Below are 56,907 nucleotides of genomic sequence, written 5' to 3' on the forward strand. Positions count from 1 at the left end.
GCCAAGGAGCGAGTCGACCAGTGCGTGGCGTCTTTCGGCGTGGTTTCCAGCGTCGTGGTGATCACCTGCTCGACCGCGGTATCAGCGATCGTGCGAGGCCGGCCCGGCCGAGGCTCGTCGAGCAGCCCGTCAAGGCGATCGACGGCGAACCGGTTACGCCACTTGGTCACCATGCCCCGCGAGATCCCGAGTCCCTGCGCTATCACCGTGTTCGCGCTGTCCGGCGCGTCAGCACACGCCAGCACCACCCGCGACCGCAACGCCAACGCCTGCGCCGACGTCGGCCGCCGGGACCACGCCTGCAACTGCTCTCGCTCGTCGTCGGTGAGCACGATGGGCACTGCTACCGGAGAAGGCATACGCACCACCGTACCCACTGACGGCGAATTAAAGACTCAGGACACTACCTCAAGCCGAGCGGTCTGGTCGCACCTGGCTGGTTTGCCGGTGTACGCCCAGGTGGTAGCCGTATCGGCAGCGTCAGGACAAACGCCGCCAGGGTACGCCGAGCCGTTGGCCGTGCCCGACGCTAGCGTGCCCGGCTCGCTGGACTTGTCGCCGGAACAGCGCGCGGCGAGACAAGGAACCCAGGCGGCGGAGACCGCGGACGCTCTCCATCGGGCGTTGGCCAGCAGAACCGCCTGGTCATCTCTTCCTAGCCCTGACCACGTCGTGCCGGGCGGCGCATCTACCACCATCCGGCAGCTTCGATCCGGGCAGCAGTCTGATCCGCCGTGTAGAGATAGCGCTCGAGCCGGATCTCATGACCGAACCGTCGTTATGCCGCGGAAACGTGGCGTGCTGGCATTGACCTGGAACCCGACGAATAGATAACCAGGGTCAAGCCCCTGGAAGTGGTGTAACGGCTGATCTTTCGAGTTGTGCTGGCTAGAAGGGTTGTTCTCCGGGCTGGTGGGTGGTGTGGCCGCCGGTTTCCGGTCGCCATTGGTCGATGTCGTCGGGCCAGGGTGCAGGACGGCCTTGGTCGTCCCAGAAGCCGGTCTCGGTGCCGTTCGCCTGTAGAGCGGCGTTGAGGGCGGCGCGTTCGGCGGGGTCGGGGATGGCGGACCCGCCGGTCAGGTCGGTCATGCTGCGGTCTCCAGTTCGGGCAGCTGCGCGGGGGTAGCCGCGGTGGTGTTGGTGGGTGTGTCGCGGGCCTTGGCGAGGACGTCCAAGGCGAAGTAGCGGCGGCCTTCGGTCCATTCGTCGTGTTGTTCGGCGAGCACGGCGCCGACGAGGCGGATGACGGCGTCGCGGTCGGGGAAGATCCCGACGACGTCGGTGCGGCGGCGGATCTCTTTGTTGAGACGTTCGTTGGGGTTGTTCGACCAGATCTGGCGCCAGATCTGTTGCGGGAAGCCGGTGAACGCGAGCAGGTCCGCGCGGGCAGGCCGCCGTGAAGATTCGCGCCTGGACGGCCCAACCTATGAACCTCGACGACTGGCTCGGCCTCTGGATTTGCCGCGATCCGAGCGTGGCCTGGCTCCGCCGGTAACTCAGCGTTGGTAGCCGAAGGACGACGATCGGGCTGGCAGTCGTCCAAGATTGGCACGCCCGGTGCCGTTATCTGTGTACGTCTGCCCTACCTGGCTCTGCGCAGGGAGCCGTACGCCGACACCTGAGCGGAACACTCTGGGTCCCGGGCGTCATTGGCAACGGACACCAAGGATCCGTGCCTCACATGCCTGAAAGATGGTCAGTTGTTTGACCAGCCACTTCGCTTGACAAATGCAGGTAAGGGTCCAGGACTTCACGTACTCCGGCGAGATTGGGTACGCCAGCGTGTCCAACGACTGGGGTGCAGCGGTGGTGGCAGCAATGGCCGGGTGATCCGCGAAATCCGCGGATGCGACGTCGTCCACGAAACAATCTCCTTCAGTCAGTCAGGGGATGGGCTCCGGTCGGGTGGCCGGGGGTGCGGCTAGGCGTGCCGGAGGAGGGCGCGTGCGGGGGTTCGCTGATCGAGCAGCAGCAGCGACCGGCGGCCGATGACGGCGTCGACGGTCGGGCAGGGGCCGTGCCAGAACGCGGTGTCCCAGCACGGTGAGCGCTGGGACACCGCGGACGGCCGCTACGGCAGAAGGCCCTCGAGGTCGGTGCCCTCGGGCAGCGGCCAGGGCAGCGTCTCCGGATTGATACCGGCGGTGAGCACGACGCCGATCAGCTCCGACATGGTGTTGTCCGGCAGTGCTTGCGCGGCCTTGGCCAGCGCCGCCCAGGCCAGCGCCGGCTCGCTGCGCCGCCAGGCGTTCAGGCGACCAGATTCGCCGGCGCCGCCACGCAGTGCTCGGGCACCCGGCGGATCAGGTCGAGCCACAGATCGTGCTGCCAGGTCTCACCCGTGGTGGCCGCCCATGCCGCACCGCGGCCGTCGTTGTCCTGCAGCGCAACCACCAGATACGCCGCCTGCTCATCGTTGAGCTGATCGCCGGCGGACGCGATATCCAGGCTGGCGTTCACGACGGCCACCGGATCCGCCAGCGGGTCCGGCACCCGGTTCAGGGCGGCGGCGGTGCGGGCCTGCGCGTCGGGGTCCGGTGCAACGAAGGTGTTGAAGTCCTCACGCGACGGCAGTGCCACGCGGCCGTCCAGGGTCATTTCTGCGGCGATGACCGTGCTGGAAGGATCCAGGGCGGCGCCGTGCTCGGGTGTGCAGGGGCACCCGTCGTTGAGGCAGTAGTACCTGCCGTCGTCGACTAATAGGCATGCCTGGACGGTGACCGCCATGTTGAGCGAGTCGGCAATCCCGGCGAGTCGATCGCGGTCCGACTGTGGTCGGTAACCGACGACGAAGGCGCGGTTGGCGTCCGCGCGGGAAGCGGCGGTGCTGCTCTCGGCGATGATGAGCGAGTCCGGTGCCTGCCGGCCGACACACAGCGCACACGTGAGGCGCCCGTCGCCGGTGACGAACAAGACGACGACGCTCTCGTGGGGGTGGTATCCCAGCACGTACGGGATGGTGGCGAGCAGGTCAGCCGGACCGTGGACGACTGACGGTGCAGGGCCAAGCACAGAAATCACACTCCTGAGGGCGTGGCAGGTGTCGCGACCCCGGACCTGCGGCAAGCGCCTCGCCGGTGTATCGGTCGAAGTCGGGCGCCTGGGGGGTCGCGCTGACCCCGGGCGTGGACCGGCCCTGACGGCCCGAGGCAGGCCAGGGACCAGACCGGCCCGTCCGCCCGCAACCGCGCCTTGGCCAGCGGTGACCGCGAGGGTGGGTGGGCCGGGTGCAGTGCCCTGGCCGGCCCGGGACGGGGCCGGTACAGGCGCTTGCGGGCAGCGACGACCACCGGCTGCCAGCAACGCGCCGGACAACCCGCGGTTGTCGTTGGGCATCCGGCCGGACCCGCCTGCCGATGCCCCCATGGGCATCGGACTCAGTGGCTGGTCCGGCTCAGCTCGGTGATCACCTCACCGGCCGACGTCACCAAACGCGCAGCAGAATGGGCACGTAGGACGCCGTGGCAACCCGCCGACAACACTGAGGTCACCGGACCGGGAACAACCATCGCGGGCCGCTTGAGATCGAGCGCCCGGCTCACCATCTGCACCCCGCCGCTGCGCGCGGTAGCTTCAACAAGGATCGTGCCGCCGGAGGTGGCGGTGAGCCAGTTGCGGATGCTGAAGCGATGCCGTAGTGGCTCGGTGCCGGGAGGCCACGCACTGACCAGGAGACCGTCGGCGATGATCTGGTCGAACAGCGCGGAGTTGCCGACAGGGTAGGGGCGGTCGATCCCGCAGGCCAGCACGGCAACGGTCACGCCGCAGGCGGCCAGGGCGCCCCGATGCGCGGCCGCATCCACTCCGAATGCGCCGCCGGACACGATGGTCCACCCTCGGCTGGCGAGATCTTGGGCGAGATCGGCGCTGACCTGGTTGCCGTACGGGGTTGCCGCCCGAGCTCCCACGATCGCCACGGACCGGGTGAACGCCTCGCTCAGCGATCGGTCACCGAGGACCCACAGGCACAGCGGCGGCGCAGAATGGTGGTCCACCCTGTCGGTGCCGGGTTCGAGCTGGGCAAGGTCGTCCACCGGTGCCGGCCACTCACTGTCGCCGGGCATTACCAGCCGTGCGCCGAGTCGCTGCGCACGGCGCAACGCGATCTGTGCGAAACGGCGCACGTCACCGCTGGCCGTCCGGACCGTCACCACCGCGCGCAGTGCCGGATCCGGGACGTCACCGGCGAGCAGGCGATCCAGTGCCGTCGAAGCGCCGTCCTGCTGGACCATGGACCAGACGGTTCGGTGGCCCGGCTCGATCAGCAAGGTCAAGGCGGCACGGGCAATCCGGTCTGCCTCGCCGGCGGATTCCGGCGTCGAGGTGGTACTGCGGTTGCTCATAAAGGGTGTTCCCTTCGCGAACGCATACGGATGTGCTGGGGCCAGGTGAGGCCACAGGCAGGAACGGAACTGGTGCAGCTGCCAGGCGGATGGACGGGAAAGGCAAAGAGGGACTTGCCGCTGCCGAACGCTCTGGCGGCGTAGACGCCGTCGCGCATCGCTTCCTGCAGAGCAGGGATTGCGTGACCGTCGCCGACGTGCCCGGCCCTACGGCAACGGCTCGTTGCGCGGCTGATCGCCGTCGCAGGTTGTGCTGGTGCGGCTGGCAGCAATGGTGTGCACGTTCGTCGGCGGCGCGATGGCGCTCCAGCCGAGGCCATCGCACGCCAGCCAGCACACCGCCGTGGATGTGCTGACCCGTACGACGTCACCGACCGAAGGCGACCGCAGCCGCTGAAGCCGGTACCGGCAGGCGAGCTGGGACGCCGATGCGGTATCGAGCGTCGAGGCATCATCTACCAGCGTGTCTGGGTCGGTGTTGAACAGGCAGAACGTCCACTCCGCGAGCTGCTCGGCCACGGTGTCCTGCGGCAGGGCCCGGGAGAAGGCGAAGGCTGACAGGAGCCGGTGATCACCGCGGAAGGGAATGAACCGGCCATGGGCGTTGTGGAAGACGGTGACGTGGAACATCATCAGAGGACCTCCTCCAAGGTGGCAGTGCGAGGCTGGGCGGTGCGGGCATCGACTGGCGTGTGGTCCTCGCGGCCCGGCCGCACAGGGCCAGAAGGCAGTGCCAAGCAGGGCCGGATTGCTGGGATGGCTCGTCTCGAAGACGCGCCGCTGCGCCACACTCGCCAGGACGCGGCAGTTAGTTCGTCGCGCGTACGTCGCGGGCACGCCGACGAGGCACCGGCCGCTGGGGGTACGTCATGCCCGGCTCGAACAGCGTGACCGTGCCCCGCTTCTTCGCCTGATACAGCGCGATGTCAGCGTCGGTCAGAGCGTTCGACCACGAGGTGGTGGCCGCCGCGAAGGCGATCCCCGCGCTGCCACGCACGTGCACCGGCCCGGTGCGGCTGCCGGCGATGATGGCGGCCACCGCTTGGGTTGCGGTCTGCTGCGCCTCCGACGTGGTGCAGTCGGCCAGGATCAGTGCGAATTCGTCTCCACCGAGCCGGCCCGCCCACCCGTGGTGCCGTGATGCGAGTTCGGCCAGGCGGGTGCCGAGCGCGCTCAGCACTCGGTCACCGGTGGGATGACCGTGTTCATCATTCACGGACTTGAACGTGTCGAGATCCATCACGATCACGAAGCGCCCGCGGTCGCTGGTCGCGGCGTACGCTTCCTCGAGTCCGGCCCGGCTCAGCACGCCCGTGAGCCGGTCGCTGCGGACCTGCTCGACCAGCGCGTCGTTCTGCCGGCGCAGGAGGCGGATAGTTGGCGTCGCACTGAGGCGACCAGCGAGCGCGCCGACCAGTGCACCTGCAGCAAAGCCGGCAACCAGGGTTTTACGCACGAGAAACTACCTCTCACGGTAGGGCCGCCCACGCGAGCAGCCCTGGGGCCGCGCGTCGGACGGGCAGAGACACAGGTACCGAGAGGTGATGGCCGTATCGTCCGGCTGCTTCGCGGACAACGGTGATCACCCCGGCGGGAGGCGGATACGGCCGCCGCCTGCGCCAACGCGACAAGACACCCTTGGGAGGGATGCTGTCGGCCTGTGCTGTCGGCGGCTCCCGCGCCGAGGTGACGAGCGCGTGCTGGCCCCGCAGGCCCGGGGCCGGCCCCGGATCGGCGGGCGCAAGGCATCAGGGACGAGAAGATCTCTGGCCGAAGGCCAAGATGTTCTCGCCTCGGCTTGCGGCCGCCCCGGGGGGCGTGCCACCGTGCCGGGCCAGCACCGCCGTCCGCCTCCCGTGGCCCCGGCCGGCCCGATGCGTGGTGCCGTCATGACGGCGTTCGCCGGTCTTTGACGGTTGCGGCGCGCCGTGCAGCGCGGGCGGCGGTATCCGCGGCCTGCCACGTGCTGAATCGGCGATCGGCGATCCGCTTCAGAAACGCCGGAATGCGGTTGGCCGATATCCCCACCAGCGGCGGGCCCAGCACAGCGAGCAGGTCGGAGGCATGCTGGGATGACCAGCCGGCCCGGTCGATCGAGTCCTCGTCGGGGAACACGTCGGCGACCCGGTCCACCCCCGGATTCAGCGAGCGGTCCTGAACCCCGCCGTAGGAGTACACCAATGCAGGTTGTCGGGCGGGTCGCGCTCCACCAGACGTCGGAACCGGTCGGCTTCCTTTGTGTGGCAATAGAAATGGACATCCGGCACGCCAGGCAGATGCCGGTCCAGGCGCGCAGGTAGTCGTCGAGAAGAAGTCGCCCGCGTCATGGATTCTGACCCACCGCCCGCGAAACGGGGCGCCTGCAGTTCAGCGATCGTCGCCTGCTGCCAGCCTGGCAGATCGAGCACGAAACGCAGGTTCGCTTTGTGCCGGCTACGGGCAACAGGCCACAGGTAGGCACCGTGATACCGGGCGTAGCAAATGTGCTGGCAGATACCCGCCGACGGGCAGGTGTTGTAGGGACGCCCGTCCGGCAGTCGCCCGGCCCGGGCCGGCAGGCTCCGCGTCCACACGCCGATGTGCTTGAGCCTGCGGTTGCTCTGCGTCAGGAGCCGGGCCGGTCGAGCTGACCGTCGGTCAGGAGGACCTGGTGTGTCGATCGGCCACATCAGGGCCAGCTGATCCGTTGTTGCGGTCCCGGTTCTGGTCGTGGGCGGAACTTGACGTCGTTGCTCGCGAGTCAGGGACGCGGCGCGTCGCGGTGCTGCGCTCACGGCTCTCGCAGCCAACGGCCGGTGCGTACGTCGATGCGCAGCACACTGTCCGCGTCTCGGTCACCCCAGGCTCCCCCAGGCAACGCAAGTAAGGCAGGGCTCGACGGCGCTACTGATCATCGCCAGGATCGGGTGATCGTGGTCGATGAGCGTGCCGTCGGCCAAAGTCACCCGCCGCAAGATCCATCCGGCGCTCGGCTCGTCGCCGCTGGCCACGTCGTACGAAATGGCGCCGGCAACCATCGAGCGGATGATCCGCCCGGCTTCGGTGATCGCTTCGGAGGCGCGAAACGACGACGCGACAATGTCGCGGACGTCGCTGTCGGTAAGACCGAGAGTGGCATTGGCCTGCGCAGCGATCCGGCGAGCGGTGACGAGGTCGTCGCCCCAGTACCACGGCGATGCCAGCGGTCCGTTGCCGCGCATCGGGGTATGGCCAGCCGGGCTCGTTCTCAGTGACGACCGAGGGAATGAAGCCGTGCTCAGTCTGCATAGTGGCATCGACGTAGAAGGCCTGTCGTTTACCGGTCGGCGGCGTCATGGCACCTCCAGGAAGGCGGAAGCCCGGCGGCGCGGTGGGATGCCGGCCGGGCGGGACGGCACGACAAGACCCGGCCGGGCGCAGGCGGTGTCCAGCCCGTCCCGGCGCCCCGCTTCACGCGACGACGCGCTATCGCCGTTCATGGGACAGCGGTGATAGCGAGGGACGACGACGCGGGGCGTTCGCCGGGACGTGGCTTGATGACGTCAAGACCAGCCGGGACCGTGCCGCGTCCCCAGCCCGGCGGCATCCCCGGCCAGCCGCCTCTACGACTAGGTTGTGGGCCAGCTGGAAGCAATCGATCGGGTTGAACTACGTACGTCGGCTGCAAGGCTGTGCCCAGTGGTCCTCGGGCGGCTGTTCAGGTCGGCCGGAGGGCGGCTGTTCAGGACCGGTGCGGCAGGGGTTGGGTGCGGGACGGAAACGGAGGGTGGTCGCGGGCCGAACCTGGTCGCCGCCCTGAACTCCGGGCGAGAACGTCGTACCCGGGCGTTACGGTCGGCGGATGACCGGCTGGTATGACACATGCGACCCGCACTTGGGGGCGGAGGCATACGCCGTCCTGTTCCGTTCCGAACGGGATGCGGAGAACACGGCGGGCCGGTGGCTGCACCGACTCGGGTACAGCGATGCCGCCTTGACCGCGGCTGGCCACGACAACGGCATCGACGTGATCTCCGCCGGGGCGGTCGCTCAAGTGAAGCGATGGCGCACGACGCCGGTCGGCATCCGGGAGGTGCAGCGTCTCGCCGGTGCCGCGGAGCCGGGGCAGACGTGCCTGTTCTTCGCCTCGTACGGGTACACGGCGGCGGCTAGTACGGCAGCCGCCATTCGTGATCATGGCTGGATTTCGAGGTTGAGGCGGCGGGCGTAGTGGGCTCTTCTGGCTCGTGCTTGGTGGCGGCGTCGCCAGTTTGACCAGCGCAAACGGTAGGCGATGCTGCGGGTCGGCCGGATCAGCATGACGTTGATCAGACGGCGGATCTCGTTGACGGTCAGGTCGATCATGTCGGGTTGAGTGTGGCGGTCTGCTGTTCGGGTGTCGGCGGCGCAGATCGCGAGGACGGCGAGGGCGGCCAGGGCCAGGGTGGTGAACCGGTGCCAGGACGTCCATCGGCGGACTTGGTGCTGGTCAAGACCGACCTGGCCTTTTCCGGCCTGGAACGATTCCTCGACGATCCAGCGGACTCCCGCGACCCGCACGAGCTGGGCGAGGGCGGCCGGCCCGGGTGTCCAGCAGCGGTAGAAGGCCAGTTCGCCGGTGAGGTTGTTGCGGCGGATCAGCAGACTGTGCCGGCCGTCGTCGTCCGGGTCACCGTCGGCGCCGACGTCGGCGAGCCAGGCCCAGTCGTAGAACCGTGGTCCTTTCGACCCGTCCCCGGCACTGCGCCGGGTCCACGCGGTGGCGGGCAGGGCCTCTACCAAACGGTCGGCGCGGCAGCGAGTCTTGCCGCCGTCGATCGGCACGAGATGATCGCAGGAGACGGCCAGGACGTAACCCAGGCGCAGTTCCCGCAGCCGGGCCCGCAGGCCGGTGTTGTTGCCGTAGGCCTCGTCCGCGGCGACCCATCGGGCCGGGACCAGGGCCTGGGCCGCGGCGGTGATCATGTCGTCGGCCAGCTCGGATCGGGTGGCGAACGCGACGTCGTCCGGGACGCCGGCCTGCTCACACCGGTCACGGTCGCCGGTCCAGGACTTCGGCAGGTAGACCCTGCGGTCGATCAGGGTGTGGCCGTGTCTGCTCGCGTAGGCCAGGAACACACCGACCTGGGCGTTCTCGATCCTGCCTGCGGTGCCGGTGTATTGACGCTGGACGCCGACGGTGTGCATGCCCTTCTTCAGATCGCCGGTCTCGTCGACCACCAGGACCCCGTCGGGGTCGCCGAACCGGTCGGCGACGACCTTACGCACGTCGTCACGCACCGCGTCGGCGTCCCATTTCGCCCGGTAGAGCAGCCGCTGCATCGCATCCGGGCGACCATGCCCCGCCTGCTCGGCCAACTGCCAGCACGTCTTGATTTCCAGGTCGGTGAGCAGGCCGGTGACGAACCCGGCCGCCGTCCGGCGGGGTTCGACCCGGGCGAACCGGCCCGCGAACGAGCCGGTCACCAGGTCGATGGCTTGTCGCCAGCGGGCAGGATCTAGGCTGTGGCTCTCGGCCACCGCAAGGTCTGATGTTGTGTCCACAACGCACAGACGATCATGCGGTGGCCGTCCTCATTTCTGCGGGATCCGAGGTCACCTCACGAACGGCGGCTGCCGTACTAGGGCGTGGGCCGAACTCAGCGATCAGCGGGTGGCCCTATTCATCATGCGTGACAATGGCACCCTGGTCGCCGTGAACCAGTGGGCGTATCTGGCGTTGTGCGACGCACCGATCCGGTGGTGGTGCCCGAGCCGGCCGTGTACCCCGCTGACGGCCAAAGATCTGGGCTGGCTGGTGGTCCTGCCGGCGCTGGTGTTGCCAATGGCATGGATGCTCGTCGCGGCGTGGTGGACCAACGGCGCGCCTCGCACAGGTCTGCTGACGGCCGCGCTGTTCTTTGTTATTCCCGTCGTGCTTATCCTCTCGAGCCTGACTGCGATCTTCGAGTCGGTGAGTGAAGGAGCAGCGGTACTGGCGCGGTGCGCGCGCACCCGAACGTTCGTACCAGTAAAAGAGGCCCTGCAGGTGCGCGCGCCTGTGAGTGGCGCTGCACCACGAACTCACCTGTGTCGACTGGATCGACCGGTGGACAGTAGGCAAGTAGATCTTCGGGCTCCTCTACAGCGGCGTTCGCAATTACTGCCAACACCTGGAAGTACGGGTTCGCCCGGTTGGCCAGTTCCGAGACGGCTTCCTCTTTGGAACTGAACACCCCGCTGGCCTCGGCGACGAAGGCCCCGACGTATGTGGGTGCACCTTCACTGTGATCCTCAGTCGCCCAACCGACGTGGTCTCGCAGACGCACACCGTGGATCGGAACAGTCGAAGCCGAGTCGGCGACAATCGCCAGCTGCTGCCGTTCCTCGAACCGAAAACCGGCCTTGGCCACCAGCTGCACGATCCAGGTACGAGCCGTAGAGTCACCCATAACACCCATTGTTACCGACCCCGATTGCTCCGGGCACGTCAATTTCTGCCGGCGCCCGGTGGCTTTATTCGGCAGCTCCTACACCAGATGTCGCCGAGCTTCCATACCACCGCATCTCACCGATCTCGCCGGCCGGTTCCCGCCCGAACCGGCCGATCAGTCTGCCGGCCGCGTCCCCACCGAGCGCCAAGCCATCTACGCGGCGCATCCGGACGAGGGCTCCACAAGGCCAGCAGGCCAAATTGCTCCCCGGCTTCTTTGATGCGCTGGGCGATGTGATCAACGCAGCGCCTATGGTTAGACCATGGCGGCGTAATGAACGCGCGGCCCACCGCAATTCGGAAAGCGAAGAAACTTATGGCCAAGCAAACCATTACGGTGCTCACGGACGACCTCGACGGCGGTGACGCAGACCGGACCCTCGAGTTCGGGTTTGACGGCGTCAATTACACCATCGACCTGTCCGACAAGAACGTCGGCAGGCTCCGCAAAGCACTCGATCCCTACCTGGCGGCCGCCACCCGCATTGGCCGAGCCCGCGCGAGCGGACGCATCGCTCCACGCGCCGCAGCTGCGCCCAGCAGGGCGAGCCGGGAGCAGAACCAGGCGATCCGTGAATGGGCCATCAAACACGGATACGAGATGTCAGAGCGAGGACGCATCCCGGCCTCGATCGTCGAGGCGTTCCACACCAAACGCTGACCAGATCACCCGCCTACCGAGGTGTTGCTTGCCGCAAGCTGCGCTCACGGTCGGCGGCTAGATCCGCGCACGGACGACGGCAAATGGGCGCTTCGGACACCCCGGGTGCTGAGCCTGAAGGTTGAGTCGCGCTGCCGTCGAGCATGAATCCCTCCGGTGCCATCATTCGGCTGTGATGATCGGCACCGGCCGTAGTTCGTCGGCTGCGAAATGCCGGCCGATCGGCCGGGTGACCCATCGGGCGCCCTGGCCCGGACGCCGATATGCGGGCTTATCGTCCTGCGATGTCCACAAGACGATATCGATCAATTGAAGGTCCGGCAGATCGTGGATCTCGGGAACGGTTGGCGTCACGGCCTCCCGGAGGGCCGCTATCTCGGCGCGGTGAATGCGAGTCCAGATCGCCAGGACGCGAACGACCTTGTCGATACGCTCGCGACGGTCCAGGCCATGCTGGCGTGCCTTGTTCGAGAAGCCGTCGCGGTTGAAACCGAACACTTCCGCCACGTGTCCGTCGAGCACGGGAACTGCCTGTGGCCGGTACAGGGCAGCCAATTTGGTGGTCTTTGGTCCCCAGACGCCGGGGTACCCGAAGTGGCACAGGTCGACGACCTTGGCGACCTCGTCGTCGTCCATGGTGTGCAGGTCGGTGTCTTCCGGGACGGCGATGACCCGGGCAGCGAAATCCCGGCGGCGGTCGAGTGAGAACCCTGCCACGTCCTCGATGTCCACCCGGCCGGCGAGCGCGTTGGCGAAGAGCAGCGACCATGTGGTGACGTGGTCGAACAGGCCGGACGCACGGGTGCTGCGGGCGGCAAGGTGGTAAGTGATCCATCCGCTGCGCGGCTCCGTGCAGAAGGCGAGTACTCGTCGGGCCGCATCCGCCACTGGGACCGGAGCCAGTACGTCGCCGTCAAACCCTGCTGCGGCAGGGTCGATGACCATCTCCGGGAGATCTGTAGTCACAGCGAACACCGTACGGCCAGCCACCAGGAGATCGACGGGTGACGCCGACACGGCATCTGGGGAAGCCACCCAAGGGTCGCACCTGTTCAGCCGCATCTGGTCTTGCTGGCTGTCGCGGGCGGGACGCAGCACCCGGCTGCCCGCCGCTTCGTCGGCCTGCTGCAACACGGAAGGTCACTGCCAACGAGCATCCGTTGCGCCATGGTCGCGGCCATGAGAGAGCGTTTATTCTGTCCATGCCACCCATTAGAGATGGCTATCACGCGGCGGTCTCCTTAGAAGATCCGAAGGGGTCATACCCCCCAGGTAAGGCTTCTACGAGGAACTTTCATCCGCGACCTCCTCAAGCCATCCCACGGGAATGAGCTTTTCACCGTCACGCCAGTTGTGCACGACGGAACGCTCAAACCACTCTTCAGGTTCCTCGGCATGGTCTATGACAATCACCTGAAGTCTGCCCTCAAGAGATTCCACCACATCAAAAATCAACTTAAAGAGTCGCTTTACGGCTTCCGGATCCGCGTCCCGCGTTTGCGCTCCAGCCCGTGCGGCCGACGGGTAATAAGCCTGACTCGGCTGATCGAGAATTAAGAATCTCGGTAGTGGACGGCTCTGACGCACGAAATACTTATGCAAAGCAAGATGCGTAACGAGGTGGTAGCCGACCCAGTTCGCCCCACTGCCGATCCTAAACAGCGGCGCGGGGCCCTCCTCAGTATCCGCGACGACCGTGAGCCGGGACAGCTCTAAACGAACATTGTCACTTGAGTGCTCCAAACCTAGGTACCTAGCGTAGGAGGTCATGTCTCGACTGATGGCCAACAATCTTGATGTCAGCTCTTCCCGGTCTTGATCATCATTCAGTTCAGCTTCAAGTGCCTGCACTCTACGCTCGGCGTCAAGCAATCTGGAACGAAGGATAATCATTTCTCGCTCATCGAGCGCTTCGATCCTAGCCAGCGAAGCATCAATGCGCCCTCGCGTGAAGTCGACGGCACTGACCGGAACATCTTCGTTGATTCGGGCGGAGTTAAGAAGCCCTTCCAGTGCGCCATCAACAGCGGAAATCTCGTCCCTCAGACGACTAGCCTCCGCTTCCAAGCGTTCGAGAGCGCCCCGTCGCGCAGGCGGCGCAGCTCTTAGATCACCAAGCTGACTCCGCAGGGAACGAAGGCTGTGCCCGAGATCCACATTTGTACGATCTCGGCCATCCACCAAGGAGTTGCTGCACGCAGGGCAAATGCTTGCCTGCTCCGATGCAGAGTGTTCATCAGCTTCGGCATCAGGCGGCAGAAGGTCAAGAAGACCTAGACTCTGCAGACGCCCCACCTGCAACTCGATGGCACTACGATAGCCGCTTTGCCCATCTTGCTGGTCAAGAAGGAGCGCTCGGTCAGACATCACCCTCTTCAGCAGTCGGTGCAATTCACGGCTACGCCGCTCGAGCCCCATACGACGATCCTGTTGCGCCGTATCAGGCAACGGCGCAGGTTCGGCAATAGGACGAACGCGCGCCTGCTGGAGCAAGAGAATCATAGCGGCGCGGTCGTCAGGCAGCGTGGACTCACCCACCAACCCCACGCTTGAAGCCTCATTGAGCAGCGCCCGGAGTTCAGCATCGAGGTTCGCGCTTCTGAGCTCAGCCGCCCGGACTTGAGCTTCCAGCCGGCTCAATGCGCGGCGTGCGTCCCTCAACTGAGCATGCTTGACCGCCTGATCCTGAGGAACCGCTCCGAGGAAGTAAGGAAAAGCATCGCGAATCGAGTCCGCGATCGCTCTGTCACCGGCTCGATGAAAGAGCGCTTGCGAGCTGTCAATCTCATCTTGACCTTGGAGGCAAAGCAAAGCTGCTTGCCCTACGCCGACTTCGAAAGCTCGGCGAAGAGAGCCGGGCGGAGGCTCCGCAAGATGCTCCTCGATTCCGATCCTCCGGCTGAGCTGCTGCCGGAGAGAGGTCGAATCCGTGTTGGGCTCCAGATCCTCAAATTCAGGGACATCGAGGTTGCTTCCGAATTCAAGCATGGCGACCGTTGAGGAAGCCCTCCCAGGAGCAGGAGCGGGGCGGCCGACGAAAGCTCTCCCCCCGTGGAGTTGCCATAGCGCCCCGTACCAAGCCACCGTCGCGAACTCGCGGCCGATGGGAACCATGATCTCGTCGCGCCCCAGGCAGTAGTCCGCGATCGCCACTAGAGCGCTCTTACCAGTCTGCGACTCGCCTGTAACGATGTTGAGAGCACCCGGCTTGAAGCCGACGACCCTCTTCTGACCCCGTTTGCTGTAGAGAACAATCGCCAAGAGCTGCACGGTAACTAGGGTGTCACACCTAGCAGCGCAAAGGCTGTAGCCGGCTGGTCCAATTTGGTCAGCCACCTGCCGATGAGTCCAGCGGCGCGGATCAACGCGGACAGGTCACCGGTAGCATGCTCCGGTCGCGCGTTCTCCGACAGCGCTCCCCTGAGCCCACCATCCTGATCGATCTCGAGGACGTCATGTCGCAGGCCGAACCGAATACCCTCCTGCACCGGACCAACCAGCTCGCGCGCCCTGGCTGGGAAACCAGCAATGATCACGGCATGACTGCTCACCCAGTTGGCCATGTGGGTTCGGGTATCTCGCGGCAGTACCTCCCGAGTGCTTCGGTGAAGCACCAAGGGAGCAACCAAGAAGCACATGTACCAAGGCATGTAGTGCCCCGACCGACGCCGGTACTCCTCAGCAGCCGCTGCAGCAAGTGCGGCAAATAGGGCAGGATTTAGCATTACCGCGGGTATAGAGGGGCGTGCAGCCCACGCCGGCGCATTAACCTCCGGATGCGTCACCATTACACCTAGCGCTAAGCCTGCGATTGACGAGCCGTCGAGATCATTAGGTTTTCCATCAAAGCCTGAAAGTCAGGATGCCATCCCACACTGCCGCGGTCGGCTAGTTCATGCCTTTTGCCACGTGCAAAGAAAGCATCATTGTACTTCGCGCGAACACTCACGGACGTCGAGTCTCTCAGTTGGCGAAGCAAGTTCTTACCAACTGCGATCTTGTCGTCATCACTAGCATTCTCGCCGAGATCCTCAACCATGTCTGCGAAGTGGCGGTCCCACTCGTCGCGCAGTTCCTCCTCGAAGCGTTTAAGCTCATGCAGCCCAATAAGATCGTCGTCCACCCAGGCAACCGTTTGCTCAACAGCTCGATAGTAGTCAATAATCGCTTTGCGAAGGTTGACAGAGTTGCACCGGACCCAACGCAATTGATGCACGAATGGACTATTTTCGTGCGCGAGAAGAACGCCCTCTGTATCGACATCTGCCAACTCCACAGTAGTTGGCAGATCATCATCTCCAAAGCGGTTGCGAATACCAGCTATTTCGGCTCTCGCAGCCGCCGCAGTAATTCCCGAGCGCCTTCCCTGAAGCATGTCCAGGGAAACTCCATGCCACCATTTCCATACCAAGCCCATGAACATGTCTTCATGGTCGGTCGGTAGGGCGTTCCACAGCGCCTTACGAAGCTCCGCCTCAACGTCGCTGATTCGAGGAGCACCGTCAAGAACAAAAATTCTTTCTACGAACGCGCCGCGTTGCGCAGGAGTCAGAGATAGGTACTTTTCCCGAGCTTTCTTGGTGACCTCGTTGGTCGATTCTGCCGCAGCCTTATCGAGTTTGCGCACCGCTTCGTCAACGTTCCTACGCTCATCCGGACGAAGGAGGCCAGCAGCGTTATCATCCGCCGCAACACTCGTCGACACCAGACCGAGCCTTGGCCCGTGTGAATCCCCGGGGCCACCCGCATTGATCCATACAAGAACCGTCTTCCAAAGGTCTTTGTCTTTATCACCCAGGCCCGCATTCGAGTTCAAGTGATGCTTGGTCTGTAGAAGCTCGCGAGGCGTCCCGCCTTCATCCCAAGCAACGTCGTCGTGCAGTTCGAGGCTGATCGCGAGATCCGGTCGATCAGGGCCACGCCTGATCAACTCAAGCAGGCACCAATCCGCCTGGTAGAGGTAGCCCACCATGCTTCCAGAGGCGTTGTGCTCCCCGGACGACATGTCATCTAGTCTGCACCCTGACGGCCGGACAGGTCCAGAACCTGATGCCGCAGCATGTCGTCGCGATCTTGTCCGGTCAGGTCGGTGTGCGTCACCTGCGGGACGGCCGTCACGCAGCCCAGCTAACAGCAAGACTCGTCAGGCACTTGCTGGACGTTCCGACGGAAGCAGCGATCCGCGCCGTCGCCGGCCGATGTTGAGGGTCCAAAAGCTGCTCGGCAGCACCAGCTCGATCAGCTTCCACAACTCGTCATCGACGATCCACGCTTTGCTCACGCCCGACCGACCGAGACCGATCCTCACCACCACGCTGATCATCGTCGATCCAACAGATCCCGTTAGGAGCTTTTATGCCACGGGTTCGTGGAGCGTGGAGCGACACGCCAGCTTGACGATACTCGAATTCCAGTTACAATTTTGACTCGTCACGAGCGGGCATCGTGTCAACCTTTGCATCGATCCCAACCTTTTGAAGGCGTTCACTAAGCCTCAGTTGGTCAATAATGCCGCCCGCAACTGAAATAAAGTCGAGCTGAGGTTTACCTGAGCTCATGAGCTTTATGAAGTCTGCGGATTTTTCAGGAATGGCTTCGTTTGTAACGACTAGCACCCGCTTCGCTCCCGTCTCGCGTGCACGTCTCGCGAGATCGGCGGCCTCCCGGAGCCGCGGCTGTGACGGCAAGTATTCAATCATGATCGCTACATCTGCGTCGCCGTCAAGGACTAGCGTGGTGGGCTGCGAAGCGCCTTGCGCCTTCAAGGTGCGAGTGCTGGAGTCAGTGACCAACTTTAGTGCGGCACTCTCGAAGGCCGACTTGGCCTTTCCGGACGTGAGGGCGTTGGCTGCGGCCTGCGGGTTAGTCCTCATCGCCGCGTCAATCTTGATCAAGGAAGCGCTCGGATCACGCTCGGCACCGTCCTTGGCCTCCTCCAGGACTTCTGACACCTCCTCTTCATTGTCGAAACCAGCTTCAGCCTCGCCCAACTTGAAGCTGGTCAACTGGCGTCCAACTATTCCTACATACAATAGAATAATGCCGGCTCCTAGGAAGGCGGCAGCGGATACCTCCCCGCGAACATAGACGGCCAAGTACGCAGCGAAGAGTACCAAGCCGCTTCCAACCGTTCCTGTCGTCCAACGCTGCCACGGATCCAATGAGACGCGTCGGTGAGTAGCAGGAGGCCTCGTTTTGCCGTTCGCCCGGAAGTCGCCCACAGGTGAATGATATAGGGGCGGTTGCATCGCCTCTGGAATATCCAGAACTCCTTTTTAGCTCTATGCTCCGCTGCGATCGCATCCACTCACATCGGCAAATCCGGAAGGCGCCAGCGGTCTTTTAGAACTATTCTCGGTAATTGAAGTACGTACTGGCTGAGGACGCCGATTAGCTCGCCGCCATTTCTACGGATCTCGTTGGCCGTGGCCGGCTCGGTCGCGTAGGCGACTCCACTCCCCAGTCGCACGCCGACATGCGGAACTCCAGTGGCGGCCGGATCAGTTTCGATGAGACTGGATCAGATCCGTTGAGAACCCACAGCCCGCCTTTTCACGATGACGTCTACCCAGGTCAGCGGCAATACTTTTGAGCGAAGAACAGGCGTGTAGTTCGCTGCGGACAACCTGATTCGTCCCCGTCTGGTGCGCGCTGCGCCGTTCCCGAGGCGATGTGAGCAGCGCCGTCGGCAGCCTGCGCAGCGCACGTCCCAATGCCGCAGGTATGTGGATGATCGTTGCGCGACTACCGAGGCATGCCTGGAGGTGGAACGGCGTACGGGCACCTTGCAGAGATGAAATGGCAGGTTCTGGGAGCCCGTGCGGGATTTGACGGACGGCGATCGGAACCCACACTCGCGGGCGCCCCCGGGTGGCCGGAAAGGGCAAAGGACAGCGCGGCCGAAGCCGCACGACTCCGGCCCGCCAGGGTCGGCATCAACCGGAGGCTGGTCTGCCGGCCCTGGCCGGGGAAGAAGGATGTGTCGCGCCGAGCGGAGCGGCCCGCCCCGCGAGAAAGATGACGCTCCGCTCGCCGCGCTATCGGTAGATCATGTCGGCAGTGCTGGTGAGGCTGCATGAGCCGAGCTTGACCGAACCGCTTCCACCAGACGCCGCGAAGGTCAGGCACTTGTGCTGTCCCCAGTGCCTCCAGGCACCGTAGCTTTTGAGCACGTATCTGCCGGTGCTGGTGGTGAAGACCTCCCACCAGTCGCTGTATGTGCCGGTCGAGCAGCTGACGTAGATGTAGCTGCTGCTCGCGTTGCCGCCGACGCCGAGGCAGTTGCCCGATTGCCGCCTGACCACCCACAGTGGGTGATTGTTGTAGGAGCCCTCGACGACGACCTGCCAGTTGCCGTACATCGCCGGCGTCGTGCTGCACCCCTTGAGGTAGGTGTCCTCGAGCGGGTCGCCGTAGGCGTAGACGCAGGTGCCGTACCGGATCGATTTAAGGTCGCGGTAGCTGACCGCCGCCTGCGCCGGTGTTGCGGCGGTCAGAGCTGCGCTGACGAGCAGCGTCAGAGCCGCCAGCACGCCCGCGAGCATCGGGAACCACCTCGCTGCGGCGCGGCCGGTGCGCGGCGGTTCCATCGGCAGGTCGACGTCCGCCAGCGCGGTGCTCGCGCTTGCGTCGGGCATTCGTTGGACTTCGATGATGGCGTGATCACTCATGAATTCGAGCGTCGGGAGTAAGCCGACCTCGAAACAGTTGTCCGCGCCTGTCCGCCATTGACTGCGGCTGTCCTTCAATCAGCGCGAAGGTGTGAGTGGGATCGCGTGATTTCCTGCGCGGTCGGGCTTTCGGCGCACTTTTGCGGGTGCCTTTAGGCGGCCGCGACCGACCGCTTGCGAGACAGTGGAAGTTAGCCCAGGACAGGGAGAGACAGCTTCTCACCTCTCGGCACGTCGGGCAGGGTCGAGCTGGCAAATGCACCCTCGGTCCGACTCCTTCCGTGCAGCTAAGAAACGCGCTCGGGGAAATGCGTCGCCAACGGCTTTCCGCTGGCGCGAACACCGCCGCCGCCTGATTCAAATTTGCCCGAATAGCGGATTTGGGTGATTAATTGGTTGCATGGCAGCGGCCGATGAGTGCCTCGGGGTGCAATCGGCGCCTTTTTGGAGTAACGCATGATTGGCTCGGTCGTCCCTGAAATCGACAACCGGAAGACGGACGTCGACATATCCACTCCGTACCTGCTGACCAGTCTCGCCCAGGTCAAAGCCCGGTGCCAGAGTTGGCTGCGGCAATTCCCGGTGTGGCGGTGTTCTACGCCATGAAGAGCAATCCGGCCCAAGAAATCTTGCGGACGGTGGCGGGTAACGGCGCGAGTTTCGAGGTGGCTTCCCTCGGTGAGCTGCGTACGTTGCAGGAGCTCGGCATCGATCCGACCACGGTGTTGTACAGCAACCCGGTCAAGCCGCCTGAGCATGTCGCCGGTGCGCACGCGGCGGGTCTGTGGCGGTTCAGCGTCGACGGGCCGAACGAATTGGTCAAGATTGCGCAGCGCGCTCCGGGCGCTGCGGTGTTCGTGCGGTTGCGGGTCAACGACCGCGCCAGCGCGGTTCCATTGTCACGCAAGTTCGGTGCCCGGCCCGATGACGCGCACCAGCTGATGCTGACGGCGCGCCGGCTCGGGCTGCGCCCGTACGGGGTGATGTTCCACGTCGGGTCGCAGTGCACGGATCCGCGCGCGTGGCCGGCTGCGATCGCGGCGGCCGGGACGCTGATGAGGCGGTTGCTCGATGACGGGATCGAGCTGGAGATGCTCGATCTGGGCGGCGGCTTCCCTGCCCGGTACGTCGAGCCGGTGCCGTCGATCCGGCAGATCGGGCTGGCGATCGCCGAAGGGCTCGACACGCTGCCGTACCGTCCGGCGTTGCTGGCGGCGGAGCCGGGCCGGTTCCTGGTGGCCGAAGCTGGGCGGCTGGCCGCCCGGGTCATCGGCCGGGAGCAGCGCGACGGCGTGAACTGGCTGTTCCTCGAGGTGGGCGCGTATCACGGCCTGGGCGAGGTGCTGCCGACGCCGGGTGGCTGGCGGTATCCGATGTCGAGCTCGGTGGATGGCGGGTCGCTGTCCGTGCCGTTCACCGTCACGGGCCCCACCTGCGACCCCACCGACACCTTCGCCCACGAGGTCCGGCTGCCGGCAGCGATCGATGTCGGGGACGTGGTGTATCTCGGCTCGGCGGGGGCGTACACGCTCGCGTACGCGACCGGGTTCAACGGCTTCCCGCCGCCGACCCAGGTTTTCGTCGACCGCTGCGACGATGTCGTCCGCTGAGTCGGACCGGCGGCATCGCCGTCGCAATCCGCCGGGGATGCATCGCGCCGATCGACTGCGGGGGCTCTTCGTCGCCGGCGTCGCCGACTCGTTCGGGATGGCGCTGGGCTGGACGGTGATCGTGCTCGCGGCGACCGAGCGGGGTGGCATGGCCGAAGCCGCGCTCTACAACGCGGCCATGCTCGGCGGCGTGGTGCTCTCCGCACCAGCGTGCGGCTGGCTGGTACGCCGGCTCGGCGGGCGAGCGCTGCTGACGCTGTCCGGCACGGTGGAACTGGTGCTGCGGGTCGCGGTCCTCGCCGCCCTGCTGGCCGGCGCGGCGCCGTGGCTGATCGCGATCACGATCATGGTGATGAACGTGGCGGGCTGGGTCAGCTTCGCTGGGATGCGGGCTGAGGTGACCGCGGCGGACTCGTCGCCACGGTCTCTTACCCGCTACGCGGTCTGCATCGTCGGTGTCGAAGCTGCCGGGACCGCTCTCGCCGTCGTGCTGCCCACCGACGACGGCCAGATGATCGGCTGGCTCCTCGCCGCCGTGTGGATCCTTTATCCGGGCTCGCTGCTGCCGACGTTGTACGCAGCCCGACGGTCGAGAATCGTGTGTCCACGCCTAGTTGACCGGTCGAGCGGACTCCGGCCGGCCAGCCGCACGCGCGCGGTGGTTCGGTTGCCGTCGATACGACTGATGATGGCGGGCGGGGGCATCATGGCGGTCGCCGCCGGGCCGGCGCTGCTCGCGGTTCCGATCACTGAACAGGTGCACGGCGGCGGATGGGTAGCCGGTGCCGCGGCGGCCTTCGGCCTTGGCACGCTGTTGTCCGATCGGGCCGTCACCGCGATCGCTCGGCTGCGGCTGCCGGCCGTTTGGCGTTGGCCGCTCTGGGGGCTCGGCATGCTGGCCGGCTGGATCGTGGCGCCCACCGTCGCCCTGATGGTCCTGGTGGCCCAGTTCGCTGCCGGGCTCAGCCAAGCCGCCTTCGAGGGCGACATGGACGCCAAGACCGCCGCTGATGCCGAGCAGGGCTCGGTGACGCGCGACCTCGCCTATGCTGCCGCGGCGCGGGCCCTGGGCGGCGCGATCAGCGTGCGATTGCTGCCCGTCCTGGTTCTCGCTCCGGCGGTCGGTCTCTTTGCCGGTGCCGCCGCTGTGTTCCTGTTGGCGGCAGGGTTGTTGATGTGGCTTGTTTCGGCATCCAAGAGAGTGCGCTCGGGGCAATTCACCTGACCGATGCGGCGTCGCTTGGTCCGTCGGCGGACGGGACAGATCGCGATTTCGTGCCGGCGAGAGACTGATTCCGATAGGTCGACGGTCCAGTTCTGGGCTGTGCGCGAGATCGCTCGACGGGCTGTTTGAATGCGTTCCCGAGGCGGCGCTGGGTGCGTCGGCGGGTCAGGAGAGTTTGCGGCGCTCGGCCCAGGCGATCGCGGCCACTGCGGTCGGCATTGGCGTGGAGTGCACGGCTATTTCGCCTTCGATGGTCGACACGAGGTAGCGGTCTCGCGGCCGTGTCGGTGCCCGGACGGGCCGGATCCGGACATGGGCGGTGACACCGTGTGGGCGGTATATGGCGTCGAGGCCGTCGAGCTCCCAGTGCTGGCGTTCGCCGATCGCGTCGGCCAGCTCGTCGGCGGCGGTCATGATCTCGACCGTACGCGGTATGTCCGGAGTCGGCGGAGTGGTTGCGGAGCCGTCAAGCTTTCGCGGTCCCGGCCGGGCGGCCGGGTCCGCGGCGTCGTCGTGCCCCGGGGACAGCCCGATGAGGAGAACCCGCAGCTCACCGGCGCCGCACATCTCCGCGGTATTCGGCCAGTCGATCAGGACACCCTTTTGTCAGCTCCGCGATGTCATCGGCTGCCCGGGTCCGGGTCCGGTGCCGGCGGCCTCGCGCTGAGCTCACGCCAGCCGTCCTGATCGCTTAGCAAATCATCGATGAACTGCAGGGCATCCTTCTCGGTCGGCGGAGACCACGTCCGGGTGGTGCCGTCCGCGCCGCCTTCCCGCGCCTCGACCACATAGCGGTCCCCCTCGGCACGCAGGTGGATGTCGCGCCGCGCGATGCGGCCCCATCTGCCGTTCCACCAGTGCCGAGAGTCGTCCCGAGTCATTCGCGAATAGTACATACGTTCGATGCCGCGCGCTCGTTGTGGTTGCCGAATACCCCGCCGTCGTGTGACTTTCGGCCTTAGCTGTGATCTTTCGGCGATAGCTGTCACCGGCTAGCGCCCCACGGGCTGGACCAAGGTCGCTCTTGCGTCTTCACGGCTACCCTCCGTCACGGAGCGCGGAGTCCGTCGATGCACGGATCTGCCGATGATAATGCGTCCGCAGCCAGTAATCCTACTGGCGGAACCGATTGCGCCAAGCACCAAGAGTATTCGCCATTACTATCCGTTGTCGGCCTCAACCCTTATCCAGCAAGGCGAATAAGTCCGGCCATGAGTTAACTCGTCACGAGTGCAGTCACCAATACGGGTGGGCGCGGCCTCAGCATGGAACCGGGTCAATTTTTTGCCGCCGAACAGAAGCCTATAACCGCCTCCTTACTCGGAGGCGGCGATCCCCTGGTTGTCTGTGTCGGCCTTGGGCCGGGCTAGAAGGGTTCGTTCGGTGGCACAGCGTCGTCAGGCAGCGCTGGGTCGTAGAAATTGCGCCTCGCCAACCGGCCGCGAAGGAGCTCCAAGGTGCCCAGCCGTACTTTGTAGTTCTGGAATCCTACCCAGCGAGCGAACTCCAGCACGTGTAGATACTCGACCAGCAGGCCGAACACGCCAGCTTCCGGCTCGTCCACCCGTGCTGGGACGGGCTCGTCGTCGCCCCCTCTCGTCCACCGGCGGCCCTCGCCGTCGGTGAATGTCACCATGACGTGGACTAAAGCATTGGCAGCGGCGAGATTTTCGCTTGCTTCACCAAAGACCCAATTGACTGGCTCACTGAAAAAGAGGTCAACGGAGGCACTCGCGCCGCCCCGGATATCACCCACGTGCATCGGGCGTAGCACCCACGTCAGAAACTTCGGAGCCGCCTGTGTACGCAGAGCGAATATGTGAACTCGACTGTTGTTGTGGATGGTGACGCTGACGCCTCGCCAACCCGTCTTCTGGTCACCGATGGGACCAGTGACCGAAGTGATGACCAGGCGGGCTTGAGCCGCATCAGCATTGAATGCGTCCTCGCGCCGTACGCGCCGGTCGTGGCGCCAGACCAGGAAGGCGACGATGACGGCGGTGGCGGTGAAGATGGCCCCGCCGAACGTCGACCAGGCTTCGAGCTTGTCGGTCCAGCTGGGGGCATCGGCGGCAGCAGCGTAGAGCAGCATTGCGACCAGGGTACGAAGCGGACGCCACTGATCGCGGAACGTCGGCTGCGGGTAAGGGTGGCCGGTAATCCTGAGGCGGCAGACTAGCTAGAGGTATGGATCATCGTTGAAGCCCACACGCTGCCGATAGGTGCCGCGGTCACGGTCTAGCAATCGGCCCTGCAGCCCAACAGCTAGGCGCGCTTGTCGGTCGCGAATTCTTGTTGCAGCCCAGACGAAGGGGCGATCGACGTAGAAAAAGGCGATCAGCATCTGCGGCAGGCCAGGCTCCCGTGTGGCACGCCTGCGGCGAAACGGCTCCCTTCGGTCGACTCGCGTCCACATGCGGCCCGCGCTGTCCACGAAAGTGACGACTATCTCGATCTGCCTCGCCAATTGGCTCGCTTGGGCACGATTGAAATCTGCGCGCAAAACGGGTTTCCTCAGGCGGATTGACTCCCTCGATGAGTCATGCGCGCGAACGGTTTCCAGCCGAATAGAACCGCCATCGACGAGGTGGTTCTTACGGTGGGCGGTAACGCTGACGTCCATGATTGCAGCGCTGCTGTTGTTAACAATGACGAATGTAACCCCGCCCCAACCGATCTCTGATTCACGATCAAGGTCGATGACCTTGCCGAAAACGAGCCGCGCCTGCGCCGCGTCAGCGTCGAGCTTGTCCTCGTGTCGGGTGCGTTGCTCCCGCCGCAGAACCCAGAGAGCTACGAACAAGGCGGCGGCGGAAAACAGCGCGGCGGCGACGGTAGCCCAGGCTTCGAGTTTATCCGTCCAGGTCGGAGCGTCAGCGGCAAAGAGAAGCACCCCGACAGGGTAGGAAGCACTCGCTAGCCGGCGGACGCTTCTGGTGACTGTCCGACCTTGAGGATCTTGTTGATGCCGTTGTCCCAGGTGATCGGCGTAGCGCCAATGCACGGCTGGATCGGCGGGCCGGTGCCGGTGTAGCCGGAATCCGGATGCGATGCAAGCATCCAACATGCACCGTCATAACCATGTTCGACGCGGGCGTCAGCCTCCGCGACGTGCAGATCGCCTCCCGGCATGCCGACCCCAAAAACTACGTTTGCTACGAGCGTGCCCCCAAGAACCTCGGCCGGCACCCCAATTACATCCTCGCCGCGTACATGGCTTCCGGAACACGACCGCCGAGACCGCAGCCGGTAAACCGCTAACCCGTCGGGTGACGCGAGGCCGACGGGCGGTTGCGGGTACAGCGACCCAGGCGAGAGCAAGGGTTACGAGGACGAGTTCGCCGCAGAACAATATCGCCGCGGCACCACCCGGCCCGCTGATCGCGGCGGCAGGCGGCCCGGACAGTGGCTGCACCAGGTCGGCGTCGCGGAACTGGTCGAAGTCCTCCTCCCGTTCGCCGTGCTCGGCTGGCTGGCCACCAACCGACGCCTCTGGCGTGCCTAGCCGATCCTGCTCCACCGCAGTGGCCCTCACCGCAGCACTGGGCACACTGTTCTGGCACCTGCTCCGACTGCCGCGAACCAGTTGGGCTGAACCACCGTCTTGTACAGATACGTAACGTCACAGCCGCTCGACCCCGTCACATCCGATCATGCCGAATTAAGTGCGTCGGGATCTACCCGCCGCGTCCAGCGGGTCAGGTTCATCTTCTTATGATGCTCCGAGCCCGGTTGCCGGGCGTTTCTTGATGACAGATCCCGGCATCTTCGCTAGCTTGTCCGTGTGGCTCCCCTCAATAAAGACGAACTCATACGGTCCGCCGGAGATCGCGCGAAGACTGCCCTTGACCATTATCTCTCCAGGGACTGGGGACGTTTCTACGTTGACGCCGCAGTTTCTTTGGAACATGTATCGAAGGCGCTTCTGGCCTCGCACAACCCGGCATTACTTATCGATTTGAATCGTAAAGATTTTGACTCGCTGCTTCATCTTTGCGGGCTAGGAACCCATGCACGTAGCGCATCGCCGAAGACGATCAGCGCGACGGAAGCCGTCAATAGGGTTCGTCGTATTCTTCCGGAATTATCTGCCCGCGACGAATCTATCCGAACTCTCATTGACGTCCGCGACGGTGTAATCCATGCCGGATTTCTTCCGCAGTCATCCGCCCGCGACTCTCTTGTAGCCTTCCTGAGGGCCAGCAACGACATTTATGAGACGCTCGCTATTCCGGCCGCCGACAGATGGCCCGATCATCAAGATTACGTCGAGTCGGTTCTAAATCTTGCCTCCTCCGGCATCGAAGATCTTGTCCAGAAAAAGATCCGAAAGGGCCGAGCTGTATACGCTAGCTTGTCGGCTGGCGTATCAGCGCAGCAACTGGCAAAGATCGTGCGCGATCGGACCAGCGCCGCGACCTTCCCGACCGACGAGGAGGAGGCGCTTTCGCACATCGCGTGCCCCGCTTGTGAAAGCGAAGCAAATTGCGCGGGAAGATTCGACATCGACTGGGACTTTGAAAGCGTGCTAGAAGAAGGAGAGATTTCCTACTCCCCAAACCCGAGCGTGATCATCTATCCACGCCGAATGATGTGTCCCGTATGCGGTTTAAACCTCGACGATCCTAAGGAGTTGGCCGCCGCCGAGATTCGGCAACGATGGGTGGTGCCGATTGACGCTGTGAGCGAAGAGGCCTTCACGGCGCAGATGGAAAGCCAGCAACAGTACGATGACAGTTACTGATATGAAACGGGCGCAACCGATGGATAGGCAGCGTCGGGAATCGAGCGATCCAAGGCATTCCAATCCGCATATCTTTGAGATCTAGATTTGCCGGGCAAAACGCCCGGCGCGCTCTGAACCCGACACGTTCAGCAGCCGAGTCGGGTATACCTTGATGGCTCCTTGTTCGCGAGATCGAATAAACTTCAGAGATTCCATGCGAAGTCACTAGTTGCCCCGTACTCTGCTACTATGACTAACAATCTTGATCGTCACGGCCACGGGGATCCTGAGTACACGTTGCCACCGGCGGCGGTTGATCAATTGGTGCAGGGAATGCGAGAGAATCTTGATGCATACGATGCACTCTCCGGGAAATACGGCATCGAATCACAGATCGAGAAGCTTCCGAGCGATAGCGAATGGAAGGACGCGGGCCCAAGCCTCGGGGGCTTGATGGCCGAAGCCATAGGAGCGTTTGCCATATGGCAGTCAACGTCGGGTGACGGCGACGTGGGCTGGCCCTCTGGTCGCGGTTACGACGTCGTAACCACCGTCAAGGACGAGACTAGGCGAATCGATGTTAAGCGCTCATGGCGCAAAGGGGCACCGGTCGGCTATTTCTTTTGCGCCCCGCTATCGGCAAATGCGTTTGTTACCACACGCTCAAATGTCGAAACGTTTGCCCTGGTTCTCCTCGACAACAAAGACCTGGAATGGGTATATCAACTAACCGAGGCCGGTGAAGTGGTGCTGCAGGCCAAGGCGAAGCCTTCCGAAATATATCTCGTTCCCTATCTCGAAGCTGTTCGCTTGGCAGGGACCGGCGACATTGCGCCAGATGGAGGTTCTGTCGCAAGGTGGAAGGTCAAGGAGGATTCCGTGACGAGCTATCGAATCATTCGCTAGGCTCGGTGAGGCGTTTCGGTGCCATATACGCCACGGGAAGCGGCTCGAAGAAGAAAGTCTATTAACCAGCCAAGATCGGTTTTGCTCTCATGCCGCCTACAGGGCGCGTCATCGCCGCTTAGCTCGCTACGGTAAAGCCTCAGAAGTGAGTGGTGTCAGTCGAAGCCGGACACCTACCGTAGGCTGCGGTCATTCGGCCCTGCCTCATCGTTAACAAGGCTGCCTTCGGTCTCTGCCGCCATCTCTCCCAAGTAGAACTCCCGGGCGCCCATCGGATTGGCAACTGCCCGCTGGTACTCCTGGTCGACCATAGAGTGGAACGTGCCGAGCGCGCCGTACTCACGAAGCAACTTTCGCCGACGAATCAGCCACAGCTTGCGGTTTGACTCCACACGGAACATTGCTCCGAATGCCTCTGTGCGCTCGCCGGCGGACATGTCCTGGATCCCGTTCCAGCGCAGGTAGTTGAAATACATGGTGGTGAAGATGTGTTGCCGGTACTCAGTTTCGCTGAGCACATCGAGGTGGTCTCCGAGACATGGACCGTAGGTTTGTGGATCACTCAGTACCATCTTCAGGAGATCCATGTGTGCCGACTGCCATGCGTGGCGAGAGTCGGAGCGGTTGTGTCGTTGCTGAACAAAGATCGACGCCGCAACCGCTATGAGCGCGAGTGCCGAGAGCGCACCAGAAACGACCCCGTAAGCCTGCCCAACATCACTGAGGCGGTCGAGGGCTGGGCCTGGCATGTTCGTTGAAAGCAACCATGCAAGCGGAGCCGAGGCGAAGAGAAGGACTCCGATCAACGTCGCAATGAGCCAAATCGGTCTTCCGGGGCGTCTGTCGATAAAGAAGTCGCTGTTGGGATCGGCGCGCCGCCGACTACGCAAACTGTCGATCTTCATTGGCAGCCTTTCGGGAGGGTTAGGCGTCTCCGTCCATTGAATACCCCGTGCGCTACGCTCACCAATAATGCCGCCTGTGCGTCCGCTTCCTCGCCTTCAGTCCGTGCTCCGTCGGCGCACTCTCTATGCCGCCGATCGTGCCCGCGGCTGAAGACCTGACCAGCGTCGTACTACCGAGAGTGATGAGCATCCGGCGAAGGTCGGAGCAATCCAGTGCCAGCCACCACCGAAAAGCCGTATCGGTGACACCTAAAGCCGAAAATCGTGACAACTACCGCCGAAACTCGATCACGGGCGCTGCTGGGCGCGGCTCCCATTGGTGACAACTATCGCCGAAGGTCACACGTCGACAGCTCAGCAGCGGGACCGGGCCCGTTCGCTGTTCGGCGAGCCGGTGCCCGTCAACCTGGAAGGTGTCGACGCGGACGACGAGCCGAGTAGGCGGCGGCGTCCCGACCGACGCCGGGTGTATGGCCTCGGACCGCGCCGGCCGGTTGGGGTGCAGCTGACCCAAGCTGATCGGCCAGGCACGGTGGCAACGCCGGCCCACCGTGGCGGCTTTCCGCCCGCCGGTGAGGTGATGCTTCATCAGATGCAACTCGGCCCACCATCAACGGTATGTCCAGAGTCCGGCACGGCTGATGGTGTCGGTGTCGACATCGGCGGCGACGCCGTCGTGGTCACTGGCCCTGGCAGGGCTGTCGAGCCGCTGGTGGTTGCTCCATGCATCGGCGGTTGCGCCGGAGCAGTAGATCCGGTCGATCCGATCGTCGGACGCGGTGCGCCGTAGCAGAGCGTCGTCTCCGGTCTGCTCGCATAGGCGCCAGGCGACATCGACGTAGTCACGATCAACGAAGGCCTGCGCCACTTCGCGCCTCGGATGCCTGCGGCCGTCCGAGTCGACGTAGGTGCGGGCCGCCAAGTTGTATGGGCGCATCGCCTGATAGTCGGGGTCGGGACCGGCGTGCGGGGCGAAGTTCGCGTCGCCGGCCACGATCGCGAGGGGGCCGTGCCGGTAGGCGCGGGTGGCGATCAGATCTGCCTCGGCCACTGCGGTGTGCACACTGTACGGGCTCAGGTGCACGGCGGCGAAGGTCATCGGCGGCAGGTCATTCGCGACAGTGAAACTGGCGGTGGCGAAGCCGTGCAAGGTCTGGGCCGACAGGTCATTGTTGTAGTACATCGGCATACCCATGGTGTCCGGCCGGAACATGATCACGGTCGGGTTGCCGCTGTTCGAATGGGGTATCGGCATCGCGTACATGCCCAGTTCTCGTTGGGCGACGCAGAGTTGCCGATGGCCGTGAGCGGCCCAGCCGCGAACCTCGCTGAGTAGCAGAATGTCTGGTTCGATCCGCTGCAGTCGCTGCACTAGAAGGGGCCAGCGGTCTTCGGGCCGGCCGGCCTCGTCGGCCGTCGCGTCGTGTTGCATGTTCTGGGCGGCGACGCGGATACGCATGCGCGGTTCTCCTTCAGGTCAGTCGCGGATGAGTTGGTCGCGATGGGTGTGCAGGGTTTGCCCGAGCTGCGCAGGAAGCTGCACGGACGGCGAATGCCGGACGGATTGGTGGCGTCCACTGCAGGCCGGTCAGGCTGCGACGGGCGAATGCCGGGAAGTAGCGGTCTTCAGGTGTGGCCTGCGGCAGCGGTGGTGCTCGCGGGTATCCGGTAGCCGCCGCTCGGGCGTAGCTGGATGCGAGCGGCTCCCCGCCGGTGCCGCATCGCGCGCACTCATCGTCTCCGGTCCCGCTTTGCGGGCTATCTGTTCGCGTGCCGGGCGCGGTGGAGGCGAGGCACCCGACGACGTCCCTGGCCATACACGCATGCGGCTGCCGTACCAAACCGGGTGCGGACTGATGGTCATCGCCGTTGCACCGTGTCAGTGTGGTCGCGGCCCAGATACAGCTTGTAGGACAGCACCCTAGGTGTGGTGATGCCCAGCCGGCCGGGATCTCCCAGCGCGGCTTGCTCGTAGGCGAGCACGGTGCCGGTGGCCGGGTCGATGATCAACAGGTCGCGGGTGATGCCGTCGTTGCTGGTCGCGGCAACGGCGACACCATGTCGTCCGGCGCGGTCGGTGACGGGGTCGTGGTAGGTGATCGCGTCGGTGTCGCTTAGGGCGGTGAGCAGGGCAGCGCGGGTGGCGCGGGGCGGTGACTGCTGCTGGTTGAGGTCGGCAACAGCGCTCAGCCGCGCCTGCGGGCCGCGACCGCCAGTGGTGGCGCTGCCGAGCATGGTGGCGGCTGCTCCTACATCGGTTGGCAGGGGCACCCACGTTGCGGGGCTGGCACCGGGCGGATAGATGTCGTCGGTGGGCGGGTTCTCGGTGGGCGGAGTGCGTGTGGTGATCGAGATGTTGCGGCCTGAGCCGTCGGCGGCGAGCCAGCTCTCGTACTGCAGAACGGTGGCGGTCTGGCTGGTTGCGCCGTCGCTGGTCCGGGCGTCGAGCGCCCATTGCCGGGTCTGCACGTAGTCGTAGCGGCCCGCGGTGTCGCACGGGCCGGTCGTGACCGCTGTGGCGAGGGCACGCAGGTGTTCCCGGGCGGATTGTTCCTGGCCCAGCACGGTCGGCGCGATGCTCGACGTGGGGACGAGGGAGCGTAGCTGGCTCAGGGTGAACGGGTCCGGGGGTCTGCAACCGCCGGAGCCTTCCGGTGAGCTCCGCAGCGGTGGTCCGATCACCTTGTCGGCGGCGGCCGATGGTGTGGTCGCGCTGTCCCGGACGGCCACGGCGACGCCGGCCAGAATGATGACAATCGCTGCGCCAGCTGTCAGGAGAGCGAGGAGACGCCGCTGAGGGAACGGGTGCGGATCCGAGGGCATGGACAGCTCTTTCTCGAGGGTTGACCGACGACGATGGCGGTGCGGGACGTGCACCGGCGTGGGGGCTCGACAACCGGACCCGGTATCGGCTCGGGCCGCCAGGATGGAGCGGTCCGATGTGTCCTGGCCCGGCCGCTTCGCCATCGTCGGCAGGCGGGCCGTGCCAGGACTTTCAGCGCGCTAGTGGTGCCGCGGCGGCGTCAGCATCCGGAGCCGCTGGCGGTCGGCCGGGGTGACCGCCCCGAACTGGGGGTGTATCCAGCGGGTGGGCCGGTTGGTCTGGATCGTCTGGGTGATCCAGTCGCGGAACGGCCGGTATTGCAGGTTGGTGTAGATGGTCGGTTTGCTGCACGGAGCGTTCTCGTCGGTTTCGCGGCTGACCAGCCCGAGCGCCGCCCACCGCAGTGTCCGGGCCGGGTGCGTGGTCTGTGGGTGCAGTAGTGGGCTGCCGGAGTCGCCGAAGCAGGCGCCGCCGCTGACGCAGGTCTCGGCGGTGCCGATGCCGCCGCCGTCACACGCGTTGGTGGGCAGGATGCGCACGTCGCGTTGCTGCAAGATCGTCGGTGGCGTGGTGTCGGTGGTGGGCGGCCAGGAGGTCAGGCCCCAGCCGATGATCCGTGCCCACCCCGCCTCGTCGGCGGGCAGTTCGTCCAGGCGCATCACCTGGCCGGGCACCGGCTTTGTGAGTTCGACCAGGGCAAGGTCCGAGACCGGCAGACCGGTCGGCATCCCCCACACCCAGTCCGGGTAGAGGACCACCTGTTTGCCTGTGTCGGTCCGCCCGCCTTGGGTACGGTCGACGGTCCCGGTGCGCAGAGTGACGTTGCCGGCGGGCATTGCGACCGGGGTCGGTGCCTGCGCGTCGTCGGACACGCAATGCGCCCCGGTCAACAGCCAGCGTGGCGCGACCAGGAATCCGCCACAGATGGCGGTCCCCAGACCTGGGTAGACGATCGAGACCACCGCCATGCCCGGATACGGGCTGGTGGCGTCGCGGCCGTTGACGACGGCGGAGGCGGGAACCGGTGCGGCGGCGGCCACGAGCGCGCCCGTCACCAGGGTGGTGAGGGCGAGTCTTTTGAGGAGTTTCATCGACCACTTTCTTCAACAAAGGGACAGGGTGCGGCCCGGCGCTGTGGTGGGTGCCGGGTTGCTTGAGGGGGTCATCGGCCGAGGCCTGCGCCGGGCCGGCGCGGTCGCGGGCGCGCGGCGGTGACGTGTCGACAGCAGTAGGCACGTGGCGGACGACGGCCGTCGGGGTGTTCCCGTGGAGGTGGCCGTTGCGTTGATCCTCATGGCAGGCGCGTTCGCGTCGTCGCAGATGAGGAGCAGGGGATGGAGATGGTGTGCCGCGGCGCTGCGGTGACGTCGCGCGTAGAGCGGCACACCATCTCGGGCCGGCGCCGAGACGTCCGGGGAAGGCGTCTCGGCGCCGGCCGTCCTCAGGGGGTCGGTTTCAACTACTGGTTTCCTTTCCGGTGTTGTGCGGGTCAGTTGAGGGTGGAGCGGGCACATCACCGCGGTACACGGGGCAGTGAGCTGCGGTGATGTGCCCGCCTTCCGGTCCCAGGCCAGACGGCGACCCTCGTCCTGGGCGAGGCTCAGGCCGGAAGCTCTGGTCAGCCGCGCGGTGGCCGCCACATCGGGTGCAGCGGCGGCCCGTCCGGGGCGACGTCGAACGGCTCGAGTGCTAGATATCCGTGTCGCTCGTAGAGGCGGCGGTTACGGTCCCCGGTGGCTTCCAGGTAGGCGTGTCGGCCGGCATGGTCGAGCCGGTCGTGACGGTGCCGCAGCAGGCGGCTTCCCAGTCCTTTGCCTTGCCAGCCGGGTTGCACGCCCAGGAAGGCGAGGTAGTCGTGATCGGGTTTGGTCGGGTGGTGTCGGTGCATCGCCGCGTCCAGCGCGACGAACCGGGCGAGGGCGGGTCCGACGGCGTCGGCCAGGCGAGCGTCGTAGTCGGCCAGGTCGAAGTGGAACCCCCCGTCGCCGACGGTATGCCAGATCGCCGCGGCGGCGGGCATCGCCGCCGTCTTGTCCATGATCAGGTCGACATGGGCGTTGGCGAGGGCGTGTTCGGCGATGATCTCGAAGTAGGGGAAGTAGCGGCTCGCCCGGTCGGTGACCTTCGGGATCAGGTGTCCGGCGAGGTCGCCGTAGAAGAACGCGGAGACCAGCAGCATGGTCACGTTCTGGTAGTCGCCGTCGTCGGCACGCCGGATGACCGGCACCTCGTATTCGGAGATCGTTTGGTCGGCGAGCGTCACCGGGCACCTCCCCGCGGGCGGCGGGCGACACCGTTGCCTATCCGCTCGTACGCGTCGGGCCGGACGGTTTTGAGGACCAGCGCAACGACGACGCCCAGGAGCATGAAGGCGGGGATCGCGGCGGGGAAGTACCAGCGCAGGTTGTCGGTCGGTGCGACGCCGAGCAGCTGGTGCATGTTCGCGACGGTCTGCCACAGGATGATCGTCAGCAGGATCCCGGCCACGACCGGAGCGACTAACCCGCGCCACGCGCTGATCGGTTCCACCGTGTGCCGGGCCGGCGCGTCCGGGTCGGGTATACCGCGGACGGTGTCGGCGATTTCGGCGGCGCGCCGCCGGTGGGAGCGTTGCCGCCAGAAGTAGACGAGCATCGCGAGCGAGGTGAGCACCATGAGGGTCAGGACGCCCAGGCCGGCGGACGCGGTCAGCCAGAAGAACAGTTTGACGTAGGGGTCCCAGCCGGTGATCGCGTACACGCTGATCACGACCAGGGCGAGCGCCGATTGCAGCAGGGACGCTGCGACCGGGGATTTCGTGCGCTGGGAGGTGCGGCCGAACACGGCGGGCAGCAGGCCGTCGCGGCCCATCGCATAGAAGTAGCGGTTCGAGGTGTTGTGGAACGACAGGTTCGCCGCGAACAGGCTGGTGACGAACAGGAAGTGCCCGATCGTGACGATGAACGTGGGCAGGAACGGCTCGGACAGTTTGAAGATCAGGTTGGTGCCCTGCTCCCCGGCCTGGGCGACGATGTTGTCCGCTCCGGTGTTCACGCTCATGGCCCAGACGCAGAATCCGTAGAGGGTGCCGATCAGAGCGATGGCGATGAACGTCGCGAGCGGCACCGTGCGGCGAGCGTTTCTGGCTTCCTCGGAAAACACAGTCGTGTTCTCGAAGCCGACGAACCCGGCGATCGCGATGGTCAGCATCACTCCGGCGCTGCCGATCAGCAGCCAGGACGGCGACAGCACCTCGAAGCTGACGTGGCCTTGATAAGGGTGGGCGACCTGTACGCCGGCGAACGCGGCGGAGACGACGATCTCGCCGATCAGCAGCCACGCCAGCAATCTGGCGCTGAAGTCGACACGCAGCAGCCCGGCGATGCCGACCAGCAGCCAGCCGACCAGCGCGCACGCCCACCACGGGGCGTTGACGTGCAGGTAACGTGCCAGGACGTTGTGGGCCTCGTAGCCGAGACCGCCGTACAGGCCGATCTGCATCGCGTTGTACGACAGGATCGCAACGAACGCGGTCGCCGCGCCGGCGACTCGGCCGAGCCCGGCGGTGACGTACACGTAGAAGGCGCCCGCGTTCGGCAGCTGCCGGGCCATCGTCACGTACGGCAGGGCGAAGATGCCGAGGATCACGGCGACCGCGATGTAGGCGATCGCCATGCCGCGTTGCTGGGCGATGGCCAGGCCGGCGGTGGCGCCGCCTGCGATGACGGTCAGCGGCGCCGCCGCGGCTATCACCTGCGCGGTGACGGCGACGACACCGAGCCGGTCTTTGGCCAGACCGGTTCGCACGTTGCTGATCGGTGCAGCTGCTAGTGCTGTCACGGAAAGACTCCAGGAAATGAGGGGGTTGGCGAGGGTGATCCGAAAGAAATGAGTGGTCAGGCCAGCGCGGAGGCGTCCGCGGTGACCGCACCCTCCACGGCGGCGAACAAGGCGATGACCGAGGGATACGGCCCCAGCCGGGTGTGGACCTCGCGCATCGCGCGGTCGTACATTCCGGCCGGCGCCCCGTCGAGCACGTTGCGCAGCAGACCGGACGCGTGGCACAGGCCGGTCAAGGCCAGGTCGTGGCTGCCCAGCTCCCGGCCTCGGCGGCAGTGCTCCGACAACCGGGCGCGGGGCCACGCCGCTACGTTGTTGTTCGCCGGCTTGTACGACACGCCCTTGCCGCCCAGGACACGACGGCGCTGTTGCACCGAGATCAGGTTCCACCGGGCGAGCCGGTCAGCCACTTCCTGCTCGGCGCTGTCCGCCAGGAACGCGATCCAGTCGCGGGGCGACAGCGGTTCCAGCTGGCCGAGCACCGTGTCGAGCATCAGGTGAGCCAGCGCGTCCCCCGGGACCATGTCCTGCTGCCGGGCCTCCGTCGTCGGTTCGACACTCTCGGCGTCCACCTCGATCCACCCACCGACCGCCAGCTCGACCAGCAGAGCGCCCGCAAGCACCGAGCCGATGACGTCGCTGTGCGCGCGCATCTGCCCGTTGCCGTCATCGAGCAGGACGAGGAACAAGTCGTCTGCGACCCGGTCGCTACGCACCGCTCGGGGCTGCACCGGATCCATGACCGCCGGCGTCCGCGTCTCGAAACGCTCGTCCGCTTCGGAGGGGTAAGCCGACCGCGGCGGAGGCTGGTACGTCCCCGCAGCTCCCTGCTGGCCGGTCGCAACCCGAGACATCTCACGCTGCGGGCCGTCCGCTGGTCCTGCCGGGTAGCCGACGGCGGGAGGATAGCCCGGCGAAACGCCGTAACCGCCGGGCAGACCTGGCGGCCGCTGCCGGCTGGGTTCAGCTATACGAGGCCGTGCCTCCTGCTGCTCGGCGGCATGACGGGCGGGATGCCCGTCGTAGTCCCCCGGATAAAGTTGGCCGGGATTCCGTCGTGGAAAAGTCATGTCCGTGAGCGCCTTTCCGACGCTCCGGCGTGCTTCAGACCGCCGGCATCGATCGGCATGACGGGTGCCTCCTTACGTCTACGAACTCGCGGACATGCGCTGATCAGGGGCTTGGAGAGGGCCGGGCGCAGCGACTCGTGGCGACAAACGAGGCGCGCCCGGCCCTCACTGGGGATGGCCGAACAGGTGTCCCCGGCGGCGGACAGTTCAGGGATCGGTGCTGCCCCCGGACTTGCGCCCGGGCCGAGCGAGACCGGCAGCCCCGGAACGGCCGGGCGCGCCAACACCGATCGAGGCCGTTATCGACTGCCCGGCCCACAACCTCGCGCCCAGCGGCACCGAAGGCGCTTCGTAGCGGAACGCGATCACCGGGAAACACCCCTCGCAAGCGGCGACGATAACTAACGTGGAGAAATCAGGCCCGCCAACGTTCTGGCTTCGAGTGCGCCGTACGCCGGTGAGTCACCAATTTCGGGCACCTCTTCATTGCCGAAAACAGTGCCGCAGCAGGCGACGTGTTCGGGGTTCACCCGAGAGGCGGTCCCGCTCGAAGTAGCAGACAAACACAACTCAACGCGCGGTTAAGAATCACATACGCATTGGTGTGGGGGAATACCAGATCGGCGCGCATCGCAGATACCATTTCTTCGCCCATATAGCCCTGAGCAGTGTCTTTACAGCTATGCAGCAGAGGCAGGACCAACGCTTATTCACGTCAGCGTGATTGTCGGTAGGTCCGCCGCGTAGGCGGCTTCGGCAAAGGGCGATTGACGGCTGCCCGAGAGCTCAATTTTGGCTGGCGTAGCCGAGGTTATCGGCGAGGGAATGCGCCGGACACGGCGATGAGGGCGTAGTAGACGCAAGAAAGTCCACCGTTCACGAGGAACGGCGGACAGAATGGATTCTCGTAGCCGGAGACGTCTCACAAAACGTTCCCCGAATGGCAAGAAGGATTCGAGGAGCGGCTCTAGATCTAGCGTGCAGGCTGTGGGCCACCGTCGCGGACGGCGGCATCGGAGGTGGGCGGGGTGGATCGAGCCCGGGGCCGCCTACCGCCGGACGGCTACGCGCGACCTGCTGGCGTGCATCGTCCGCAGGCGGCTACGGGACGCGGGCGACAACGCCGTAGAGACTCACGTCGTGAGGCGTCGGCCGGCCTCCGGAATCGTCGGTCGGCCGCCAATCACTGACCGCGACGAACCCCGGCTCCAACACCTCCAGGCCGGTGAAGAACGACTCGATATCCGCTTTCGTCCGCGTCCGGGCGACCGTCTCGCCGGAGGCGTACATCCGCTCGTACTCGGCCGCCTCCTGTGCCGTCACGAAGTCCGGGGTGCCGTGCGAGATGACCAGATAGCTCCCCGGTGCAACCGCTTCCACCAGGGTCCGCACGGCCCGCTGCGCTTCGGTCAAGTCCGGGATGAAATGCAGCACGGCGGCCAGCATCAGACACACAGGCTGCTTGGGATCAAGGGTCTGTGCGAACACGGGGTCACCGAGGATCACGCCAGTCTGGCGCACATCAGCCTCAATATAGGCGGTTCGACCTTCCGGCTTTCCGACCATCAGCGCCCGCGAATGCACCATCACCAGCGGATCGTTGTCGACATAAAGCACACGCGCATCCGGCGCGAGCTCCTGCGCGACCTCATGCGTGTTCCCAGGCGACGGCAGGCCGGTACCAACATCCAGAAACTGCCTGACGCCGGCCTCGGCTACCGCTCGCACGGCGCGGACGCGGAAGTCGCGGTTCGCACGCGCCGCTTTCGGCACCCACGCGAACCGTCTGGTGATCGCGTCCGCGAACTCCCGATCGGCGGCGAAGTTGTCCTTGCCGCCGAGCCAATAGTCGTACACGCGGGCAGGGTGTGCTGTGCTGCCGTTCACGGTGCTGGACCTCCTCGGATGCGACACAGGCGGCATGCCAGCTGCTGCCACGTCAGCACCCCGGTCGACAGTGGACTTTCCAGTTTTGCGATCGTCGGCGAGCACCGGCTGCAACGCCAGCGAGCGAAAGAAGCCGAGATCCTGGTCGCTTTGGGCGTCCAAGAAGGCACGCAGAGCGGCGCGCCGGTACTTGGAGGGCCAGTGGACCTCGCCTCGCTCGTAGCGGCCGAGCTCGCGTTCGTCGAGATGCCCGCCATTGATCGCAGCCAGATCGACGCCGGGGAACAACCCGGTCATGATCTCGTTGATGGCGGCGACAGCCTCTGGCCGCGGCATGCGGGCCGGCCGGCCGTCAGGCAGCTCATGAATCGCTGATGGGTTTCGCGACAGCTGGTCAACAAGCATGTGGTTCGGCGTGAACTTCGCCTCTTCCACGTCCGCCGAACTGGCGGCAGCAGCAGAAGGTGCCAGCACAGCGGACCGCTCAGAAGTCGCTATACGGCTCGGCATGTTTGAACCCCCGGTCCCATATCGTCAGCGACGCCGCAAACCGGCCCCACCGACAAGATCGCCATCAATAAGAAACACGCCGCCGCGATCACCTGCACAGCCCCGAACCCTCGACCCGCCGGCCGGAACGCGTACGGCCGCCGTCCGCGGACCTCGCACCACGGCAGGGCAGTGCCTCCTGCGGCGGTGCGGTGGGCTGCCTGAGCCGCTGGCGGTCTCGTAGTCCCCACGGGTCGCCCGGGAGACCTTGACCTTCACCCCAGCCCTCCCATCTGATCCGGCCCGTATCGGGCAACCTGGCGGTCGTGGCGATCCGGTTCGACCGGGCGCGCCGGCGCAGTAGCGCCTGCACGCACCCGGTCCTTCTCGCCTGGCCGATGTGTCAGGCGCTTGCCTGCGGCCAGGAAGTAGCCCTGGCCGCATCAACGCCATGTCCGGCAGTTGCCACGACTAGGGAGCCCAGGAGGAAGATCTCTTCCTGGCAACGAGCATTGAGGCAGCCAGCCGAATACGCCATGACTAGCCCTGCATGATCAATATGCGGCTCGATTTCACGTTTAGCGCGATGTCGACTGGGAGTTGAGTCGCGCGTGGATCACGTGGATAGGAGCGTTGTCCGTCGAGGTCTGGAGACTCGATACACTGGCGGGCATCCTGCGATATGGCGACGGCTCCCTAAGCCGTTTGACGGACGGTATGACTGGACGAGCCTGCCCACGGTGCGGACAAACAATCCCCGGCGATCGCGAGCACGGCGAGCCGGACTGCGCGGCATGCCGTGGCGGCGAACCGTTCGGCCTGCCGACGATGCCGACGGATTTCTGGTCACACGAGTCGATGCGGGCCGCGTACGCGTCACGGCGGATGGGCTTGGTGATCCGGGCTTACCGACAGCATCCGCTGCGGGGCCGATCATTGCCGCAACCGCGGGTGGCCGAGGCACTGGGCATCAGTCAGCCGCAGGTGAGCCGCATCGAGAATCACGGCCATATCCAGCATGTCGACACGCTGGTGTTCTACGCGCGGGCACTGCGCATACCGGAGCGATTCCTTTGGTTCAATTACCCGGACGTTCCGGCGTACGCGGATTTGAAGGCCGAGGAGCCACCGCGTACGCAGCATCCGTTCGGGACCTTCGGCGCCGTCTCGGCGCAGCGGACGAAGCTGTTGGTCGACGCCGTCGCGCAGCCGGAAGCGTCACGCCTGAACTATTCCCCGCCGCGGTTGGCGCTAAGCCAGTTGGACGAATTCGTCGGCTCGCAGGCGCAGGTGTGCGTTGTCGAGGGCCCACCTGGCTGTGGCAAGTCGGAACTGACGTACGAGATCGCGCGCCGCTACGCCGATCAGATGATCATTCAGCTTCACTCGACGGACAGCTGGCACGAGCGCAGAGCCGATCTGGCCGCAGAGATTCTGCGGTATGCGTCGATCGCGACCGGCGGTGATCCTCACCTGACGGTCGAGCGTGAGTTCAGCGACTTGACCAGGAGCTGCTTGATCGTCGTCGACGGCTTGAAGGCCGTCGAGGATGTTGCGCAGGTTGGCCGGCAGGTCGATCGGTTGTTGCGGCAGGTGGGCTCAGGGACGCTGCGGTTCGTGCTGGTCGTGCGGACGCCGCCGAGCGTCGACTTCTCTGCGTTCCCTGTGCTGGCCGCCCTCAGCTTTAGGCATGATCCTCGGGCGGGAGCCGACCAGCCGATCGCGCTCACCGAGTGGACTCTGCCGGAAGCGAACCAGGTGTGGAATGACTCCCGCGACGCTGGAGAACCCAGTTTTGCTGAGCTGCCGGTGCGGCTGCGGGAGCTCGCTCGCCGACCGATCTACATGCGCCTGCTGAAGTCATCCGGGCATTCCCTTCCGCCAGGGCTGCTCGACTCGTACCGTCTCGTGGATTACTGCGTACGAGCGCTGGCCCGCGCAGGTGGAGCGGATGAGGTTCGCACGGTCGACCTGTTGGCCGAGCAGGCGCTCGCTGAGCTCGCAGAGGTGATCCCCTCGGCCCTGCTCGAGAAGCGCCGGCCGCCGCCGGCGCGGCACGGTTTCGCTGCGCCGGGAGCCGACCTGCTTTCTGGCCCCGGCGGCGCGAGCGTCTTCGGCCACGACATCATCCGTGAGTACGCGGCGGCAACGGCCATCGCGAGCGTGGTGGCCGAGCACGGCAGGACGACCGCCACGGTTGCCGGGCTGAACGAGCTCGCCGAGCTAAGCCGGTCCGCCGCGACGGCCCGTGGTGTGCTGGGCTTCCTGGTAGCCGGGCTCGACCACACCGCACCGGACACGTTGCGTTCGCTGGTTCTCGCGCCGGCGCTGAGCACATCGCACGCCTTGCCGTTGATGCTCGCGGTGGCCGGCCCAGATTCGGTGCTGCTCGCGCCGGACGTCCTGCGCCGCTGCGCGGCCCGCTGCCTGGACGGACAGGCGCCGCTGGAACTCGCCCGGGCGTTGCTGTCGCGCCCGGGGCTGGTCGACGCTCTCGACATCGGCTACAGCTCCTGGGTCGTGCAGGTGCTCGACAGGTGCGGGCCTGATCTCTGGGCCGACCTCGCGAAGGCCCTGGAACGGCACGCTGATACTGCGACCATCGACCAGTTCTTCCGGGAGGTCGACATCGACCGGCCGGAGCAGGCAACATTTCTGGCCAGCTACGCGCACCTGTTCGTGCCCGTCGATGACGGCGACGGCCGCCACTCGATCGCCGCGTTAGCAGGCCATCGCGACTGGCGGGTACGCGCGGCCCTGGCCACCGGGATGGTCGCCGGTCCCACAGTGGCGGCGAGCCCAGTGTCGCGGAAGATCACGGACGAGCTGCTGCGGGACGCCGACTACAAGGTCAGAGCCGCCATCGCCCGGCACGTGGCACAGCTCGAACCCAAGATCAGACCGGCGGCGCTGCATCTGTTGCTGACCGACTCGAACTGGCATGTTCGCGCCTGCGCACTTGACTCCGTCCTCGACGCTCAACAGACATCCGCACAGCAGTTGCAGGAACAAGCCATCGCGGTGATCAGTGGCGACGCGACCTGGACCCGGTGCCCGCCCTACCTCGACCGGCTTCGTCAGCGGCTTCTGCTGCTGGCCGGTGCCACCACGGAGACAACCGCCGCCGCGGCGGTCCGCGAGCAGGCGCTGTTCACGCTGTTGCGCGAGGCGGCCACCGGCTGGCTTCCGCTGCCCGGCCCCCTCTTCGCGAATCTGCGGGACCAGGCATCGGGCAGCGATTGGTGGCTGCTGGAACGCGAACGCGACCTGGCACTGGGACGGGAGCCCCTGCAGGCACCGTCGGCACGCCACGCCTTCCGGCGGCTGCGCGATCAGCGTTGTTTGCAGGTCGCGCTCGATCTGCGCGACCTCGACCTTGCCGCCGACGTCGCCCGGGCAGCGACGCAGGCAGGGGCCGATTTGATCGAGGTCGGCGATCCGCTGATCAAGGAATACGGGCTCCGCGCCATCTCGGAGGTCAAGCGGCGCGTGCCGGACGCGATTGTGGTCGCCGAGATGATGTCGGCCGACTGGGGACGCGAGCAGGTCGTGCTCGCCGCGGAAGCCGGCGCGGACGTCGTGCTGCTGATCGGGCCGGCGACCGCGTCCAGCGTCTCTGCCGCCGTCGCTGCGGGCGGCCGGCTCGGCGTGCCGATCCTGCTCGACGTGCCGGCGGCCGCGCTCACCGAAGCGTGGATCCGCGAGATGGAACGCGTCGGGGTCGACGGCTTCACCGTGACCACCAACATCGACCGCGGTGTCCGCGGCCGGCATCCGTTCGACAACGCCCGCGCGATCCGCGGCTGGAGTCGACTCCCGGTTGCCGTCTCAGGCGGGTTCAGCCCCACTGATCACGACATCGTCGCCAGCCGGGACTGGGACATCCTGATCATCGGCCGCAGCATCGCCGAGGCCGTCGACCCCGCCCACGCAGCACGCGAGATCATCGACCTTGTCCAGTACCGCCGAAAGCAGGAGTGAGCATGCGCATCGTCGCCCTGAATGACACCCTCCTCGCAGACGTCGAACAGCTGATGGCCCTGGGCGAACCCTACGTGCGAGCGCGGACGAGTTCGGACTACTGGCTCTACAGCGCGTTGTTCTCCACCACCTGCCCCGTCGCGGTGATCGACGGCCGCGTCGTCGGGGCGGTCGTCGCCATGCGCAGCCAGGACGACCCCGGCGACATCTACGTGCAGGACGTGATGACCCATCCGGAGCATCGCGGCCAGGGCATCGCGCAGGCGCTGCTGCAATCGGTCATCGACCAGGCCACCGCGTGGCAGTGCCACCGGATCTACCTGACGTCGGAACCCGACAACCGGGCGGCCGCCACCACCTGGGCAAAGCTCGGCTTCACCAACCTGCCCGGCGACCAGGTCATCGACGGCATTCAAGTCATCTCGAACTTCAAGGGACCCGGCAAAGACCGCGCCGTCTACCAGCTCACCCTCCCCTGAACCGCTAACACCCCGACAACGCTCCTTCCACAGCCGGGCGAGCCCCGAAGGACGCTGAGTGGACGGCCCGAGCTCTTTGGGGTACGGCCGCCGCTCTCGCGATCCATGCAGCGAATCGCCCTCACGGCGCGACGCGCGGCAGCGACTGCACTGAACCTCTGTGCACCTATCTCGGGCGTTGCACGGAACCCTCTTTGTAGAACCAGCGGAAGGGACGCGTCGGTGGTGACGACGACCGTACTCGGCTACGACCGGAACGCCAGCTGCTCCAGATACGCCTTTCGTTGCGGCCGGGCGGCCAGGGCGTCCAGCGCGGCCTGAGTTTCATCGAACGCCAGCTGCAGTTCGGAATTCTGTCTGGCCGGGAACGGATCGGGCAGCCAGGACAGCGGCGTCGCGATGACGCCGGCAGCACCGGCGGCCACGCTGTCGGCGATATGCCTGGTCGAACCATCCCAGAAAGCGAACCCCGCGCCGGTGGCCGCGGTGATGGCGGCGATCTTCGCCGGGCTGACCTTGGCGATCTTCCCGCCCACGGGCAGAACTCCTGCCGCCGCAGCGACGGCGGCCAGATCCGCGTCGAACGTGGTGGCCGTGTACATCGGGTGGCTGTAAATGAGTGCGCCCTGCGGCAGCTCGGCGAGCAGCGCGAGCGCGGCGTCGGGATCCGGCAGGTCCCGCAGAACCATCATCGGGGCGACGCCGCGCGCTGCCGCCTGTGCGACGTCGTCCAGGCTCCAGCAGCAAGCGATCAGCCGGTCGGCGGGCAGATGCGACAGCCACATGTCGATGACCTGTCCCCGCTGCAACGTGGTGAGCAGATCGCCGCGCGTGGTGGAACCCGACAGCAGCCAGGCGTCGACCCACGTCCGGGCGGCCCGCGCCGCATAGTCATGCAGGGCGTCCGGCACGATGTCGCCGTCGCTGAGGGGGTTCAGCGCGGGGACGACGACCTCTGGCCGGCTCATGCGGGAAGTCCGCTCAGCCGGGCGCGCATCAGCGCGTCGATCGTCGTCGCCGCGTCCTTCGGCTCGTGCTGATCTGTATCGATACGCAACGCGAAGTCCTCCGGGCTCGCAACGGCCAGATCCTGCAGGGTCTCGTCCCAGGCGGCCAGGCGGGCCTCGACGTCGAGGCTGCCGCGCGACCGCGCGCGGCGCGCTGTCACCTCGCGAGAGCACCACAGGACGACCGGCAGCCAGGTCGTCGGATAGCCGCGCAGCGCGCGGACACCCGCGACTTGACCCATATGCACGATTGGAATATTGCCGCCGGTGAACGCCGCATCCAGGCCGGGGCGATCGACGATGTACCGATTGCCGTAGCGGCCGTTCTCGTAGATGACCTCGCCGCGCGAGCGCAGCCGGTCCAGCTCGGTCTGGTCGATCAGCCGGTAGGCGGTGCTGTCGCCGTGCTCCTCGGCGAGTTTCATCTTACCGAAGCCGACATACCGGCAGTCCAGGTCGTGTAGCGCTGCGGTGATGGTGTCTTTGCCAGCCGCTGGCGGCCCGTAGAGGACGATCGCCGCGGGAAGTCTCACGTGTGCGAGAGTAACTGGCCCAGCCGGTTGGCCTGCGCGGCGAGCCCGGTCGCGGCGTGCTGGGCGTTGTTGACGAGCACGTACGGGATCGCCGGGCGCAGGTCGAGGTCGATGGTCGCGGCGTACTGGTCCCAGTGCCCGAGTTTCCAACCGTCCCGTGCGGCATCGCGCCGCACGAGGTACTCGTACATCGAGTCCGGGTCAGCGTCGACCCACACCGGCACCAGATCGACGCCACGCGCGGCGCAGCTGCTCTGCAACCGGGCCAGCCATCGCCGCTGCGGCAGTTCCCGCAGGAATGGTGCGGTCACGATGCAGGACAAGCCGAGATTCAACTGCGCCAGCACGGTGCTCTGCAGGCACCGGTACTCCACCGGGCGAACATGCTGCAAATAGACCGCGGAGTGCCGATCGTTGGGATCGGCAGCGAGCGCCGACAACAGGCTCTCCACCAGCGGCCGCGTCAGCAGGTCCTTATCGAGCAGCGTCCACCCGGTCAGCCCCGCCAGGACCTCCCCAAGCTCGTTCTTCCCGCAACCCGCGTAACCGCCGATTACGACCACCGTCGCCTCCGCGCCGTGCGCGGAACGCGCACGGTGCGCGGCCTCGACCCGCTGCTGCAGGAGGCCAGCATTACCTTCGTCGTCCATCGTGATGCCGGCGAGCGAGGTGTACGCCAGCAACGGAGCCAACACGCCGCCGTCCGCGACACCCGACGGCGGCAGAATGTGAAGGTCCTGCTCCGGCGGGTCGGTTTGCGGGAGCGCGAACCAGAGCAGCCAGTTCGGGATGCCCAGCAGTCGAGCCCAATAGGTGAGCCGGTCAAGTCGCCCGTCCGGACTGCCGTTCTCATACCGGCTAATCTGCGCCTGGGATTTGTTTGCCCACAGGCCGACGATTTCCTGCGGAATGGGTATCCCGTGCATCGGATGATGCCGGTACGCGGCGATCAAACGTCCCATGTGCCGTCCGCTGGCGGCCGCACGGATATCGGGATGTTCCCAGAAACTGCCGTATACCAGCGGCGGATGGTGGAGCAACGCCTCGATCGCCGCGTCGCAGCCGGTGCAGTATTTACTCTTGATACCCGGCCCCAGCTTCGTCCGGCACCTCACGCATGGCCGCTGTGCCGACATCAGCCGATCCTTTCTCGTCACTCTTCGGAAAACGGGAATGTGCTGCGCCGATAAATGGTGACCCAGCCGGTGAAATGCCGCCCGCGCATCCCAGCATCGCAGATCGGGAAACACATCCGCGAGACACGAATACCGATCATGCGCGATTGGTCATGGTCGTGCAGGCACACGTCGTCGAGTCTCAAACCAGCACCACCCGACCCGAACCACGGCGAGGAAGGAGCAACGCGTCATGACCGCTGCGCCCGCACGCTGGGTTGCGCTGGTCGGCCCGCCGGCCGCAGGCAAGAGCACCCTCGCGGCGTCTCTGCACACGGTCGCCGGAGGCCAAATTTTTCGCCTGCGGGACTTCGCGATCCGCTGCCGTGCCAGCGGATGGATACACAATGAGCTGTTCTCGTCGCGCGACGAGTTGGGCTGGTTCGGCGACGACACCGTGACGGGCCTGCTGGATGCGGCCGTCCACCATCGATTCCTGGACGCGCCGTTGATGGTTTTCGAGAATTTCCCGGGCAGCGACCACCAGCTGCGCGTGCTGTACCGGGCCGCCGGTCGATGCAGCGCGGATCTGCTGCTGCTCGGCGTCGGTCTCGATGCCGACGATCAGGTTCTTTCCCGGCGTCGCGCCGGTCGCCGTGTGTGCCTGAGCTGCGAGCCGGATCCTCTCGGCGAAGCACACCGGTCGGCGGTATCTGCGCCCGGTCACCCGGACCGGTGCGCGGTCTGCGACGGCCCGCTGAGGCGGCGTCGCACCGACCAGCTGCGCGTGTTCGATGCCCGGGTGCAGCGCTTCCGGCGCCGGGTCGGCTCGATCCTCTCGGCAGCTCGCGACCTCGACCTCCCGGTTCGTCAGATCGACGCCGACGCCGACGTAGCGGTGTGTCGGGATGCCGCTCTCACGGCCTTGCACGAGTTCGGCGGCGCCGACGCGCTGCTCCGTTAACGGATAGAGGGAACGTTCATGACTGCTGTACGGCTTGCCATCCCCGGCCTACGGCCCGGGATCGACGGCTACGGTCACGGCCGGCTGCCCGCCGGCGCTCACGACGAAGTGCCGGGACGCGTCGATCAGATCGAGTACGGCAGGTTCCGCAACCTGTACGTCTACATCACCAACCGCTGCCAGCTGCGCTGCAAGCACTGCTACATGGGTGACCGGCTCGAAGTGGCGCAGAAAATGCCGTTCGAGCAGGTGATGGCCACGCTGGATGTCTGGCGGCGGATGGGCAGCTCGAAACTGACGATCCTCGGCGGCGAGCCGACGCTGCACCCGAACTACGTGAAGATCATCCGATCGGCGCAGGCGATGGGTTTCGAGCACGTCATCACGACCAGCAACGGCCTGGAACCAGCGATCCGCAAGTTCCGGCAGATGAAGCCCGGCGACTTCTCGTACGTGCAGATCAGCCTCGACGGCGGCACCGCGGAAAGCCACGACCAGATCCGCGGACCCGGCACCTTCACCCAGGCGCTCGCGAACATCGCCGAGCTCGCCGAGCGCGGGTTCGACGTACGGATCATCTGCACCGTCAACCGGGCCAACGCCGGGGACAGCCTGCGCCTGCTGGACATCGCCGACGAGCTGGGCGTATCGCTGGTCAAGTACCACGTGTTCAGCACGATCGGCGCCGGAAACGACGCCACCGACATCGCCATGAACCCACTCGAGTGGATCGCCTTCTACGAGCGCCTCGAACGCGTCGCAGAGGGCTACCAGACCCGCGTCTGGTATCAGCCGACCTACGCCCGCCGCGACCGGATCGCCAGCTACGCGGCGCAGGGCTACCAGGGCTGCATCGGCCGCACCCTGGACCGGATCAGCGTCTTCCCGGACGGCAAGGCCTATGTGTGCTCCTATCTGTTCGACACCGACCTGCACTACGCGAACCAAACCCCGAACGGCCTGATCGAGATCAACAAGGGGCCGAACGAGTTCGATCTGTTCACCCGCGTGCTGACCCAGTCGAGCTGCGACGGCTGTCAGGTGGGCGGCGGCTGTGGTGGCGGCTGCCCGGCCGAAGAACTGGTGATGGGCAGCGCGTCCTGTGCGGCCGACCCGGACGTCGTCCCGGTGTGCCGGCTCTGGAAGGCCGACGTACGCACCCTGGCCACCGTCGGCGGATGACCACCGTTATATGAGTCGGGGCCAACCCCCGGTAACCGCAGTGGCGACATGAGGAGACATCTTGACGAGCGAAAAGAACCAGCGCGCCCAGGTCGACGTGCACCTGATCCTGCGAAACGGTGACCGCGTCCTGCTGGGCCAGCGGATCAACACCGGTTTCGGGGACGGCTGCTGGCATATGCCGTCCGGCCACGGGGAGGACGGCGAGTCCGCGCTCGGCACGCTGGTGCGCGAGGCCAAGGAGGAGACCGGCGTGGTCATCGACCAGGCCGACGCCTCGCTCGTGCACACGATGCACCACTGGACCGGCTCCGGCCGCATGGCCTTGTTCTTCCAGGTCAGCCGCTGGGAGGGCGACCCGGTGGTCACCGAGCCGGACAAATGCGCCGCCTGGCAATGGTTCCCGCTCGATGGCCTGCCCGAGCAGATGATCGACTACGGCCGCCTGGCGTTGGAGCAGTACGCCGCGGGTGAGCCGTACTCCGAACGCGGCTGGCAGGAGTAGACGATGGGAGCGGACCCGCTGGATCTGGTGTGCTTCAGCTACCTCGCCGACGCGCAGGTCATGCGCGTCGACGCCTACCCACGGGCCAACGGCGGTGCCATGGTCAACGAGGTCGTCGCCTCCATAGCCGGTGACGGTCCGCTCACCGCGGTCACCGCCGCCCAACTTGGCCTGCACACGGCGTTGATCAGCAACGACGTCGGCAACGATCCGACCGGCGACCAGCTGCACAGCTGGCTGGACGCCACCGGCGTAGCGCACTCCCGCCGCCGGCTGGCCGCCGGGATGACCCCGCAGATCGCCGTCGTGGACGACACGAGAACCCGCACCTGGTTCGCCGCCCTGGACCATGCATTCACCGGGCTCGAACGGGCCGACCTCACCCTGCTCGGCGAGGCCGGACTCGCCTACATCGACTGCTACCAAGCGATCACGACCGGCGCGGCCCGCGCGATCAGGGCTGCGGGCGAAACCCCGCTGATGCTCAACCTGGGTGGTGACCCGCTCGACGACACCATCAGCGCGGCCGCCCGCGGCCGCCGGGTGGCCGTGGTGCAGACCAGCCTCGGCGAAGCCGACAACGACCGCGCCGAAACGATCGCGGGCCAGCTGCTCGATCGTCTGCTGGCCGACACCGCCGTGGTCACCCTCGGTTCCCTGGGCGCGCTGGCCGTCACCCGCACCGGGCTCCACCGGGTTGCGGCAGAGCACGTCACGGTCAGCCACACGCACGGGGCCGGCGCCGCGTTCTCCGCCGGCTACGCCCACGCCCTGATCTCCGGCGCTGACGTACCGGCGGCCCTGGGCGCCGGCTGCGCCGTCGGCACCCGGCATTGCACCAGCCCCGCCGCCCCCGTACCGCGGCGGCTGCCCGCCCTCGCCGCCTGAAGGAGGACCACCATGAGCACCTCTCTGCCCGGCACTCTGACCGCCGCCATCACCGGTGTCGACTGGAACGATCTCGCCGCGGTGTTCGCCGCCAGCGACAAACTGCTCAACACGCTCGACGACGACCGTCGCCTGCTGACCGCGTTGACCGCGCAGGCCCTGGACAACCCGCACCTGAGGGAGTTGTGCGAGCACTACGACATTCTCGACAAGATCGTCCTGCACGACGACCCGGCCGGCTGGCGGCTACGCCTGCACGTCTTCCTGCCCGGCTACTTCGACCGGCCGCACAACCATCGCTGGACGTATGTCACCCGGTTACTGGCCGGCTCCTACACCCACACCTTGTACGGCACCGACGACCAGCTCGGCGATTCAGATGATGTCGACGTGGCCGGCCTGCACCCGCGTAGCGTCCGCCGGGAAACCATCGGGGACACCTACGTGCTGCACCACACGATGATCCACGCCGTGACGGCCGCCCCACACACCACCTCGCTGGTCGTTCGCGGCCCTGCGGTCAAAGACCGCTTCCTGGTCACCGACCGCGCCACCGGCAAGGCGTGGTGGCAGTACGGTGCCGCCACCGAGGACCCGGCTGCGGCCGCCGCCAAACGCATGACCCGGGATCAGGCCGCTGACCGCGTGGAGCAGCTCACCGACGCGGGGGTGCTGCGCTGACCGGTTCGACAAGCAGGACCTCCTGACCAGCCCCTCCAGCGCGTTCAACGCCGGGAAGATAGCCCATCCGAGCGCTGTCGCCAACGGCGCATACCGCCGCCGCAGTGATAGGTCCGATCGGCCTCGACACCAAACCGCGACGTCATTGGCGGCACTGTGCTCTACCGCTCAGCAGCCAGGTTCGGCAGCTGATCGGCAGCGCTTGGCCACATCCTGGCCGGAACCGGCCACGCACAACACCTCCCATCGATCAATGAGCCCAGGCCGAGCAGTCCACCACCGCTGGAATCGCGCTGGTCCGGTCTATCTCTAGAAGGGGAACCCAATGCATGATCATCTCCAGTCCGGCCACGAGTTCGATGTCGTGGTCGTCGGCGCGGGTCCTGCTGGTCTGTTCGCCGCGCTGCGTGCTCAGCGCGTGCCCGGGATCCGCATGTTGGTCGTCGACGCCGGCCTGGATCTGACCGATCGGCTTGACGCGCAGCAGAGCCGGCCTGGCGACAACGCGATCATCACGATGGGGTTCGGTGGGGCCGGGTTGTTTTCCGACGGAAAGTTGTGCCTGTCTCACCGGATCGGCTCGACGCTGGCTCACCGTTTCCCGGCCAACGAGGTGGAGGAACGCCAGCACGCCATCGATGAGCTGATCCGTGGCGGCGAGGACGCACCGCTGCTCGGCGCCGACGTCGACGCTGCGGCTGCTCTGGAGCGTGGCGCCGCGGCGGTCGGCATGGAGTTCCTTCACTATCCGCTGCGTCACGTCGGCAGTGACCAATTGCCCCGGATGTTGTCGCGGCTGCGTGCTCGTCTCGGTCCTGACGTTGATGTCCGGTGTCGGACCGAGGCGGTGGAGATCACCGAGTCGTCGCTGCCCGGTAGCCGGTGGACGGTGCGGCTCCACCGTGCAGGCGACTTGCCTACGGCGGTGTATGCCCAGCACGTGGTGCTCGCACCCGGCAAGGTCGGCTCGGCGTGGATGGACCGCGTCGGTGCCGAACTCGACTTGCGTCGCCATCCGGCTTGTCCGAAGCTCGGGTTCCGGCTGGAGGGGCGCAAGGATTTCCTGGATCCGCTGTTGTCGGTTGCCGGTGACCCGAAACTGATCTGGCGGGCGGGATCTGGTGCCGAGGTGCGTACTCATTGCGTGTGTTACGGCGGGGATGTTGTGCCGGCCGGCTACGAGGGGCTGCTGCTCGTCGGCGGTCACGCCGATTCCGGTCACGCCGCTGACCGGTCCAACACCGCCGTGATCGCGACCGCTGGAAAAGACCTGCCGTTGACATCGAGCGAGGCGCGGGGAGTTGTCGCCACGATCAACGGCCGGTACGGCGGACTCGTCGCGCAGAGCCTCGGTGACTTCCTCGCCGGTGTGCCGTCCCGGCAATCGGTCGCTGGGCTGGCGGCGGCGTTCACCCCGAGTATGCCGGCGGTGGCGCCAGGTGACCTCGCCGCGGCGCTGCCGGCACCGATCACCGGCCTGCTCCGGCGGTTCATCGAGCGGCTCGCCGGTCTCTGCCCACAGGCGCTCGACCCGACGAACGTGCTCTACGGGCCGGCGGTGGAACGGTGGGCGGCCCGGTTCGCGGTGTCCGATGCGATGGAAACCGACCGGCCCGGCCTGTACCTCGCCGGTGACGGACCCGGTCTGACCGGCGGCATCATCGGCGCCGCCGAATCCGGATGGCTCGCCGGGGACAACATCGCCGGCCGCCTCACTGCGGCCGTGTCCGCTCCCTGATCTGTTCGCAGCCTGGAGGACTCCTCATGCCTGCTCCTTCTCGAATTCCCGCACTGACCGCCGAGGCTGGACCGATGTGGACCGGCCAGAACCTCACCGGCGTGGACTATCCGATCGTGCTGTCGGAAGAACAGATCGCCGAGATCGCCGAGGCGACCGCTGTGGCGTGCCGCCGGCTCGCCGGCCGCGACATGACCTTCGACCCCACGATCGGCCCAGACGACTTCCCGCTACCGCTGAGCAGCTCGGTCCTGAAGAAGGCGGCACGCGAGGTCGCCGACGGCCGAGGCTTCGCGCTCGTCCGCGGCCTGCCGGTCGAGACAGTGAGCGAGGACCAAGCCGCGGTCATGATCCGCGGCTTGGCGACGCACCTTGCACCGATCGCCACGCAGAGCCGCACCGGACACCTCATCCGGCACGTCCGCAGCACCGGCAGGCAACTCGGTGACACCGTGACGCGTGGCCACCAGACCGCCGACCGGCTCTGGTTCCACACCGACGGCGCTGACGCCGCGGTCCTGCTGTGCCGGCGCGGCGCCGCCGAAGGCGGCTTGAGTCGACTCGCGAGCGCCGCCGCCGTGCACAACGCGATGCTCGACCTCGACCCGGACGCCGTGGCCGCGCTGTACCAGCCGTTCCACTTCCACATGGCTGGCGGCAACTGCCCCGGCCTTCCCGAGACGTTCGTGTCACCGATCTTCTCCCATCACCAGGGGCTTTTCTCCGTCCGCTTCGTGCGGCACACCCTGCTGGAAACACCACAGGTCACCGGCGTCCCCATTACCGAACGGGTCCTGGCCGCGTTCGACCTGCTCGAACAGGTCGCCGACGGGGTCGCCGCGGACATGGAATTGCGCGCCGGAGACCTGCAGGTGGTCAACAACCACACCGTGCTGCACTCGCGGACCGCCTACACCGATCCCAGTGATGCCGACCAGGCCCGTCATCTGCTGCGGTGCTGGCTCACCTTCGCGCACTACCGCGACCGCCGGCCGAGCCCCATCGACGAAGCGCTGCGCTACGGATGGCTCACCGACCACCAGCAGCGCCAGGCCGCGCAGACGTGGACACCGCCGTCCGCGTACGCCACCTCCGGCATCGAGTAGATCGGACGACACCGTGCCGCCCCCCACCCTCGCCATCGCCATCCGGCACACGTTGCAAAACCATGCCCGATACCAGGGCCACCGCCACGCGGTCATCGATCGGCACGGCATCCTCACCTTCAGCCAGCTGTGGCGCCAAGCACGCGACCTCGCCGCCGAACACGACCAGCGACCAGGAAAAATCATCGCCGTCTCCGCGACGTCGGACGCCGCGTTCTTCGTGCGGACCGCGGCGATCTGGCTGCGCGGCGCCGTACCGATGCCGGTCGACCCGCGGACACCCCAGCCGCTACGGGAATCCCTGACCCGGCGGGCGACGATCGGCGCGCACACCTGCCGACCCTGGAAAGCCACCGTCGGCGTGGCCAGCGGCATCTACCGTCCCCTGGTCACCGGTGGAGAACTACCTACGGTCGCCCGCAAAGCGCACGCCGTCGGCCTCGGCACCTCGCACAACAGCGCCGACCCAGCCGCCAGCGGTGTGGCTTTGTTCGCAGCTCCAATGCATCTCAACGGGCCGTTCGAGTTCGCCGTGCGGCACCTGCTGCTGGGCGGCAGCCTGGCCGTCCTCGACCGATTCGCCCCGCAGGCGTGGGCGCAGATCGCCGCTGCCACCGATGCGAGCTGGGCCTTCCTGGCACCGATCCAAATCGGCCGCCTCCTTGAACAGGTCGAGCGCAATGAGCTACGGGCGTCGACGGCCGGGCTGCGGACGCTGATGCACTCCGCCGCCCCATGCCCCGCACACGTGCGCGATCGTTTGCTCGAGGTCGTCGACCCGCACATCGTCGCCGAGTACTACGGCGCCGCCGAGTACGACGGCACCTTCACGCGCGCTGATGACCGCCGGCCAGGCGGCGTGCCGATCGCGGGCGCCGAGTTCCGCGTGGTCGACGCCGACCGCCGGCCGGTAGCCGAGGGTGTCGCCGGAACCATCGAGGGACGAAGCACCGCCGGCTGCAGCGGCCACTACGCCGGCGCCCCGTGCCTGCCGGCACGCGCATGGCGCACCGTCGGCGACCACGGCCTGCTCACCACCGAGGGTCGGCTCCTGGTCACCGGCACCGCCAGCGACGGCCGGGCCATCGTCGGTGGTGTCAATGTCGCTATGGCCCGCGTACACGCCGTGGTTCTCTCCCACCCGTCGGTGATGTCCTGCCAGGTCATCGCCGCACCCGATGACGACTACGGCCAAGTCCTCGTCGCCCGGGTGATCGCCGACCGGCCGCTTCCCGCCGACATCCTGCACAGCTACTGCGCCGACCGGCTGCGGCCGGCGGAACGGCCACGCCACCTCGACATCACCACCCCCGCCCACCTGGCTTCAGAGGACTCCGACCGTGTCGTCTCCGTGTGATCTGTGCGCCGCGATCGATCCCGCGGGCCATGGCGGGCCACTGGCCCAGCACCTGCGCCCGGACCAGCCCCGGACGGTGGCCGGCAACCAGCATGCGGCCGCGATACCGACCATCGGCGCGTTCACCTGCGGATATCTGCTCGTTGTCCCGACGGCACACACCACCTCGATCGGACGGCTCCCTCGCGCTGACCGCCGTGCGGTGCACGCGCTAACCGAGCAACTCGCGGGCCGCCTGAGCGACACCTACGACAGCCCGGTGATCGGGTTCGAGTACGGGCTCAACATGCCGACCGGCCGACGCGTCGAACACGGCCATCAGCACCTACTGCCGTCCACCGCCGGACCGGCACTGCGCACCTTCCTCAGCTGGCACCTGCCCATGACCCAAGTGACTTCCATGGAGGACCTGCCCGGCGACCCCGACAGTTCGTACATCAGCGTTTACGAACCGGGCCGGCCGCTCAGCGTGTACCCGGTGGCCAACAATGCTTTCCCCCGCATCCGGCTGCGCGAAGTCGTGGCGCTGCTCGACCCCCGTGTGCCTGCGAACCTGTGGGACTGGCAGATCGCCCCCTTCACCACGCTCATGCAAGCCACCGTCGACCACCTGAGCCGCGTGCCCGCCCGAGCACTCACGGGCGCGGGGCGAGCAGCATGAGGTGGGACCTGGCGCGGCTGTGGCACGAGATCGCCGTGCAGCAACCGCAGCGAGCGGCCCTGCTGCGCGGCGGCCGCCAGCTCTCCTGGGAGCAGTTCGACACCGCCGCGACCGGGTACGCCGCCACCCTGCGCCAAGCCGGCCTACGGCGCGGCGACGTCCTGGCTCTGTGCCTGCCGAACACTGCGGAGTACCTGGTCCTGCTCGCCGCGACCATGCGATGCGGCGCCACCGTCTGCGGCATCAACTACCGCTACCGGCCGCACGAGATCGCCGAACTCTTGAACCGCATCCAGCCCGCCGCCGTCTGCTACCGCCCCGACAGCGGCATCGAGCAGATCCGCGACGCTATGCCCACGGTCCGGCTCTGGTACCCGGTCGACGGCGACCAGTCGAACGGGGCGCTCGACGCGATTATCGCGAGTGGCGGCGACCGCGGCCGGCTCGATTCGCATCCCGATGACGTCATGCTCAAGTGCACCGGCGGAACGACCGGCTCCCCCCTGGCCGTGCGGTGGCGCATCGGTGACCTGCTCGAGCAGCTCAACTCCCACAACCCGTGGCGCCGGCACGATCTCGCCGCCGACACGGTGCAGCCCGACTCCGGGCATCGCGTGCGGCTGCTGGTGGCCAGCCCGCTGATGCACGGCTCCGGGCTCACCCGGGCACTCGGTGCCCTGTGCGCCGGCGGAACCGTCATCACCATGCCCGGCACGTCTTTCGACCCGTATCACCTGCTCGACGCTCTCGCCGATCAGCAGGTGACCAGCCTGGCCATCGTCGGCGACGCCCACGCTGTGCCGCTGGCCGACGCCCTCGACGCCGAATCCGGCCGCTGGCCGCTGCCGCACCTGGAAACCATCACCTCATCCGGTGCCGCCTGGACCCACGACATCAAAAACCGGCTCCTGATGCGGCTGCCGCACCTGCGGCTGCTGGAGTCACTGGGCGCCACGGAAGCCACCGGCCTCGGTTTCGCCATCGCCACGGCCGGTGCCGTGCCGCCCACCGGCGAGTTCCGCCTCGGCCGATACGCCCGGGTCTTCACCAGCAGCGGGCAGCCGGCACAGCCCGGACAGACCGGCACCATCGGCGTCCGCAAACCACACCCCGCCGGAATACACCCGTGCGGGGCTCTGCCGGCCGCCCGGTTCGCCGTCCACGACGGCGACCGCTACCTGCTGTCTGGCGATCACGTGCAACTCATCGACGGCCAGCGGTTCCTGCTGCTGGGCCGGCCCGACGACTGCATCAACACCGGCGGGGAGAAGGTCTACGCCCCGGAGGTCACCGCCGTCATCCGGCAGCACCCGCACGTGCGTGACGCGATCGTCCTCGGGACCGCGCACCCCGAGCTCGGACACACCGTCACGGCCCTCGTCGAGCTGCGTCCCGCAGGCACCACCACCGAGATCGGGCCCTACGCCCGGCAGCGGCTGGCTGGCTTCAAGGTCCCGACGGCGGTGATCGCCGTGCCGGCAATCCCTCGCACCGCGGCCGGGAAACCCGACCTGGCCGCCGCCCGACACCTCGCGCAGCAACACCTGGGGAGCCTCCCGTGACCGCATTCGCCATTGGCGTTCCAATGACACACACGCTGGACCTCCCGGCCGTCGCCCGGCGCGAGCAAGCGCTCCTCGCCGCAGCCCTGGCCAGCCTGTTCACCGATCCGGCCCTCGACGCGCGGATCAGCCAAGCCCTGGGCTACCCGCACTGGCCTCAGCCACTGACCCTGTTGCCGGACCTCGCACCGCACCTGACCGTCGCAACCCCGCAGCTCGCGGCGTACCTCGCCTTTGCCACCACGGCCGGGCGGGCCTCGATCGACGCTGTCGTCGACCGCGGATGGCCTTCGCAGCCGGCCGACGCCGACGCCGCCTGGATCCTGCTTCAACACGCCGACGCCGACAACGACCGCCGACGAACGGTACTGACGCGGGTGGCCGACGCGGTACACCGCGGCGCCACCGACCCCCGCCACCTCGCGCTGCTGACCGACCGCGAACGTGCCATCCGCGGCCTACCGCAGACCTACGGCACCCTGCGCCTGATCCGCGACGAACAACCCGTACTGCTGTATCCGCTCGACGGCTCACCCGCCGACGTCGACGACGCCCGCCAGGCGATCGGCCTGCCCAGCCTGGA

At 66.4% G+C, this 56,907-nt stretch carries 55 protein-coding genes and 2 pseudogenes (1 of these 57 only partly in view); 19 read left to right on the plus strand and 38 right to left on the minus strand.

The window, feature by feature from the left end:
- The 13 genes and pseudogenes from AB0E90_RS37755 to AB0E90_RS37815 form a co-directional block, all read right to left on the minus strand.
- Positions 1-359 (minus strand): helix-turn-helix domain-containing protein (locus AB0E90_RS37755; protein ID WP_360416626.1); only part of this gene is annotated, 359 nt, incomplete at its 3' end.
- Positions 360-888: 529 nt separating this feature from the next.
- On the minus strand, positions 889-1,089 hold the full coding sequence (locus tag AB0E90_RS37760; RefSeq protein WP_360416628.1) for a hypothetical protein: 201 nt from the start codon (positions 1,087-1,089) through the stop codon (positions 889-891).
- A pseudogene (locus AB0E90_RS37765) lies at positions 1,086-1,388 on the minus strand (transposase); the annotation flags it as partial. The pseudogene AB0E90_RS37765 and the gene AB0E90_RS37760, both read right to left, overlap by 4 nt.
- A 258-nt stretch (positions 1,389-1,646) precedes the next feature.
- Positions 1,647-1,862 carry a hypothetical protein gene (locus AB0E90_RS37770; protein WP_360416630.1) on the minus strand — a complete coding sequence of 72 codons (216 nt, stop codon included), beginning with the start codon at positions 1,860-1,862 and terminating at the stop codon, positions 1,647-1,649.
- A 59-nt stretch (positions 1,863-1,921) separates the two neighbouring features.
- Positions 1,922-2,059: a hypothetical protein gene (locus tag AB0E90_RS37775; RefSeq protein WP_360416632.1), complete on the minus strand. Its 138-nt coding sequence runs from the start codon at positions 2,057-2,059 to the stop codon at positions 1,922-1,924.
- 12 nt (positions 2,060-2,071) lie between these two features.
- Positions 2,072-2,317, minus strand: coding sequence for a hypothetical protein (locus tag AB0E90_RS37780; protein WP_360416634.1), 246 nt, complete (start codon positions 2,315-2,317; stop codon positions 2,072-2,074).
- The gene (locus AB0E90_RS37785) at positions 2,251-3,372 is read right to left on the minus strand and encodes a DUF4192 domain-containing protein (RefSeq protein ID WP_360416636.1); all 1,122 of its coding nucleotides are present in this window, start codon (positions 3,370-3,372) and stop codon (positions 2,251-2,253) included. Before AB0E90_RS37785 ends, AB0E90_RS37780 begins: the two co-directional genes overlap by 67 nt.
- A gap of 5 nt (positions 3,373-3,377) precedes the next feature.
- Positions 3,378-4,343 (minus strand): DNA-processing protein DprA, encoded by a 966-nt coding sequence (locus AB0E90_RS37790; RefSeq protein ID WP_360416638.1) that lies wholly within the window; start codon positions 4,341-4,343, stop codon positions 3,378-3,380.
- Between the two features lie 207 nt (positions 4,344-4,550).
- Complete coding sequence (locus tag AB0E90_RS37795; RefSeq protein ID WP_360416640.1) at positions 4,551-4,976, minus strand: hypothetical protein; 426 nt, start codon at positions 4,974-4,976, stop codon at positions 4,551-4,553.
- 175 nt (positions 4,977-5,151) lie between these two features.
- The gene (locus tag AB0E90_RS37800; protein WP_360416642.1) at positions 5,152-5,799 is read right to left on the minus strand and encodes a GGDEF domain-containing protein; all 648 of its coding nucleotides are present in this window, start codon (positions 5,797-5,799) and stop codon (positions 5,152-5,154) included.
- Positions 5,800-6,230: 431 nt separating this feature from the next.
- A pseudogene (locus tag AB0E90_RS37805) lies at positions 6,231-7,012 on the minus strand (hypothetical protein).
- 165 nt (positions 7,013-7,177) lie between these two features.
- Positions 7,178-7,543 carry a hypothetical protein gene (locus tag AB0E90_RS37810; protein WP_360416644.1) on the minus strand — a complete coding sequence of 122 codons (366 nt, stop codon included), beginning with the start codon at positions 7,541-7,543 and terminating at the stop codon, positions 7,178-7,180.
- 111 nt (positions 7,544-7,654) lie between these two features.
- Complete coding sequence (locus tag AB0E90_RS37815) at positions 7,655-7,801, minus strand: hypothetical protein (protein WP_360416646.1); 147 nt, start codon at positions 7,799-7,801, stop codon at positions 7,655-7,657.
- Positions 7,802-8,163: 362 nt separating this feature from the next.
- On the opposite strand from AB0E90_RS37815, the gene AB0E90_RS37820 reads away from it, so the two are divergent.
- Positions 8,164-8,532 (plus strand): restriction endonuclease, encoded by a 369-nt coding sequence (locus AB0E90_RS37820; protein ID WP_360416648.1) that lies wholly within the window; start codon positions 8,164-8,166, stop codon positions 8,530-8,532.
- On the opposite strand, the gene AB0E90_RS37825 is transcribed toward AB0E90_RS37820, so the two are convergent.
- A complete protein-coding gene (locus AB0E90_RS37825) occupies positions 8,496-9,776 on the minus strand; it encodes an IS701 family transposase (protein ID WP_360416936.1) in 1,281 nt (426 codons plus the stop codon). The two genes, AB0E90_RS37820 and AB0E90_RS37825, sit on opposite strands and share 37 nt — an antisense overlap.
- Positions 9,777-11,089: 1,313 nt before the next feature.
- Between AB0E90_RS37825 and AB0E90_RS37830 the strand changes: the two genes are divergently transcribed.
- On the plus strand, positions 11,090-11,434 hold the full coding sequence (locus AB0E90_RS37830; protein ID WP_360416650.1) for an Lsr2 family protein: 345 nt from the start codon (positions 11,090-11,092) through the stop codon (positions 11,432-11,434).
- 162 nt (positions 11,435-11,596) lie between these two features.
- Here AB0E90_RS37830 and AB0E90_RS37835 read toward each other — a convergent pair whose 3' ends face one another.
- The 7 genes from AB0E90_RS37835 to AB0E90_RS37865 all read right to left on the minus strand — a co-directional run bounded on the left by AB0E90_RS37835 (position 11,597) and on the right by AB0E90_RS37865 (position 19,182).
- Positions 11,597-12,568, minus strand: a complete 972-nt coding sequence (locus AB0E90_RS37835; protein ID WP_360416652.1) for a DUF6308 family protein — start codon at positions 12,566-12,568, stop codon at positions 11,597-11,599.
- A gap of 147 nt (positions 12,569-12,715) precedes the next feature.
- The gene (locus AB0E90_RS37840) at positions 12,716-14,695 is read right to left on the minus strand and encodes a DUF3732 domain-containing protein (RefSeq protein ID WP_360416654.1); all 1,980 of its coding nucleotides are present in this window, start codon (positions 14,693-14,695) and stop codon (positions 12,716-12,718) included.
- A 14-nt stretch (positions 14,696-14,709) separates the two neighbouring features.
- Entirely contained in the window at positions 14,710-15,222 is a 513-nt protein-coding gene (locus tag AB0E90_RS37845) for a three component ABC system middle component (RefSeq protein ID WP_360416656.1), read from the minus strand.
- Between the two features lie 11 nt (positions 15,223-15,233).
- Positions 15,234-16,439 carry an ABC-three component system protein gene (locus tag AB0E90_RS37850; RefSeq protein WP_360416658.1) on the minus strand — a complete coding sequence of 402 codons (1,206 nt, stop codon included), beginning with the start codon at positions 16,437-16,439 and terminating at the stop codon, positions 15,234-15,236.
- A 138-nt stretch (positions 16,440-16,577) separates the two neighbouring features.
- On the minus strand, positions 16,578-16,757 hold the full coding sequence (locus AB0E90_RS37855; RefSeq protein WP_360416660.1) for a hypothetical protein: 180 nt from the start codon (positions 16,755-16,757) through the stop codon (positions 16,578-16,580).
- A gap of 91 nt (positions 16,758-16,848) precedes the next feature.
- Complete coding sequence (locus AB0E90_RS37860; RefSeq protein ID WP_360416662.1) at positions 16,849-17,439, minus strand: hypothetical protein; 591 nt, start codon at positions 17,437-17,439, stop codon at positions 16,849-16,851.
- 1,032 nt (positions 17,440-18,471) lie between these two features.
- Positions 18,472-19,182, minus strand: coding sequence for a hypothetical protein (locus AB0E90_RS37865; RefSeq protein ID WP_360416664.1), 711 nt, complete (start codon positions 19,180-19,182; stop codon positions 18,472-18,474).
- Between the two features lie 476 nt (positions 19,183-19,658).
- On the opposite strand from AB0E90_RS37865, the gene AB0E90_RS37870 reads away from it, so the two are divergent.
- Both AB0E90_RS37870 and AB0E90_RS37875 read left to right on the plus strand, forming a co-directional pair.
- A complete protein-coding gene (locus tag AB0E90_RS37870) occupies positions 19,659-20,714 on the plus strand; it encodes a type III PLP-dependent enzyme (protein WP_360416666.1) in 1,056 nt (351 codons plus the stop codon).
- 97 nt (positions 20,715-20,811) lie between these two features.
- On the plus strand, positions 20,812-21,939 hold the full coding sequence (locus AB0E90_RS37875) for a hypothetical protein (protein WP_360416668.1): 1,128 nt from the start codon (positions 20,812-20,814) through the stop codon (positions 21,937-21,939).
- A gap of 165 nt (positions 21,940-22,104) precedes the next feature.
- On the opposite strand, the gene AB0E90_RS37880 is transcribed toward AB0E90_RS37875, so the two are convergent.
- The 5 genes from AB0E90_RS37880 to AB0E90_RS37900 all read right to left on the minus strand — a co-directional run bounded on the left by AB0E90_RS37880 (position 22,105) and on the right by AB0E90_RS37900 (position 25,128).
- Positions 22,105-22,353: a hypothetical protein gene (locus tag AB0E90_RS37880; protein WP_360416670.1), complete on the minus strand. Its 249-nt coding sequence runs from the start codon at positions 22,351-22,353 to the stop codon at positions 22,105-22,107.
- Positions 22,354-22,559: 206 nt separating this feature from the next.
- Positions 22,560-22,820 carry a hypothetical protein gene (locus tag AB0E90_RS37885; protein ID WP_360416672.1) on the minus strand — a complete coding sequence of 87 codons (261 nt, stop codon included), beginning with the start codon at positions 22,818-22,820 and terminating at the stop codon, positions 22,560-22,562.
- Between the two features lie 485 nt (positions 22,821-23,305).
- On the minus strand, positions 23,306-24,031 hold the full coding sequence (locus AB0E90_RS37890) for a hypothetical protein (RefSeq protein ID WP_360416674.1): 726 nt from the start codon (positions 24,029-24,031) through the stop codon (positions 23,306-23,308).
- A gap of 87 nt (positions 24,032-24,118) precedes the next feature.
- A complete protein-coding gene (locus tag AB0E90_RS37895) occupies positions 24,119-24,832 on the minus strand; it encodes a hypothetical protein (protein WP_360416676.1) in 714 nt (237 codons plus the stop codon).
- 23 nt (positions 24,833-24,855) lie between these two features.
- Positions 24,856-25,128, minus strand: a complete 273-nt coding sequence (locus tag AB0E90_RS37900; RefSeq protein WP_360416678.1) for a hypothetical protein — start codon at positions 25,126-25,128, stop codon at positions 24,856-24,858.
- Positions 25,129-25,723: 595 nt separating this feature from the next.
- Here AB0E90_RS37900 and AB0E90_RS37905 point away from each other — a divergent pair.
- Together AB0E90_RS37905 and AB0E90_RS37910 are read left to right on the plus strand one after the other, a co-directional pair.
- Positions 25,724-26,683, plus strand: coding sequence for a hypothetical protein (locus AB0E90_RS37905; protein ID WP_360416680.1), 960 nt, complete (start codon positions 25,724-25,726; stop codon positions 26,681-26,683).
- A 231-nt stretch (positions 26,684-26,914) separates the two neighbouring features.
- Positions 26,915-27,571 carry a hypothetical protein gene (locus AB0E90_RS37910; RefSeq protein ID WP_360416682.1) on the plus strand — a complete coding sequence of 219 codons (657 nt, stop codon included), beginning with the start codon at positions 26,915-26,917 and terminating at the stop codon, positions 27,569-27,571.
- Between the two features lie 173 nt (positions 27,572-27,744).
- Here the strand turns inward: AB0E90_RS37910 and AB0E90_RS37915 are convergent, their stop codons facing one another.
- The 8 genes from AB0E90_RS37915 to AB0E90_RS37950 all read right to left on the minus strand — a co-directional run bounded on the left by AB0E90_RS37915 (position 27,745) and on the right by AB0E90_RS37950 (position 38,550).
- Positions 27,745-28,476, minus strand: a complete 732-nt coding sequence (locus tag AB0E90_RS37915) for a DUF6082 family protein (protein WP_360416684.1) — start codon at positions 28,474-28,476, stop codon at positions 27,745-27,747.
- A gap of 610 nt (positions 28,477-29,086) precedes the next feature.
- Complete coding sequence (locus tag AB0E90_RS37920) at positions 29,087-29,935, minus strand: endonuclease/exonuclease/phosphatase family protein (protein WP_360416686.1); 849 nt, start codon at positions 29,933-29,935, stop codon at positions 29,087-29,089.
- A gap of 401 nt (positions 29,936-30,336) precedes the next feature.
- Positions 30,337-31,299, minus strand: a complete 963-nt coding sequence (locus AB0E90_RS37925; protein WP_360416688.1) for a hypothetical protein — start codon at positions 31,297-31,299, stop codon at positions 30,337-30,339.
- A 180-nt stretch (positions 31,300-31,479) separates the two neighbouring features.
- The gene (locus tag AB0E90_RS37930; protein ID WP_360416690.1) at positions 31,480-32,391 is read right to left on the minus strand and encodes a trypsin-like serine protease; all 912 of its coding nucleotides are present in this window, start codon (positions 32,389-32,391) and stop codon (positions 31,480-31,482) included.
- Positions 32,392-32,918: 527 nt separating this feature from the next.
- Entirely contained in the window at positions 32,919-33,563 is a 645-nt protein-coding gene (locus AB0E90_RS37935) for a GNAT family N-acetyltransferase (RefSeq protein WP_360416692.1), read from the minus strand.
- Complete coding sequence (locus AB0E90_RS37940; protein ID WP_360416693.1) at positions 33,560-35,119, minus strand: APC family permease; 1,560 nt, start codon at positions 35,117-35,119, stop codon at positions 33,560-33,562. The genes AB0E90_RS37935 and AB0E90_RS37940 overlap by 4 nt, the downstream gene beginning before the upstream one ends.
- 56 nt (positions 35,120-35,175) lie before the next feature.
- Positions 35,176-35,859 (minus strand): GPP34 family phosphoprotein, encoded by a 684-nt coding sequence (locus tag AB0E90_RS37945; protein WP_360416695.1) that lies wholly within the window; start codon positions 35,857-35,859, stop codon positions 35,176-35,178.
- Between the two features lie 1,431 nt (positions 35,860-37,290).
- On the minus strand, positions 37,291-38,550 hold the full coding sequence (locus AB0E90_RS37950) for an SAM-dependent methyltransferase (protein ID WP_360416697.1): 1,260 nt from the start codon (positions 38,548-38,550) through the stop codon (positions 37,291-37,293).
- 843 nt (positions 38,551-39,393) lie between these two features.
- On the opposite strand from AB0E90_RS37950, the gene AB0E90_RS37955 reads away from it, so the two are divergent.
- Both AB0E90_RS37955 and AB0E90_RS37960 read left to right on the plus strand, forming a co-directional pair.
- Positions 39,394-42,546, plus strand: a complete 3,153-nt coding sequence (locus AB0E90_RS37955; RefSeq protein WP_360416699.1) for an orotidine 5'-phosphate decarboxylase / HUMPS family protein — start codon at positions 39,394-39,396, stop codon at positions 42,544-42,546.
- A 2-nt stretch (positions 42,547-42,548) separates the two neighbouring features.
- Complete coding sequence (locus tag AB0E90_RS37960) at positions 42,549-43,025, plus strand: GNAT family N-acetyltransferase (RefSeq protein ID WP_360416701.1); 477 nt, start codon at positions 42,549-42,551, stop codon at positions 43,023-43,025.
- Between the two features lie 245 nt (positions 43,026-43,270).
- Here AB0E90_RS37960 and AB0E90_RS37965 read toward each other — a convergent pair whose 3' ends face one another.
- From AB0E90_RS37965 to AB0E90_RS37980, 4 genes are read right to left on the minus strand one after another with little or no spacing between them, the layout of a single operon-like run.
- Complete coding sequence (locus tag AB0E90_RS37965) at positions 43,271-43,936, minus strand: hypothetical protein (RefSeq protein WP_360416703.1); 666 nt, start codon at positions 43,934-43,936, stop codon at positions 43,271-43,273.
- A gap of 53 nt (positions 43,937-43,989) precedes the next feature.
- Complete coding sequence (locus AB0E90_RS37970; protein WP_360416705.1) at positions 43,990-44,565, minus strand: kinase; 576 nt, start codon at positions 44,563-44,565, stop codon at positions 43,990-43,992.
- Complete coding sequence (locus AB0E90_RS37975; RefSeq protein ID WP_360416707.1) at positions 44,562-45,701, minus strand: AAA family ATPase; 1,140 nt, start codon at positions 45,699-45,701, stop codon at positions 44,562-44,564. Before AB0E90_RS37975 ends, AB0E90_RS37970 begins: the two co-directional genes overlap by 4 nt.
- A gap of 17 nt (positions 45,702-45,718) precedes the next feature.
- On the minus strand, positions 45,719-45,886 hold the full coding sequence (locus tag AB0E90_RS37980) for a hypothetical protein (RefSeq protein ID WP_360416709.1): 168 nt from the start codon (positions 45,884-45,886) through the stop codon (positions 45,719-45,721).
- Positions 45,887-45,933: 47 nt separating this feature from the next.
- On the opposite strand from AB0E90_RS37980, the gene AB0E90_RS37985 reads away from it, so the two are divergent.
- The 11 genes from AB0E90_RS37985 to AB0E90_RS38035 all read left to right on the plus strand — a co-directional run.
- The gene (locus AB0E90_RS37985; protein ID WP_360416711.1) at positions 45,934-46,644 is read left to right on the plus strand and encodes a hypothetical protein; all 711 of its coding nucleotides are present in this window, start codon (positions 45,934-45,936) and stop codon (positions 46,642-46,644) included.
- A gap of 18 nt (positions 46,645-46,662) precedes the next feature.
- Positions 46,663-47,826 carry a radical SAM protein gene (locus tag AB0E90_RS37990; protein ID WP_360416713.1) on the plus strand — a complete coding sequence of 388 codons (1,164 nt, stop codon included), beginning with the start codon at positions 46,663-46,665 and terminating at the stop codon, positions 47,824-47,826.
- 61 nt (positions 47,827-47,887) lie between these two features.
- Entirely contained in the window at positions 47,888-48,331 is a 444-nt protein-coding gene (locus AB0E90_RS37995; RefSeq protein ID WP_360416715.1) for an NUDIX domain-containing protein, read from the plus strand.
- A gap of 3 nt (positions 48,332-48,334) precedes the next feature.
- The gene (locus AB0E90_RS38000) at positions 48,335-49,219 is read left to right on the plus strand and encodes a carbohydrate kinase family protein (RefSeq protein ID WP_360416717.1); all 885 of its coding nucleotides are present in this window, start codon (positions 48,335-48,337) and stop codon (positions 49,217-49,219) included.
- 12 nt (positions 49,220-49,231) lie between these two features.
- Positions 49,232-49,900, plus strand: a complete 669-nt coding sequence (locus tag AB0E90_RS38005) for a hypothetical protein (protein ID WP_360416719.1) — start codon at positions 49,232-49,234, stop codon at positions 49,898-49,900.
- A gap of 325 nt (positions 49,901-50,225) precedes the next feature.
- Positions 50,226-51,638, plus strand: a complete 1,413-nt coding sequence (locus AB0E90_RS38010) for an FAD-binding protein (protein WP_360416721.1) — start codon at positions 50,226-50,228, stop codon at positions 51,636-51,638.
- A 26-nt stretch (positions 51,639-51,664) separates the two neighbouring features.
- Positions 51,665-52,744: a TauD/TfdA family dioxygenase gene (locus AB0E90_RS38015; RefSeq protein ID WP_360416723.1), complete on the plus strand. Its 1,080-nt coding sequence runs from the start codon at positions 51,665-51,667 to the stop codon at positions 52,742-52,744.
- A 13-nt stretch (positions 52,745-52,757) separates the two neighbouring features.
- On the plus strand, positions 52,758-54,101 hold the full coding sequence (locus AB0E90_RS38020; RefSeq protein WP_360416725.1) for an AMP-binding protein: 1,344 nt from the start codon (positions 52,758-52,760) through the stop codon (positions 54,099-54,101).
- A gap of 76 nt (positions 54,102-54,177) precedes the next feature.
- Positions 54,178-54,762, plus strand: a complete 585-nt coding sequence (locus tag AB0E90_RS38025) for a hypothetical protein (protein WP_360416727.1) — start codon at positions 54,178-54,180, stop codon at positions 54,760-54,762.
- Positions 54,759-56,324 carry an AMP-binding protein gene (locus AB0E90_RS38030; RefSeq protein WP_360416729.1) on the plus strand — a complete coding sequence of 522 codons (1,566 nt, stop codon included), beginning with the start codon at positions 54,759-54,761 and terminating at the stop codon, positions 56,322-56,324. The genes AB0E90_RS38025 and AB0E90_RS38030 overlap by 4 nt, the downstream gene beginning before the upstream one ends.
- Before the next feature lie 23 nt (positions 56,325-56,347).
- On the plus strand, positions 56,348-56,907 hold the start of the coding sequence (locus AB0E90_RS38035) for a DUF6624 domain-containing protein (RefSeq protein WP_360416731.1). The gene runs 568 nt beyond the window's last position; 560 of the gene's 1,128 nt are visible here — the first part of the coding sequence; it begins with the start codon at positions 56,348-56,350; the stop codon falls past the right edge of the window.

The organism is Actinoplanes sp. NPDC026619, from assembly GCF_040638295.1.
Classification (GTDB): Bacteria; Actinomycetota; Actinomycetes; order Mycobacteriales; family Micromonosporaceae; genus Actinoplanes.

What these genes read in the sequence shown, in the direction of transcription:
- AB0E90_RS38005 (WP_360416719.1), top strand. Translation starts at nt 49,232, where the DNA reads ATGAGCACCTCTCTGCCCGGCACTCTGACCGCCGCCATCACCGGTGTC.
- AB0E90_RS37850 (WP_360416658.1), bottom strand. Translation starts at nt 16,439, where the DNA reads ATGTCGTCCGGGGAGCACAACGCCTCTGGAAGCATGGTGGGCTACCTC.
- AB0E90_RS37945 (WP_360416695.1), bottom strand. Translation starts at nt 35,859, where the DNA reads ATGGATCCGGTGCAGCCCCGAGCGGTGCGTAGCGACCGGGTCGCAGAC.
- AB0E90_RS38010 (WP_360416721.1), top strand. Translation starts at nt 50,226, where the DNA reads ATGCATGATCATCTCCAGTCCGGCCACGAGTTCGATGTCGTGGTCGTC.
- AB0E90_RS37855 (WP_360416660.1), bottom strand. Translation starts at nt 16,757, where the DNA reads ATGATCAGCGTGGTGGTGAGGATCGGTCTCGGTCGGTCGGGCGTGAGC.
- AB0E90_RS37960 (WP_360416701.1), top strand. Translation starts at nt 42,549, where the DNA reads ATGCGCATCGTCGCCCTGAATGACACCCTCCTCGCAGACGTCGAACAG.
- AB0E90_RS37760 (WP_360416628.1), bottom strand. Translation starts at nt 1,089, where the DNA reads ATGACCGACCTGACCGGCGGGTCCGCCATCCCCGACCCCGCCGAACGC.
- AB0E90_RS37915 (WP_360416684.1), bottom strand. Translation starts at nt 28,476, where the DNA reads ATGAAGATCGACAGTTTGCGTAGTCGGCGGCGCGCCGATCCCAACAGC.
- AB0E90_RS37885 (WP_360416672.1), bottom strand. Translation starts at nt 22,820, where the DNA reads ATGACTCGGGACGACTCTCGGCACTGGTGGAACGGCAGATGGGGCCGC.
- AB0E90_RS37975 (WP_360416707.1), bottom strand. Translation starts at nt 45,701, where the DNA reads ATGTCGGCACAGCGGCCATGCGTGAGGTGCCGGACGAAGCTGGGGCCG.
- AB0E90_RS37795 (WP_360416640.1), bottom strand. Translation starts at nt 4,976, where the DNA reads ATGATGTTCCACGTCACCGTCTTCCACAACGCCCATGGCCGGTTCATT.
- AB0E90_RS37790 (WP_360416638.1), bottom strand. Translation starts at nt 4,343, where the DNA reads ATGAGCAACCGCAGTACCACCTCGACGCCGGAATCCGCCGGCGAGGCA.
- AB0E90_RS37880 (WP_360416670.1), bottom strand. Translation starts at nt 22,353, where the DNA reads ATGACCGCCGCCGACGAGCTGGCCGACGCGATCGGCGAACGCCAGCAC.
- AB0E90_RS37845 (WP_360416656.1), bottom strand. Translation starts at nt 15,222, where the DNA reads ATGGTGACGCATCCGGAGGTTAATGCGCCGGCGTGGGCTGCACGCCCC.
- AB0E90_RS37820 (WP_360416648.1), top strand. Translation starts at nt 8,164, where the DNA reads ATGACCGGCTGGTATGACACATGCGACCCGCACTTGGGGGCGGAGGCA.
- AB0E90_RS37810 (WP_360416644.1), bottom strand. Translation starts at nt 7,543, where the DNA reads ATGCGCGGCAACGGACCGCTGGCATCGCCGTGGTACTGGGGCGACGAC.
- AB0E90_RS37890 (WP_360416674.1), bottom strand. Translation starts at nt 24,031, where the DNA reads ATGCTGCTCTACGCTGCTGCCGCCGATGCCCCCAGCTGGACCGACAAG.
- AB0E90_RS37910 (WP_360416682.1), top strand. Translation starts at nt 26,915, where the DNA reads ATGACTAACAATCTTGATCGTCACGGCCACGGGGATCCTGAGTACACG.
- AB0E90_RS37930 (WP_360416690.1), bottom strand. Translation starts at nt 32,391, where the DNA reads ATGAAACTCCTCAAAAGACTCGCCCTCACCACCCTGGTGACGGGCGCG.
- AB0E90_RS37920 (WP_360416686.1), bottom strand. Translation starts at nt 29,935, where the DNA reads ATGCGTATCCGCGTCGCCGCCCAGAACATGCAACACGACGCGACGGCC.
- AB0E90_RS37925 (WP_360416688.1), bottom strand. Translation starts at nt 31,299, where the DNA reads ATGCCCTCGGATCCGCACCCGTTCCCTCAGCGGCGTCTCCTCGCTCTC.
- AB0E90_RS37990 (WP_360416713.1), top strand. Translation starts at nt 46,663, where the DNA reads ATGACTGCTGTACGGCTTGCCATCCCCGGCCTACGGCCCGGGATCGAC.
- AB0E90_RS37875 (WP_360416668.1), top strand. Translation starts at nt 20,812, where the DNA reads ATGGCGCTGGGCTGGACGGTGATCGTGCTCGCGGCGACCGAGCGGGGT.
- AB0E90_RS38015 (WP_360416723.1), top strand. Translation starts at nt 51,665, where the DNA reads ATGCCTGCTCCTTCTCGAATTCCCGCACTGACCGCCGAGGCTGGACCG.
- AB0E90_RS37785 (WP_360416636.1), bottom strand. Translation starts at nt 3,372, where the DNA reads ATGCCCATGGGGGCATCGGCAGGCGGGTCCGGCCGGATGCCCAACGAC.
- AB0E90_RS38000 (WP_360416717.1), top strand. Translation starts at nt 48,335, where the DNA reads ATGGGAGCGGACCCGCTGGATCTGGTGTGCTTCAGCTACCTCGCCGAC.
- AB0E90_RS37955 (WP_360416699.1), top strand. Translation starts at nt 39,394, where the DNA reads ATGCCGACGGATTTCTGGTCACACGAGTCGATGCGGGCCGCGTACGCG.
- AB0E90_RS37985 (WP_360416711.1), top strand. Translation starts at nt 45,934, where the DNA reads ATGACCGCTGCGCCCGCACGCTGGGTTGCGCTGGTCGGCCCGCCGGCC.
- AB0E90_RS37815 (WP_360416646.1), bottom strand. Translation starts at nt 7,801, where the DNA reads ATGAACGGCGATAGCGCGTCGTCGCGTGAAGCGGGGCGCCGGGACGGG.
- AB0E90_RS38030 (WP_360416729.1), top strand. Translation starts at nt 54,759, where the DNA reads ATGAGGTGGGACCTGGCGCGGCTGTGGCACGAGATCGCCGTGCAGCAA.
- AB0E90_RS37830 (WP_360416650.1), top strand. Translation starts at nt 11,090, where the DNA reads ATGGCCAAGCAAACCATTACGGTGCTCACGGACGACCTCGACGGCGGT.